The following is a 55,293-nucleotide window of genomic DNA, read 5'->3' on the forward strand; positions in this document are numbered from 1 at the left end:
CACCTGTGCCTGGCCGACTTCTTCCGCCCGGAGGACTCCGGCGAGATCGACGTGGTCGGCTTCCAGATCGCCACCATGGGCCCGCGCCTGTCCGACGCCACCGCGAAGCTGTTCGCCGAGAACGCCTACCGCGACTACCTCGAACTGCACGGCCTGTCCGTACAGCTCGCCGAGGCCCTGGCCGAGTACTGGCACGCCCGGGTGCGCGCCGAACTCGGCTTCGCGGGCGAGGACCCGAACGACCTCGACGGCATGCTCAAGCTGCACTACCGCGGCGCGCGCTTCTCGCTCGGCTACGGCGCCTGTCCCGACCTGGAGGACCGGGCCAAGATCACCGCCCTGCTGGGGCCCGAGCGGATCGGCGTCGAGCTGTCCGAGGAGTTCCAACTGCACCCGGAACAGTCCACCGACGCGATCGTGCTGCACCACCCCGAGGCGAACTACTTCAACGCCCGCTGAGACAACCCGGCCCACCCGTCACCCAAGAACGAGGCACATGCTCGGCGACGTCGTAGGAACCCTCGCCTGCCCGCACTGCGGCGCGGACCTGGCGGCGGCGGACCACACCCTGCGCTGCGCCGCCGGGCACAGCTTCGACGTCGCCAAGCAGGGCTACGTCAACCTGCTCACCGGCACCGGCTCGGTCGGCACCGCCGACACCGCCGCCATGGTCGCGGCCCGCGTCGACTTCCTCGGCGCGGGCCACTACGACCCGATCGGCGACGCGCTGGCCGCCGCGAGCGCAGGCGCCGTGCCCGGCGCCCTCGTCGACGTCGGCGCGGGCACCGGACACCACCTCGCCCACGTGCTGGACACGCTGCCCGAGCGGCACGGGCTGGCCCTGGACATCTCCAAGTACGCGCTGCGCCGGGCCGCCCGCGCACACCCGCGGATGGGCGCCGCCGTTTGCGACGCGTGGCGCCCGCTGCCGGTACGCACCGGCGCCGCGGCACGGGTGCTCAACGTGTTCGCCCCGCGCAACCCGCCCGAACTGCACCGGATCCTGGCCGCCGAGGGCACCCTGCTGGTCGCCGCGCCCACCACGGGACACCTGGCCGAACTGGTGCCCGCGCTCGGCCTGCTCCAGGTCGACCCGGACAAACAGGAACGCATCGACGCCAAACTCGCGCCCTGGTTCACCGTGCGCGAGCGGCACACGCACACCTTCACCATGGCGCTCGACCACACCGCCATCGCCACCGTGGTGGCGATGGGCCCCAGCGCCTGGCACACCGACCCCGGCCGGCTGCGCTCCACGATCGCGGAGCTGGCGAACCCGCTCGCCGTGACCGCTTCGGTCACCGTTTCCGCATACGACCCCGTTCGGCGGTTGCCCAATCCCTGACGGGGCCGCACAATCGAGGACCCGCCGGAGCCAACCGGCGGATCGCACCCATGGAGAACCCGCGTGAGGAGATCGACCCACCCCATCCACACCACGATTTCCCGTACCGGGGGAGAGGCGGCCACACGATGACGGCAGCGCTCACGACCACGACCGGAGCACGCCCGGGCCACGGCCTCGGGGCGGTCCTGTTCGACATGGACGGCACCCTGGTCGACACCGAACGCAACTGGTTCGCCACCGAGACCGCCGTCATGGCCGACCTCGGCTTCACCCTCACCGCGCAGCACGCCGAGCACCTGCTCGGCAGCCCGATGGAGCGCGCCGTCGCCTACCTTCTCTCGGTCTCCGGCCTCGACGTCGCGCCCGCCGAACTCGAGCACCGGATCAACACCGGCATGGTCGCCGCGCTGCGCGACGGCGTGGACCTGCGCCCGGGCGCCAAACGGTTGCTCGCCGAGGTCGACGACGCCGGCGTGCCGTGCGCGCTGGTCACCGCGTCCCAGCGGGTGATCGTCGACGCGGTGCTGCCCTCGTTGGGCGCCCACCACTTCCGCTTCACCCTGGCCGGCGACGAGATCGCCCGTACCAAGCCACACCCCGATCCGTACCTGACCGCGGCCCGCCGGCTGGACGTCCAGCCGTGGTCCTGCGTGGTCGTCGAGGACTCGCCCACCGGCATCGCCTCCGGCGAGGCGGCCGGCTGCGTCGTGCTGGCGGTGCCGAGCATGACGCCGATCACGCCCGCGCCGACGCGCACCGTGGTCGACTCCCTCGAAGAGGTCGACCTGGCCTTCCTGGGCGAACTGGTCCGCTCCCGCGTCGCCCGCTGAGCCGGCCGCGCCCCCACGCGCCGCGCCCCGCACCCCGCGCGCCGAACCCGAGGCGGTCGGGTGCCGACCCCCGCCGTACACCGTCGGCACAAACAGGTGGGAGCGGACGGGCCCGAAGGCCCGTCCGCTCCCACATCCCCGTGTTTCCCCCGTACTGCGTTCCCCCGTGTACTGCGGTACCGCGTTTTCCCCGTGTACTGCGTTCCCCCGTGCCGGAGCCCCCGTGCTCCGACCCGTACTGCTTCCCCGTCGGTCCTGTCGACCTCCCGGCGGCGGTTTCCCCCGTCCCCGTGACCGCCGAGAGGTCTCCCGGTCGTGCTCCGTCCGAACCCCGAGAGGATCGGACCCCCGTACTACCCCCGTAGTACATCCCCGCGGTTCCCGTTTCCGGGTTCCCCGTGTGTTGTCCAGTGTTGGTGATCGCGAACGGCAGGGCTTCAGGGAAGTCCCTCGCGTTCGCCGCACCCCCTCGCCCGCGCCGCCACACCGTTGAGTACGGCCCGCGACTCCGCCCCGAGGAGGAGATCGGCCCACCGCTCCTCCCAGGGGACGAGACCGGGCCCCTGAGGGGTCTTAACCCCCGGCCAAGGGCTCTACCGTAAGAGATGTGCGCGCCGTGACCCCAGCCCCGGACACCCCCGCCGGGACCTCAGCCCCGCCCGGACCGAACCCATCGGTGCCCCGGCTCGCCCGATCACGGGCCTGCCTGGCCGACTTCGTCCAGGAACTCCGCCGCGACACCCGCCAACCCTGGCCGCGCCCCACCGTGCTCGACCTGGCACTGGTGCTGCTGCTGACGGTCTTCGCCGTGGGCGGCCTGTACTTCCACGAACTCGGCCGCGACGACGTCCGCGACCCGGACGTGTGGGGCATCCTGCTCGCCGTGCTCACCGCCGTCCCGCTGCTGTGGCGCGGCGCGCACTCGCTGCGCGTGCTGATCGCGGTCAGCGTCGCCGGGCTGATCCTGGCCGGCGCGAACTACGAATCCGCCGGCGCCGGGATCGGCCAGATCGTCGCGCTGTACGCGGTCGCGGTCGGCCGCTCCCGGGTGCCCGCCGCCTGCGCGCTCGCGTTCACCGAGAGCGCCACCATCGCGTGGCTCGCACTGCGCGACAGCGACGTGGAGTTCCTCGACATCGTCGCCAACCTCGCCGCGATGTTCGCGGTCTGGGCGTTCGCCCGCAGCGTCGGATTCCGGCGCGCCTACACCGCCGAACTCGAGGCCCGCGCCGACCGCCTGGAGCGCACCCGCGAGGCGGACACCCGCGCCGCGATCGCCGAGGAACGCGGCCGGATCGCCCGCGAACTACACGACGTGGTCGCCCACCACGTCTCGGTGATGACCGTGCAGGCCTCCGCCGCGCAGCGGATGGTCGCGCGCAATCCGGACCGGGCCAAGGAGGCGATGGCCGCGGTCGAGCAGACCGGCCGCGGCGCGCTGGTGGAGATGCGTCGCCTGGTCGGCATCCTGCGCGACACCACCGACGTGGTGGGCGGGCCCAACGAGGGCCACAACGCCCCCCAGCCGGGCCTGGACCAACTCGACACGCTGGTCACCCAGGTCCGCGAGGCCGGGCTCCCGGTCGAGCTGTCCCTGGAGGGCGCCCCCTGCGAGCTGCCGCCGGGCATCGACCTGGCGGCCTACCGGATCGTCCAGGAAGCCCTGACGAACACGCTCAAGCACGCAGGCCCCGCCGAGGCCCGGGTGCTCCTGCGCTACAGCCGCACCGAACTCCTGGTCCGCGTCGCCGACGACGGCCGAGGCGGCAGCACCGTACCCACCGGCGACCGCACCGGGCACGGCCTGCTCGGGATGCGTGAGAGGGTCTCCCTCTACGGTGGACGCCTGTACGCGGGGCCCCGGGTCCAGGACGGCTTCGAGGTCCTCGCGCGTATCCCCCTGTCCACCACGAACACCGCCGACACCGCCGCCCCGCCGGACGGTGTCGCCCCCGACCGACTGGAGCAGACCCGCCCATGACGATCCGCGTCATCCTGGTCGACGATCAGCCACTGCTGCGCACCGGCTTCCGGATGATCCTGGAGGCCGAGCCCGACATCGCCGTGGTCGGCGAGGCCGCCGACGGCGAACAGGCCGTCGAACAGGTCCGCGCCCTGCAGCCCGACGTGGTGCTGATGGACATCCGCATGCCCCGCATGGACGGCGTCGAGGCCACCCGGCGGATCGCCGGATCGGGCCGCGACGGGGAGAACACCGCCCGTGTGCTCGTGCTCACCACCTTCGACCTCGACGAATACGTGGTCGAGGCGCTGCGCGCGGGAGCGAGCGGTTTCCTGCTCAAGGACGTGCCCGCCGACGACCTGGTCACCGCGATCCGGGTGATCGCCGAGGGCGAGGCGCTGCTCGCGCCGAGCATCACCCGGCGGCTCCTGGACATGTACGCCGCACGGCTGCCCTCCGCCGAGGACCCCACGCCCGACACGCTCGCGATGCTCACCGAACGCGAGGTGGAGGTGCTGCGCCTGGTCGCGCGCGGGATGTCCAACGCCGAGATCGCCGCCGAGTTGTACGTCAGCGAGACCACGGTCAAGACCCACGTGGGCCACGTGCTGACCAAGCTCGGCCTGCGCGACCGGGTCCAGGCCGCCGTCTACGCCTACGAGAGCGGCCTGGTCCGCCCCGGCGCGATCTGACCGGGGCGGCGACCGGCGGCTACGCGGGCACCACGGGCAACGGATACACCGGAGGTGTGCCACCGAACTCGGGGCACACCTCCCGGTGATCGCACCACCCGCACAACTTCGACTTCCGGGGCAGCCACTCGCCCGTCCGGGTCGCCAGATCGATCGCCTGCCACAGCGCCCGCAGCTTGCGCTCGACCGCCAGCAACTCGCCCTCGTCCGGGTCGTAGGTGATCACGTCACCGCTGCCCAGATAGACGAGCTGCAACCGGCGCGGCACCCGGCCGTGCTGCCGCCACAACACCAGCGCGTAGAACTTCATCTGGAACAGCGGCTTGTCCTGGAACATCGGCGACGGGGCCTTGCCCGTCTTGTAGTCCACCACCCGCAGATCGCCCGCCGGCGCCACGTCGAGCCGGTCCACGACCCCGCGCAGGATCAGGCCGTCCTCCAGCGTCGTCTCCACGTAGAGCTCGCGCCGGGCCGGCTCCAGCCGGTTCGGATCCTCCAGCGTGAAGTAGCGCTCGACCAGCTTGTCCGCGTCCTGCAACCAGGTACCCAGACCCGCGACGTCCTCGCCGAACAACTCGGCCAACTCCGGGCGCTCGGCCAGCAACTCGTCCCACGCCGGCCGCACCATCGCCACCGCCCGCTCCGGCGTGCGCTCGCCGCTGGGCAGGTCGAACAGCCGCTCCAGCACCGTGTGCACGACCGTGCCGCGCGTGGCCGCGGCGCTCGGCTTCTCCGGCAGCTTGTCGATCACCCGCAGCCGGTACAGCAGCGGACACTGCATGAAGTCCGCGGCCCGGGACGGCGACAACGACACCGGTGGCCGGGGCCCGCGCTCACCGCCCTGGGCGGGCACCACGACACCCGCGGTGTCGCCGGCGGGCTCGACGGCCGGGGTGTCCTCGTCGGAGGCGGTCTCGGAGGGGCTGACACTCATGGCGACCACCCTAAGCGTGCGGGGCGACACCCTGAGCGCCCGAGGGGCGGAGCGCCTCTGTCAATCGCCACTACCGCTCAGTAGAGTCCCGGCACCACGGGTCCCACACACCCCATCCGCAACCTCGACGGAGGTCCCATGCGCGTCCCCACCCGCACCCGGCTGCACGTGGCCGCCGCGATCACCGGCGGCCTGCTCCTGGCGGGTCTGCCCACCCCGGCGTCCGCGCAGGAGGACCGGCACGGCCGCGGGCCGGACAAGATCACGGTCGGCGACCGCACCTTCATCGCCGACGAGCGCGGCCGGGCCACCCAGTGGCGCGGCTTCAACATCGGCGACAAGGAACACCGGGGCGCGGAGGCGTTCAAGGACGTCACCGAGAAGCAGTTCCGCGAACTCTCCGACCGCGGCTTCAACCTGGCCCGGGTGCTGTTCTTCTGGGACGACCTGGAACCGAGCCCCGGCCGCTACAGCCGCGACTACCTGGCCCGGATGGAACGCATCCTCGGTTGGGCGGAGAAGTACCACATCAAGGTCGTGCTGGACGCCCACCAGGACATCTACGGCCCGTACTTCAACGACCACCGGGGCAACCCGGAATGGACCACCCGCGACGAGGGCCTGCCGTACGAGCCGGTCCCCGGCGACTGGTTCGCCGAGTACTACACGCCCGGCGTGCAGGCCGCCTTCGATCACCTGTACAACGACCGCGACCTGCGACGCGCGCACGCGCAGATGTGGATGAAGGTCGCCGCCACATTCGGCCGGCACCCCGCCGTGCTCGGCTACGACCTGATGAACGAGCCGATGGGCCGCTTCCGCGAGGGCGAGGACATCCCCACCGCCGCCGCCCGGCTCGAATCGACCCAGATCACCGACATGTGGAACCGGCTCACCGACGCGATCCGCCTGGTCGACCGACGCAACTGGATCCTGGTCGAACCCACCCCCGTGGTCGGCCTGGGTCTGCCCACCGCGCTCGGCCCGATCACCGACGACAAGGTCGTCTACGCCCCGCACTTCTACGAGACCGCGATGGAGACCGGCGCCGACTACGACCCCGACGGCGGCTTCATCGAGAACTACGAGGCCGCGATCACCGCCTACCCGAAGGCGAACAAACTCCCGGTGATCGTGGGGGAGTGGGGGCCGCCGGACCAGTCGCTGCCCAACATCCCGCTGTTCTACAAGCGGATGACCGCGGCCATGGACCGATTCGGCACCGGCTGGGCGGGCTGGCAATGGTGCAACGGCGGCGGCTACTGCACGCTGGACGCCGACGGCCGAATGAAGCCCAACAACAAACTGCTGGTGCAGCCCTACGCGCGCGCCGTGGCCGGCAATCCCGAGAGCTTCGGCTACAACCCGGACACCCGCACCTACACGCTCACCTTCACCACCCGCCGGGGCGCCCAGGGCCCCACCGAGATCGCCCTCCCCAAGGACGTCTACGCCAAGCCCCCGACCATCCGCGTCACCGGCCCCGGCCGCACCCACACCGACACCCGCGACAACACGGCCCGAATCACCACCACCCGAGACGGCCGCTACACCATCACCATCACTCCCTGACCCCCCGAGCCGGCAGGCATCACCACCAGACCCGGCCGGCGCCGCGTCGGCCCGGCCGGGCTTGAAGCCAAGCCGAACACCACCCACCGCAACCATCACGCCAAAGGCGTACGAACCCTTCAGCCCGGCCGGCGGTGAGGCCAAAACAAGCCAAGCACCACTTGCGCAACCACCACGCCAAAGCCGTACGAACCCTCCAGCCCGGCCGGCGTTCGAGGCCAAACAGAGCCGAGCACCACCGACCGCAACCGCGACGACCACCCAGCCCGGCCGGCGCTCGAGGCCAAGTAGCCCGGCCGGCGAGTGAGGCCGAAGAACCCCGCCCTCAACCCCGCATCATGGCCAAAAACGCATGCTCGACATCGCTCCGGGACAACACCCCGTACACCCCGCCGTCCCGCTCCACCACCAGGTACTCACTCGCCGGCGCCGCCCGCATCGCAACCAGCAGATCCTCCCCGGCCAGATCCGCGCCCACCTTCATCCCCGGCCCCAGATCCCGCGCCAACGGCCCCACCGCCACCCACGGCCTGCGGTGCTCCGGCGTCGCCAACACCGCGGCCTCACGCACCACCCCGACCGGATCCCCGCCCCGATCCACCACGACCAGCCCGCGCGCACCCTCCTCGTGCGCCCGCCGCAGCGCCTCCGACAACGGCACATCCGCCGCCACCGGGATCGCCCGCCGGGTCAACAACCGCACCCGCAACTCCGGCAACCGCTCCCGCAGCCGCTCCGCGCGCAGCGACTGCACCGCACCCGCCCACATGAATCCGGCCACCAACGCACCGAAGATCAACGTGTACGTGCGCGCTCCCGCGTCCGCGCCCAGCGACCACAGCGCCGCCGCGATCAGCACCACCACCGCGAGCACCCGACCCGCCCAGGACGCCGCGATCGTGCCGGCCAACGGCCGCCCGCTGACCCGCCACACCACCGCCCGCAACATCCGGCCACCGTCCAGCGGCAGCCCCGGCAACAGGTTGAACGCGGCCACCAGCAGATTGGACACCGCCAACAACGCGACCATCCGCCCCGCCAGCGTGTCCACGTCCAGCGCCAGACCGATCACCCAGAAACCGCCACCGAGCAGCAGTGACAACGCCGGACCCGCCGCCGACACCAGGAACTCGTGCCGGGCCGTCTCCGGCTTGTCGATCTCGGACACCCCGCCCAGGAACTGGATGGTGATCCGCCGCACCGGCAAGCCCAGCCGCAGCGCCGTCACCGCGTGCGCCAACTCGTGCACCAGCACGGACACGTACAACAGCACCGCGAAGCCGAACGACAACACGAACCGCCACGGACCCAGATCCGGGAACAGGCTCTCGAAGGTCGGCGCGAACAACACGGTGATCACCGCGGCGATCACGAACCACGTCGGCGCGACATAGACCGGCACCCCGAAGGGGCGCCCCATGAGCAGGCCACGCCTCGGCTCCCGGCGCGGGGCGTCGTCCTGCCGCATCCTGCGTCCCTGCGGCCTGCTCGAATCAGTCACGTCCAAGATGCTATGCAACCGAGTCCCGGTTTGACCCCCACGGGGCCCGCACCCACGCGTCGGAGCGTCGTCCACGACCGACTAGGCTGACCCCCATGTCCGAACCGACCGGTGCCGCGCGCAGGCGCGGACCCTTCCAGGTCGGGGACCAGGTTCAGCTGACCGATCCCAAGGGCCGCCACCACACCTTCACGCTCGAAGCGGGCAAGGCGTTCCACACCCACAAGGGCTCGTTTCAACACGACGCGCTGATCGGCGCTCCCGAAGGGACCGTCGTACGGTCCACCGGGAACACCGACTACCTCGCGCTGCGACCTCTGCTCCCCGACTTCGTCCTGTCCATGCCCCGCGGCGCCGCGGTGATCTACCCGAAGGACGCCGGCCAGATCCTCGCGATGGCCGACATCTTCGCCGGCGCCCGCGTCGTCGAGGCCGGCGTCGGCTCCGGCGCGCTGAGCACCTTCCTGCTCCGCGCCATCGGCGACACCGGGCAGCTCGCCTCCTACGAACGCCGACAGGACTTCGCGGACATCGCCCGCAAGAACGTCGAGCGCTATTTCGGCGCCCCCCACCCCGCCTGGAAGCTCACCGTCGGCGACCTCCAGGACAACCTCGTGGAGACCGGGGTCGACCGGGTGATCCTCGACATGCTCGCGCCCTGGGAGTGCCTGGACGCGGTCTACAAGGCGCTCGCGCCCGGCGGCCTGGTGTGCTGCTACGTGGCCACCACCACGCAGCTCTCGCGCACCGTGGAGACCATGCGCGTGATGAACTGCTTCACCGAGCCGCAGCCCTTCGAGTCGATGGTCCGCTCCTGGCACGTCGAGGGCCTCGCGGTCCGCCCCGACCACCGGATGATCGGCCACACCGGCTTCCTGGTCACCGCCCGGCGCCTCGCCGACGGGGTCGAGCCGCCGCTGCGCCGGCGCCGCCCGTCCAAGGGCTCCTACGGCGACGACTACGCCGGCCCCGGCGCGGAGGCCGGTACCCCGCTCGAACCCTGACCCATCGTCAGGCAATGGTTGAGACAAGGCGGGCCGGGACCCTGTACCGGGACCCGGCCCGCCCCATAAGGTCGTCCACCGTGGCGGACGATCACCCTGAGACCCGGCCCGCGCGCGGCGACAGTACCCGCGGGCTCGTGACCACCGACGCACCATCCGACACCTCCGCGCGCCGGCGCGTCGAGGTCCCCGACGTCCGCAACGGCATCGCCTTCGCCGCCGCGGCCATCGTGTTCGCACTCATCGTCGGCACCGGCCTGGTGATCTGGGCCGCGGCCTCCCTGGACGGCGGCATACCGGGCGTCACCGCGCCCGCCAGGGACCGGCCCAATCAGCAGGATCCACCGGCCGCGCCGCGCACCATCCAGCCGGGGGAGAACACCACGAGCACGTCGCATCAGGGGCAGGCGGCGGGTCACGCTCCCGAGGCCGCGCAGGCCGTGCCGATCTCCCGCAGCCGATCCGCCGGCGGCCCCACCGAGGCGGAGCTCGCCCGGATCGACTTCCCGATCGACTGCCCGGGCGTGGGCGCACAGCTCAAGACCGTGCTGACCGACCCGACCGGCCCCACCGTGGTCCGGGTCGAGTGCGCGGCCGGCTCCGGCTCCCCACCCGCCGCGCTGCTGGCCTACGCCGCCGCGGACACCGGCACACCCCGGCTGGTGGCCACCCTGCTCGACACCGACGAGGGCCTGCTGGTGAGCGACGTCACCCGGGACGGCGACTCGATCACCGCGCACACCCTGGGCTGGTCCGGCCCGGACGTCCCCCGCTGCTGCCCCGACGTCGACGGCACGCTCCGTTGGCGTCTCACCCCGCTCGGTGCCCAACGGATCTGACGCGTCGCCAGACCGGGGCGTACGAAGCGGAATTCAGGACGCGTCCGGCCCATACACCTCGACGCCGTCGGAAACCCGACGCATGTGGATGCAATCGCCGGGACACTTGCGTGTGGCGTCGATCACTTCCACCAGCAGTGGCGCGGGCACCGGGACCACCGCGCCCGGCTCGGTGCGCAGCTCGTCGTCGTCGCCCTTGACGTACGCGAGGCCGTCGATGTCCAGCTCGAAGACCTCTCGCGCGTATTGGACGCAGATGCCGTCCCCGGTGCAGAGATCCTGATCGATCCAGACCTCGAGGGGTTCGTTTTCCGCGGACATGCGGCCTCTCTCTTCACCGATTCGTATCGACACGCGACCAACAGACCCTACTCGCGGCTGCTTCCCGAGGTGGTGAGGTGGGTATCTGATCCTCACAAGCGTGGGGGCAATCGCACGGGTGAAGATCGGACACGCCCGGACAGTCTTGCTGATCAAGGGGTTTCAACCCCTCCTGCCGTAGGTAGGGTCGGAGACGTCGCAGCTCCCAGGAGGAGGTGAGGGCCGTGGCAGTCCACGACGACGACATGAACCGTGGTGGGAGGCCGGCTCGGGGTACGGACGACCTCGTAAGCCAGGTTTCTTTTCTAGAGCAGGAAGTCGCCGTCCTGCGTCGCAAGCTCGCCGACTCACCGCGCCAGAGCCGTTTGCTCGAGGAGCGGGTCGTCGATCTTCAGACGTCCTTGGCCGGCATGACCACACAGAACGAGCGATTGGTCGCGACCTTGAGGGAGGCCCGCGACCAGATCGTGGCCCTCAAGGAGGAAGTGGACCGACTCGCCCAACCCCCCTCGGGGTTCGGCGTGTTCCTACAGGCCAACGAGGACGGCACGGCGGACATCTTCACCGGCGGGCGCAAGCTCCGGGTGAACGTCAGCCCCAACATCGAGCTCGACGAACTCCAGCGTGGCCAGGAGGTCATGCTCAACGAGGCCATGAGCGTGGTCGACGCGATGGAGTTCGAGCGGGTCGGCGACGTGGTGATGCTCAAGGAACTGCTCGAGGACGGCGAACGAGCCCTGGTCATCGGGCACACCGACGAGGAGCGCGTGGTGCGCCTCGCCGAGCCGCTGATGGACTCCCCGCTGCGCGCGGGGGACTCGCTTCTGCTCGATTCCCGATCGGGCTACGTGTACGAGCGGGTTCCCAAGAGCGAGGTCGAGGAACTGGTCCTCGAAGAGGTCCCGGACATCGACTACACCAAGATCGGCGGTCTGCGGAACCAGATCGAGATGATCCGCGACGCGGTGGAGCTGCCCTACCTCCACCCCGACCTGTTCAAGGAACACGAGCTGCGCCCGCCCAAGGGCATCCTGCTCTACGGCCCCCCCGGCTGCGGCAAGACGCTGATCGCCAAGGCGGTCGCGAACTCGCTCGCGAAGAAGGTGGCCGAGGCCCAGGGCAACGAACAGGGCAAGAGCTACTTCCTCAACATCAAGGGTCCCGAACTGCTCAACAAGTACGTCGGCGAGACCGAGCGGCACATCCGCCTGGTCTTCCAGCGGGCTCGTGAGAAGGCCAGCGAGGGCACCCCCGTCATCGTCTTCTTCGACGAGATGGACTCGCTCTTCCGCACCCGAGGGTCGGGCGTCAGCTCGGACGTGGAGAACACCATCGTTCCGCAGCTCCTGTCCGAGATCGACGGCGTGGAGGGCCTGGAGAACGTCATCGTGATCGGCGCCTCCAACCGCGAGGACATGATCGACCCGGCCATCCTGCGGCCGGGCCGGCTCGACGTGAAGATCAAGATCGAGCGTCCGGACGCCGAGGCGGCCAAGGACATCTTCGCCAAGTACCTCAAGGTCTCGCTGCCGCTGCACGACGACGACCTGGTGGAACACGGCGGCAACCGGGCCGCCACGGTCACCGGGATGATCCAGGTCGCGGTGGAGCGGATGTACTCGGAGAACGACGAGAACCGCTTCCTGGAGGTCACCTACGCCAACGGTGACAAGGAGACCCTGTACTTCAAGGACTTCAACTCCGGCGCGATGATCGAGAACATCGTCGGTCGCGCGAAGAAGATGGCGATCAAGGACTTCCTGGAGCACCGCCAGAAGGGCATCCGGGTGGCCCACCTGCTCGCCGCGTGCGTCGACGAGTTCAAGGAGAACGAGGACCTGCCCAACACCACCAACCCCGACGACTGGGCGCGGATCTCCGGCAAGAAGGGCGAGCGGATCGTCTACATCCGCACGCTGGTCTCGGGCAAGCAGGGCGACGAGGCCGGTCGCTCCATCGACACCGTGGCCAACACCGGTCAGTACCTCTGATCCCGATCGAGTACCGATTGACCACCGATGCCGCGGCCCGTGTTCAGGTCGAACACGGGCCGCGGCGCCGTGCCGGGACGACACGTCAGCACAGGGCAATAGTTCCGGCCGTATCCCCAAGGCAATCCAACGGCAATAGGCTCGGCAGCATGACCAGGGTGTACCCGGATCACGGAGAGTGTGACTCGGGTACCGGCCGGGTGAGGGACGAGGGGGTCGCATGACCGTCCGGCGTGTGATGGGCATTGAAACCGAGTACGGGATCTCCGTACCCGGACATCCGAACGCCAACGCGATGTTGACGTCTTCCCAGATCGTGAACGCGTACGCCGCAGCGATGCAGCGGGCCCGGCGGGCCCGCTGGGACTTCGAGGAGGAGAATCCGCTGCGCGACGCGCGCGGGTTCGACCTCGCGCGCGAACTGGCCGACTCGAGCCAGCTCACCGACGAGGACGTCGGCCTCGCCAACGTGATCCTGACCAACGGCGCTCGGCTCTACGTCGACCACGCCCACCCGGAGTACAGCGCGCCCGAGACCACCAACCCGCGCGACGCGGTGATCTGGGACAAGGCCGGCGAACGCATCATGGCCGAGGCCGCGCGGCGCGCCGCCGAGCTGCCCGGCGGCCAGCAGATCCTGCTGTACAAGAACAACACCGACAACAAGGGCGCGTCCTACGGCACGCACGAGAACTACCTCATGCAGCGCGCCACGCCGTTCGCCGACATCGTCCGGCACCTGACCCCGTTCTTCGTCTCCCGCCAGGTGATCTGCGGCGCGGGGCGGGTGGGCATCGGCCAGGACGGCTCCGCCCACGGCTTCCAGATCAGCCAGCGAGCGGACTACTTCGAGGTCGAGGTCGGCCTGGAGACCACGCTCAAGCGGCCGATCATCAACACCCGCGACGAGCCGCACGCGGACGCCGAGAAGTACCGGCGCCTGCACGTGATCATCGGTGACGCGAACCTGTCCGAGGTGTCCACCTACCTCAAGCTCGGCACCACCGCGCTGGTCCTGTCGATGATCGAGGACCGCTTCCTCGGCAACGACCTGACCGTGGACCAGCCCGTGCGCACGCTGCACGAGGTCTCCCACGATCCCACCCTCAAGCAGCTCATCACGCTGCGCAACGGCCGCAAACTGACCGCGATCCAGCTCCAGCTCGAATACCTCGAGTTGGCCCGCAAGTACGTGGAGAACCGGTTCGGCAAGGATGTCGACGCGGACACCACCGACGTGCTCGACCGCTGGGAGTCGGTGCTCGCCCGCCTGGAGACCGACCCGATGTCGCTCGCGCGCGAGCTGGACTGGGTGGCCAAGCTGCAACTCCTGGAGGGCTACCGACAGCGGGACGCCCTCGAGTGGGACGCGCCGAGGCTGCACCTGGTCGACCTCCAGTACGCGGACGTACGGCCCGACAAGGGCCTGTACAACAAGCTGGAGGACCGCTTCGAGCGGATCGCAGGCGAGGCCGAGGTGCAACGCGCGGTGCACCTGCCGCCGGAGGACACCCGGGCGTACTTCCGCGGTCGCTGTCTGGAGCAGTACGCCGACGAGGTGGCCGCCGCCTCGTGGGACTCGGTGATCTTCGACGTCGCGGGTCACGACTCGCTCCAGCGGGTACCCACCCTGGAACCGCTGCGCGGGACGAAGGCCCACGTGAAGGACCTGCTGGACCGCTGCCGCACAGCCGAGGATCTGGTCCGGGCCCTCACGGGTGGGTGACCTCGCGCGTTCGCGGGAACAAAGCGAATGAACGGATAAATCCCCTTCCGGAACACCTGGCATCCGACACTCGTTGGCACCTACACCCCCGCTCCTTCGGGATCGGGGGTGTAGGCCCTCCGGGGAATGGATAAGCACCGGTTCAAGGAAATGATCACAAGGTGGGGTGAGTGACATGGCCACTAAGGACAGCGGCGGTCAACAGCGCGCGACAAAGCGCTCGGAAGAGGTCGACGAGACCACTACCGAGGCACAGTCCGACGTGCAGGAACGACAGGAGAAGTTGACGGACGACGTCGACGCGGTATTGGACGAAATCGATGAGGTGCTAGAGGAGAACGCTGAGGAATTCGTTAGGGGATTTGTCCAAAAGGGTGGTGAATAGGGGTAAATGTCCGATTTGAAATCGGGCAAGAATTGCCCTGACTGTAAGGGATGGAAGCCCGCTCAGGACTTCGGATCTAACGCAGCGAGTCCTGACGGGCTTTCATTCTATTGCCGTGAGTGCAACCGAAGGCGTAATGCGCAGAGTTATCGTGCCCGGCGGGAGCGTGCCGGATTCAAGGTTCGTCCGAAGGTGGATGTGCCGGACGGCCATAAGCGTTGTCCGAAATGCGAACGGATCAAACCGCATTCCGAATGGCATAAAAGTTCCCGGCAATGGGACGGGCCGGCGGCGAACTGTAAATCCTGTCGCAAAATCGACGGTCGCGCCGGATACTTCATGCGCAAATACGGCCTCACCGAGGCCGACCTGCAGCGCATGCTCGCCGACCAAATGGGCGTATGTCCGATCTGTGTCGCAGCCAGGCCCGAACACGTCGATCATGATCACGAAACCGGTAGGGTCCGAGCCGTACTCTGCTTCAACTGCAATGCCGCACTGGGCATGTTCAAGGATCGACCCGACGCGTTGCGCCGGGCCGCAACCTATGTGGAAGGGATCGTGTGGAAGCCAACACTCGTGGCACCGGGCGTCTACCGGCTGCCTTCCTGACCCCCGGGTCGTCCTCGTTCGCCGAATTTCTCGACGCCTACCGGCCCGAACTGTTGCCCGCGCGTAGGACGCCTCCGGTGCAGCCCGTGACGATCGAGGCGCCGCACGGCACCACGATCGTGACCGCGACGTTCGACGGTGGCGTGGTGATGGCCGGCGACCGGCGCGCCACGATGGGGAACCTGATCGCACAGCGGGACATCGAGAAGGTGTTCCCGGCCGACGAGTACTCGGTCGTGGGCATCGCCGGCACCGCCGGCCTCGCGGTCGAGATGGTCCGGCTGTTCCAGGTCGAGCTGGAGCACTACGAGAAGATCGAGGGCACCACGCTGTCCCTCGAGGGCAAGGCCAACCGGCTGTCGCAGATGATCCGCGGCAACCTCGGGATGGCCATGCAGGGCCTGGCGGTGGTGCCGTTGTTCGCCGGCTACGACGTGGACGGCGGGGCCGGGCGGATCTTCAGCTACGACATCACCGGCGGCCGGTCGGAGGAGCACGGCTTCCACTCGGTGGGTTCGGGCTCCCTGTTCGCCCGAGGCGCGCTGAAGAAGCTGTACCGCCCCGGTCTGGACGCCGACGGCATCGTGACGGTGTGCATCCAGGCGCTCTACGACGCCGCCGACGACGACTCCGCCACCGGCGGGCCGGACCTGACCCGGCGGATCTACCCGGTGGTGACCCTGGTGACCGAGGACGGCATCCGCCGGCTCTCCTCGGAGGAGGTGGGCGCGATCGTGCGCACCGTGGTCGACGCGCGGATGGAAGACCCCAACGGCCCGACCGCGCCGCTGACGTGACCCCGATGTCGAGGACCCGAACAGCCGACCCTTCGAGACCGGCTCCGACGAAAAGGACTCCACGGTGACGACGCCCTTCTATGTGTCGCCGCAGCAGGCCATGGCGGACCGGGCCGACTATGCCCGCAAGGGCATCGCCCGCGGCCGCAGCGTGGTCGTGCTGACCTACGCGGACGGCATCCTGTTCGTGGCGGAGAACTACTCTCGCGCCCTGCACAAGATCAGCGAGATCTACGACCGCATCGCGTTCGCGGCGGTGGGCAAGTACAACGAGTTCGAGAACCTGCGGATCGGCGGCGTGCGCTACGCCGACATCCGCGGCTACTCGTACGCGCGCAACGACGTCACCGCCCGCGGGTTGGCGAACGTGTACGCACAGACGCTGGGCACGATCTTCTCCAGCGGCGGCGAGAAGCCCTACGAGGTGGAGCTGATCGTCGCCGAGGTCGGCAGCGCGCCCGAGGACGACCAGATCTATCGGCTCACCTACGACGGCTCGGTGGCCGACGAGCACAACTACGTCGCGATGGGCGGCAACGTCGAGCAGATCACCGAGCAGCTCAAGCGCAGCCACCGTGAGGGGCTCACCCTCGAGGCCGCGCTCAAGGTGGCGGTCGACGCGCTCTCGCGCGACGGTGTCGGCGAGAAGCGCTCGATCACGGCCTCCCAGTTGGAGGTCGCCACGCTGGACCGGACCCGGCCGCAGCAGCGCAAGTTCAAGCGCCTGGTGGGCGGTCAACTGACCCGCCTGCTCGGCGAGGCGGAGCCGGCCGCCGACGCGGCGGCGGAGGACGCGGCCGGGACCGCGCCCGAGGCCACGCCGGAGGCCGGCGAGGAGTAGTCCCGCGCACGTCACAGGGCCCGCGCACCGCTTCGGTGCGCGGGCCCTGACGTGTGTCGGGACCGACGCGGCCTCAGCCGGACGCGGGCCGCGCGGTCGAGCCGCGCACCAGGAGCTCGCCGGGCAGCACCACGTCCGGGCCCGCGTCGCCGGTGTCCAGCAGGTCGAGCAGCGCGGTCATGCCGCGCGCGCCCAGTTCGACGGCGGGCAGCCGGACCGTGGTCAGTTCGGGTTCGACCACGCGGGCGTAGCGCAGGTCGCCGAAGCCGGTCACCGACACGTCCTCGGGTACCCGGATCCCGAGCGCGCGGGCGGCCTTGTAGGCGCCCGCCGCCTGGAGGTCGTCGTCGCAGACGAGCACGGTGGGCCGGGCCGGCGACGCGAGCAGCGTCAGCGCGGCCTCGCGCCCGCCGTCCAGGGTCAGCGGCGCGGCGGCCTCGGCGACCACCTCCGCGGGCCCCAGCGCGGCCCGGAAGGCGTCGTCCCGGGCCCGGAACGTCCAGGTCCGCACGGCGGAGCCCAGCCGGGCGACCCGGCGGTGGCCCAGCCCGACCAGATAGCCGGCCAACGCGCGCATACCCTCGGCCACGTCGTCGTTGACGGTCGGTACGCCGCGCCCGGGCTCGCTGTCCAGCATCACCAGCGGCAGGTCCTCGCTGCCCGGCCCGGCCGAGCGCAGCACGTCCAGCGGCTCGACGGCCATCGAGGACGCGAGTACGCCGTCGATGGCGGCCGAGGAGAACGGGTTCGGGCTCAGGTCGATGCCGTCGCGGGTGGGGTAGACCACGACGCCGAAGTCCCGTTCGGCCGCGACCCGCGCCGCCCCGGTGTGCACCGCGCCGAAGAACGGCGAGGTGAGCACGGGCACGACGAGCATCACGGTGCGGGTGCGGCCCAGGCGCAACGACCGGGCCGAGTTGTTGGGCCGGTAGCCGAGCGTCGCCGCGGCGTCGCGGACCGCGGCGACGGTGGCGGGGGAGACCCGGCCGTGCCATTTGTCGGCGAGGACCAGGGACACGGTGGACTGCGACACGCCGGCGTGTTTGGCGACGTCCTTGCTGGTCGGGCGACCGGCGGGGGGCTGGGGCGACGGCAAGGGGACCTCGGGCGCGGTGTCGGGGACGGGGCGGGCCCAGCGTAGAACCCGCTTGCCATGCCGGCGGGACGGCAGGCACAGTGGTAGTCGGAAGTCATACGTATGACTGGACGGTGTGCGGACGTGTCGGGTGCGGCACGGGAGGGCGGTACCCGCGGATGCGGACCTATCTGGACCTGCTGCGGGTGCCGTACGCGGCGCGCCTGCTCGGCGGCACGCTGTTCGGCCGATTGCCCAACGGCATGGGCGCGTTGGCGGTGTTGCTGCTGGTGCGCGCGGACGGCGGCGGCTACGGGCTCGCGGGCGCGCTGTCCGCGGTCTACGGCCTGGCGAGCGCGGCCGGGCAGCCGGTACTCGGCCGGTGGATGGATCGGCGCGGGCAGACCGGCGTGTTGCTCGGCTCGGCGCTGGTCTCGGCGCTGGCCTACGCCGTGTTCGCGCTCGTGGGCGCCCACCCACTGCCGCTCGCCGTCGGCGCGGTGCTGATCGCGGGCTTCACCACGCCGCCGCTGGAAGCGGGCCTGCGCGCGCTGTGGCCCTCGGTCCTCACTCCCGAGCGGGTGCAGGCGGCGTACGCGCTGGACGCCGCCGCGCAGGAGATCCTGTTCACCGTGGGGCCGCTGATCGTGGTGGTCGTGGTGCAGGTGGCCTCGGCGGAACTGGCCGTGTTGCTGACCGGGTTGATCGGGGTGGCGGGCACCCTGATCGTGGTCACCGCGCGCCCCTCCCGAATCTGGCGCGGCGAGCAGCACACCCCGCACTGGGCGGGCGCGCTGCGTTCGGCCGGTCTGCGGGTGGTCCTGGTCGCGTTCACGCTGGCGGGCATCGCGCTGGGGGTGCTCAGTGTCGCGGCCGTGGCGTACGCCGACCACGAGGATTCCGGCGCGCTGTCCGGGGTGTTCCTGGCGGCGATGTCCTTCGGCGCGCTGCTGGGCGGCCTGGTGCACGGGGTGCGGGCCTGGCGGACCCCGCCGGCGCGTCGGTTGTTGTGGTTCATGTTGTGGCTGACGGTGTGTTATCTGCCACTGACGGCGGTGCCCGGCCCGTGGTTGATGATGCCGCTCGCGGTGCTGTCCGGGGTGTTCCTGGCGCCCGCGATCGCGTGCGTGTTCACCCTGATCGACGAGTTGGCGCCGCGCGGCACGGTGACCGAGGCGTTCGCGTGGCTGGTGGCCGCGATCGGGGCGGGTTCGGCACTGGGCATGGGACTGGCCGGTTGGGCCGGGGAAGTGGCCGGCGCGCGGGGCGCGTTCGCGGTCGCGGGCGTCGGCGCGGGGCTCGGATTGCTGGTATTGCTGGCCGGTCGGGGCCGGCTGATTTCAAACGTGATCCATTTTGTGGAAACCACCGACGCGGAGTTGTCCCGGAACGGCACGTCGTCGGCGTAATGTTGCCGCATGGACCGCCGCATCTTCGGGCTGGAGAACGAGTACGGCGTCACCTGTACGTTCCGGGGGCAGCGCAGGCTCTCCCCGGACGAGGTGGCGCGCTACCTCTTCCGCCGAGTCGTTTCGTGGGGCCGAAGCAGCAATGTCTTCCTACGCAATGGGGCCCGGCTGTATCTGGACGTGGGCAGCCACCCCGAATACGCGACGCCCGAGTGCGACTCGGTGCCGGAACTTGTCGTGCACGACAAGGCCGGTGAGCGCATTCTCGAAGGTCTCCTCGTCGACGCCGAACGGCGGCTGCACGAAGAGGGCATCGCGGGCGACGTGTATCTCTTCAAGAACAACACCGATTCCGCCGGCAACTCCTACGGTTGCCACGAGAACTATCTGGTGGCGCGGCACGGGGAATTCTCCCGGCTCGCCGATGTGCTCATCCCGTTCCTGGTGACCCGTCAGATGTTGTGCGGCGCGGGCAAGGTGCTGCAGACGCCGCGTGGTGCGGTGTACTGCGTGAGCCAGCGCGCCGAGCACATTTGGGAGGGTGTCAGTTCGGCCACGACCCGTTCCCGTCCGATAATCAACACGCGCGACGAACCGCATGCCGACGCCGAGCGCTATCGGCGGCTGCATGTGATCGTCGGCGACTCCAACATGGCCGAGCCCACCACGCTGCTCAAGGTCGGCTCCACCGATCTGGTGCTGCGGATGATCGAGGCCGGGATCGTGATGCGCGATCTGACCCTGGAGAACCCGATCCGGGCGATCCGCGAGGTCAGTCACGACATGACCGGCTCGCGCAAGGTGCGGTTGGCCAACGGCCGCGAGGCCAGCGCGCTGGACATCCAGCGGGAATACCTGACCAAAGCGCAGGAGTTCGCGGATCGCCGAGGCATCCGCACCGGCACCGTGGAGAAGGTGCTCGATCTGTGGGAGCGCACGCTCGACGCGATCGACTCCGGCAACCTGGACCTGGTCGGGCGCGAGATCGACTGGGTGATCAAATATCAGCTCATCGAGCGGTATCGGGCCAAGCACAACCTGCCCATGTCCTCGCCGAGGGTCGCCCAGATCGACCTCGCCTACCACGACATCCACCGGCGCCGCGGTCTCTACTACCTGATGGAGAGACGCGGGCAGATCGACCGGATCGGCAACGATCTGAAGATCTTCGAGGCGAAGTCGCTGCCGCCGCAGACCACTCGCGCGCGCCTGCGCGGCGAGTTCATCAAGAAGGCCCAGGAGCAGCGGCGCGACTTCACCGTGGACTGGGTGCACCTCAAGCTCAACGACCAGGCGCAGCGCACCGTGCTGTGCAAGGACCCGTTCCGGTCGGTGGACGACCGGGTGGAGAAGTTGATCGCCAGCATGTGATCGCCGGCATGTGATCGCCGCGAGGTGCTCACCGACGGTGATCGAGGACCGGCGGTCTCGACCCGCGCCGGCCGGCATGTGAGACGAAGCCGTCGCCCGCCCCCTCCCCTGGCCGGGAGCGGGCGGGCGACTGGCATGCTTGCTCGATGGTCGATACACCTACATGGGACATCGCTCCACCGGTCTTCGAGCTCGACGCGGTGGATGTGTGGGCGCACGGGCCCGGCGGGCGCACGGACATGCTCGTGGGCGTGGACTGGACGGTCCGCGAGGGCGAGCGCTGGGCGCTGCTCGGACACAACGGCGCGGGCAAGAGCACGATCCTGGCCCTGGCCGGCGCGCTGCGCTTCCCCGGCAACGGCACGGTGACCGTCCTGGGCAGGCAGCTCGGCCGGGTGGACGTGCGCGAGGTGCGCGCGCAGGTGGGCGCGGTCAACGCGGCGCTGCGCATTCCCGAGTACCTGAAGGTGACCGACTACGTGCTCACCGGGGCGACCGGCACGGTGCAGCCGCTGTACGGCAGGTACGGGCCGGCCGAGCGGGCCCGCGCCGCCGAGCTGATCGCGCTGCTGGGCCTGGAGCGGTTGGCGGATCGGGAGATCGCGGTGTGCTCCCAGGGCGAGCGCGGCCGGGCCCGGATCGCCCGGGCGCTGATGCCCGACCCGCGGCTGCTGCTCCTGGACGAGCCGGCCAACGCGCTGGACCTGCCCAGCCGTGAGGAACTGCTGGAGGCGATCGACTCGCTGACCCGCGAGTTGCCGCGGCTGACCCTGGTGATCGTCACCCACCACCTGGAGGAACTGCCCAGCTCGGTGACCCACGCACTGCTGCTGCGTCGGGGTACGACGGTCGCGGCGGGGCCGGCGCACGAGGTGATGACGGACGCCAACCTGAGCGAGTGCTTCGGCATTCCGCTGTCGGTGCGCGCCGAGGACGGGCGCTGGGCCGCCCGGCTCAAGCGGCCCGGCCGCGAGGTCGCCTGAACAGGGTCGTCGTCTTCACGTCGTCCTCACATCCGAACCCCATAGAGTGTCCCGGTCCTTGTCCATCTCAGCAGAGGAACATCGTGCGCCGTCTCGCTGCGCTCCTTCTGGTCCCCGCACTGGCCTTCACCGCGGTCGCGTGTGGCGATGACGACGGAGGAAAAACCGTTACACCGATCGTGACCGGAGCCTTCGGGCAGAAGCCGGACATCAAGATCCCCAAGGGGAAGTCCGGCGACAAGACGACGTCCACGATCCTCATCGAGGGCACCGGTGACGTGATCAAGAAGGACGATTACGTCGTCGCGGACACCGTCGGCAAGAACTGGGACGGCACGGACGCGGGCAACTCGTACGACACCAAGACTCCCGAGGTCTTCCAGGCGGGCAGCCAGGAGCTCCTGAAGGAGATCGGGCAGGGGATAATCGGCAAGAAGACCGGCACCCGGATGCTCGTGGTGGTGCCGGCCAAGGTCACCCAGGAAAAGCAGGCCGTCGTGCTGATGCTGGACCTGAAGTCGACCAAGACGATCGACCCCAAGGCGGAGGCCAAGGGCGCCGCGGTGACCCCGCCGGCCGGCCTTCCGGTGGCCAAGGTGGAGTCCGGCAAGGCCGCGGAGATCACCATCCCGCCGGGCGCGACCGCGCCGACCAAGCTGACGGTCCAGCCGCTGATCGAGGGCACCGGCCCGGTGGTCCAGAAGGGCCAGACGCTGGTCGCGCAGTACACCGGCGCGCTGTTCGACAAGGGCACCAAGTTCGACTCGTCGTGGGACCACGGTGGCGCGACCGCGTTCAAGATCGGCGTCGGCCAGGTCGTGACCGGTTGGGACGAGGGTCTGGTCGGGCAGAAGGTCGGCAGCCGCGTGCTGCTGGTCCTGCCGCCGGACAAGGGGTACGGCGCGGAGGGTTCCGGCGAGAAGATCCCGCCGAACTCGCCGCTGGTGTTCGTCGTGGACATCATCGACGCCCTGGGCGGCACGGCGGCCTGACGGCCCGTCGCGCACCGGATCGGGCGATCCGCCCGATAGGTTGGACCCCGCATTCAGCACTCGAACGGATACGGAAACGCTGTGACGAAGCTTACGAAGCCCGAGATCGACTTCCCCGAGGGCGGCGTGCCCGCCGAGCTGGAGATCACCGAGATCTGGGAAGGCGACGGCCCGGTGGCCCAGGCGGGCCAGAACGTCAGCGTGCACTACGTCGGCGTGGCCTTCTCCTCCGGCGAGGAGTTCGACGCGTCCTGGAACCGCAACGCCCCGCTCGACTTCCGGCTGGGTATCGGCCAGGTCATCGAGGGCTGGGACAAGGGTGTGCAGGGCATGAAGGTCGGCGGCCGGCGCAAGCTGGTCATCCCGCCGCACCAGGCCTACGGCGACCGCGGCGCGCCCGGCGCCATCGCGCCCGGCGAGACGCTGATCTTCGTGGTCGACCTGATGAAGGTCGGCTAGTCGTACGACGCACCCGGCCCCGGTTCGCGCGAGCAGCGCGGGCCGGGGCCGCGTTCGTTCCGCGGCCCTGGGTCCTGTCCGGCGGATCCTGGTGGGTCCGCGCCACCCGGCACCGCGCCTCGCCGCACCGGAGAAACAGCCGAAGAGAACCACTATGCGGCTGCTTCTCCGGCAGGCCGATGCACGGCATCCGCCCTTCGGGCTCCTCGCTGCGTTCACGACGCGGCCCGATCCACCAAGATCCGCCGGGCAGGGCCTAGTGCAGGCCCTGGGCCGGGAGTTCGGCCGCGAATCGGCCGGCCGCGGCGGCGGCCAGGAAGTAGGCGTGGTCGGCGTCCAGGCCCCGGCCCATCGTGGACAACCGGGCGGGTGTGGCGCGCAGCGCCGCGTCCAGGCCGTCGATCGGCACCGTGTGCACGTCGTGCCCGGCGCGCAGTGGCTCGACGTCCGCCGCGACCCGGCTCGCCAGCGGCTCGGGCAGGGTGGGCACGATCACGTCGGCCCGGGCCAGCGCGACCCGGCCGTACGCGGTGAGGCAGTGGTGCGAGACGCCGCGATGGCGCTCGCGCCCGTCCGCGTCGGAGATCCGCAGCGAGGCCACGGGTCGGCCGCCGAGTGCGGCGATCGCGTTGATCGCCTCGCCCGCCGCGACCCCGGAGAAGCCCCACGGCGTGCCCGTGCCCAGGTTGCCCGGCCCCTGCGCGACGATCGCCAGATCAGCGCCCTGCACGTGCCGGGCCGCGAGCAGACCGGTGTGCAGGGTGACCGCCTCCAAGTCGCCGCCGAGTGCCTGGCCCACCGTCACCGTGCCCGCCAGCCAGCCGTGTTCGCGCAGCGTGTCGACGGTCATCGAGAACCACAGCGGCAGCGTGCCGCCGTCGGTCATCACGTACACCACACGCGCGTGCGGGCGCGCGAGGCGGATCCCGGCGCAGATCGCGGGCAGCGCCGAGTGCAGGTCGGCGACCAGCACCGGCATGCCCTCCAGCGAGTCCGCGTCGCGCAGCGTCGCGTGGTGCGGCGAGTCCTGTTCGTCCACGCCGAGCACGACCGCCTGCATCGGCGTGTAGCGCGCCTTGACCACGTGCCCGGGGCCCGGCGGCGGATCCGGCGGCAGCCGATCGGGCAGCGCCACCACCAGCGCGTAGCCGCCGGTGCCCAGGCCCATGTCCTGCGCGGTGGTGTTGAGCAGCACGGTGTCGCCGACCTGCGGCGTGCCGGTCAGGTGCGGGTAGGCGATCGCGCGCAGCTCGCGCGCGGGGGCCGGTTCCGGTACGGCCGCGGTCAGTTCGACCGCTCCGCGCCAGGCCCGTCGGATCGCCGTCACTTCGCCGCGTCGCCAGGTGATCACGGTCCGGGAGCCTAACGCCGGCCGGTGTCGCCGGGCGAACCGGAGGGCCGGATTGCCGGGCGGGACCAACCGACGCGCCGAACGCGGTACGGTCGGGGCTGCGCCTTGTGGGAGGGACTGGGATCTGATGGCGATTCCGAAGCAGGAGCGGTTGGTGAGCCTGGTGATGTGTCTGCTCGCCGCCCGTCGCTACGTCACGAAGGAAGAGCTGCGGCAGTCGATCGAGTCGTATCGGCTGTGCACGTCCGACGAGGCCTTCGACCGCATGTTCGAGCGGGACAAGGACGACGTACGCGAACTCGGCTTCATCGTCGAGACGGGGGCCAACGACCCGCTGATCGAGTCCGCCGACGGCTACCGGATCCGCCCCGAGAAGAACGCGCTGCCACCGGTGGAGCTGGACCCCGAGGAGGCCGCCGCGCTCGCGCTGGCCGCCGGCGCCTGGCAGCAGTCCGCGCTGGCGGGGGCCGCGACCGGTGCGCTGTACAAGCTCAAGGCCGCCGGCGTGGAGATCGACTCGGCCCCGCTGACCAGCGTCGAGCCCCGGGTGACCGCGCGCGAGCCGGCCTTCGGGCCGCTGCTGGACGCGCTGCGCACCCGCCGCCCGATCCAGTTCGCCTACCGTCGCTCCGGTGCCGCCGAGGCCACGCCGCGGGTGGTCGAGCCGTGGGGGATGAGCTGTTGGCGCGGCCGGTGGTACCTGGTGGGCTTCTCCCGGGACCGACAGGAACAGCGGGTGTTCCGGCTGGACCGGATCGCCGACAAGCCCAAGCCGAAGCCGCTCAAGGAGCAGTTCCGGGCCGAGGTGCCGGAGAAGGTGGACGTGCGCGGCCAGGTCGCGCGCTTCGCCGGCGAGGGCGGCGAGGGCATCGCCCGGATCCGGGTCCGCACCGGCGCCGGGTTCCCGCTGCGTGCCCGGGCGAGCGCGGTGGTGCCGGCGGGCGAGGGCTGGGACGAGTTGGAACTGAGTCACGGACACGGACTGCACCACTGGCTCGCCGAGTTCGGCCCCGACGTGGTCGTGCTGGAGCCGCTCCATCTGCGCGAGGCCGTGGTCGCGCAACTGCGCGAGGCCGCCGGTGAGGCGACGGGACAGGTGAAGGTCGGATGAGCAACGCGATCGACGACACCCGGCGGCTGTTGTCGCTGGTTGCCTACCTGCGCGAGCGCCCCGGCACGCATCTGGACGACGTCGCGCGCGCGTTCGGCCTGCCGGTCGCGCAGGTCGAGGCGGACCTGGGCACGCTGCACATGTGCGGCACCAGCTTCATGGCCGACGATCTGCTCGAGCCGCACGTCGACTTCGAGGGCCGGGTCTTCCTGGACAACGCCGACGCGCCGGTGCGGCCGGTGCGGCTCGCGCCGCACGAGGCGCTGGCCCTGCTGGTGGCGCTGCGCGCGCTGGCGGGCCTGTCCGGGCTGCGCGAGCGGGACAAGGTCGCGCTGGGCCGGGTGACCGCCAAGCTGGAGGACGCGGCCGGCGAGGCCGCGCGCGCCGCCGAGGGGGTGACCGTGGAGTTCGAGGGCGACGACGCCGCCCAGGAGTCCGCGTTCGCCACGATGGACCGCGCGGTGAGTGAGCGGCGCCGGCTGCGGCTGCGCTACTACGTGCCGCGCCGGGACGAGATCACCGAGCGCGAGGTGGACCCGATCCGGCTGGTGTTGGTCGACGGGCACACCTACCTGGTGGCGTGGTGTCGGCAGGCCGAGGGCCGCCGGTTGTTCCGGCTGGACCGGGTCGCCGAGGCGGTGCTGCTGGACGAGGCGTCCGAGCCGCAGCCGGTGGAGCCGCTGGACCTGGCGGACGGTTTCGCGCCCACCGCCGCGGACGGCATCGAGGTGGTGCTCGAACTCGGTCCCGGCGGACGCTGGGTCACCGAGTACTACCGCTATGACAAGGTCGAGGAACTGGCCGACGGCGGCCTGCGGTTGACCCTGCGCACCCCCGACCCGGCCGGGATCCGGCGCCTCGCGCTGCGCCTGGGCGGGCACGGCAGGGTGATCTCCCCGCCGGAACTCGTGGACGATGTACGACGGACCGCCTCGGCCGCGCTCGCGGCCTACGCGGACCAGGCCGGCTGATTCGCCGCAGCCGGAGGCGATTGTCCAAAAACGGCACATCGCCCGGTCGCGGCCCAGCGGCACTCCCGGTACCACCGACGACAACCTTCCCGAGATTGCGAGGAGGCCCACGGTGTCGACGTTCACGGCGCGCTGCCCGGTCTGCGGACGCGTCGAGTTGACGGCGGATCAGCTACGGCTGGTACTCCGACCGAACAAGTCCTTCTACCTGTTCCGCTGCCCCACCTGCGCCGACTCGGTGCGCCGGCCGGCCGGTGAGCGGATCGTCGAACTGCTCACCGACGGCGGGGTGTCGTCGATGCAGGTCGCGCGCTGAAAGGCGGAGCGCGGCGGCGGGAGCGGGGGCTGTTAGGGTCGCCGCATGTTGCCGTGGGTCCTCGTCTTCATCGTGCTCGTCCTCGCCGGACTCGGCGTCATCGGCTGGTTCGCCTGGCGATTGTTCGGTGACGTGCGTCACCTCGGGGCGACCGTCGCGGACGCCTCCGCGCGACTGGCCGAGGCCGCCGCCGAACTGGACGCGGCCGGCGGCCCGACCGAGCGGCGCGGCGCCGTACCGCATCCGCGCGCCGCGGCCTCTCACCGACAGTGATCCGCACACGTGACCCCTGGGGGTTACGTCCGGTGCAGTTGTTCGCCACCATTGCGTTGCACAGGTGTAAGACGCACCGGCGTACGATCGAACCCGTAACCCCCCGGCCCCGGCAATGAGGTACTGACTATGTTTGGCAAGCTCGGTTGGCCCGAGATCATCCTGATCCTGGTTGTCGTCGTGCTGTTGTTCGGCGCCAAGCGTCTGCCGGACACGGCGCGTGCGCTGGGCCGTTCGCTGCGCATCCTCAAGAGCGAGACCAAGGCGATGAAGGACGACGGGGCGAGCGAGGCTCCCGCGTCCGACAAGACCGCCAAGACCACCGAGACGCCGCCGCGCACCATCCAGGCGGCTCCGGGCGACGTGAGCGAGGCGCGGCCGGTCGGCGAGCCCGACCACAACCGTCGCTGATATCCGCCACGCGCCTTTTAGGAGTCGGCCCTCAAGGTGCTTGACAAGGCAGGGCGCGGACGAAAGTCCGGCCCGAAAGAGAAGAAGATCAAGGACGCCGAGGGGCGCATGCCCCTCATGGAGCACTTGCGCGAACTGCGCAATCGCCTCGTCAAGGCGCTCCTGGCCATCATCGTCGTGACCATCGTCGCCGCGTTCTTCTACGAGGACATCGGCGCCTTCCTGGTCGATCCCGTCTGCGACCTCAAGAACGTCAAGGGCACCGGCGTCACCAAGTGCGGCCAGGGTGTCCTGGTGCAACAGGGCGTGCTCTCGCCGTTCTCGATGGCCCTGAAGATCTCGCTGGCCACCGGCATCATCGCGGCCTCACCGATCTGGCTCTACCAGATGTGGGCCTTCCTGGCGCCAGGGCTGCACAAGAACGAGAAGAAGTACTCGCTGGCCTTCGTCGGCGTGGGTGTGCCGCTGTTCCTGGGCGGCGCCTACTTCTCGTACTGGATCCTGCCGCACGCCCTCCAGGTGCTCCTGGACTTCACCCTCACCGATGCCAGCAACCAGATCCAGCTCGACGACTACCTCAACTTCGTCATCCGCATGGTCGTGGTGTTCGGTATCGCGTGCGAGCTGCCGCTCGTGCTGATCATGCTGAACTTCGGCGGGGTCGTCACCGCGAAGCAGCTCGCGAGCTGGTGGCGCTGGGTGGTGATGGGCATCTTCGTCTTCGGCGCGGTGGCCACCCCCACCACCGACCCGCTGACGATGATCCTGCTGTCCATCCCGATCACCGTGCTGTACGGGATCGCGCTGATCGTGGCCTGGCTCAACGACCGCCGGCGCGGCAAACGGCACGCGGAAGTGTTCGGCGCCGACCTCGACGACGACGAGGCGTCGGTCCTGGACACCTCGGTGCGCCCGGTCGAGCGGCCGAGCACCGTCGTGGACGAGTCGCAGGCGGGTTCCTCGACCAGGGTGGACGACATCACCTGAGGTCGGGTGGGCTAATCTCGCGCCTTGTGTCTCGGGAGATAGCGGTATTCGTCAACCCCACCGCGGGTCGTGGTCGGGGCCTCAAGGCCGCGTCGCTCGCGGCCGATCTGCTCCGTGACCGGGGGCTGACACCGCATCAGGTGTCCGCTCCCGGTGCCGCGGAGGGGATCGCCCGGCTGCGTGCGGTGGTCCGCGGCGGCGTGGCGGCCGTGGTCGCGGTCGGCGGGGACGGCACGGTCGCGGCCGCGTTGCAGGCGGTGGCGGGCACGAGCACGCCGCTGGGCGTGGTGCCGATCGGTTCGGGCAACGACTTCGCCCGGGCGTTGGACCTGCCGCTGGGCGACGTGGCCGCCGCGGCGCGGGTGGTGGCCGATCTGCATACGCGGCCGGTGGACCTGGGGCGGGCGGGGGAGCGCTGGTTCGGCACGATCCTGTGCACCGGATTCGACTCTCGGGTCAACGAACGCGCGAACCGGATGACCTGGGCCCGCGGGCGGACCCGCTACAACGCCGCCCTGGTGGGCGAGCTGGGCGCGCTGGCGCCGATCGCCTACGAACTGGAGCTGGACGGCAAACCGGTCGACGTCGAGGCGACGCTGATAGCGGTGGGCAACGGTCGCTCCTACGGCGGCGGCATGCGGATGTGCCCGGACGCCGATCTCGCCGACGGCCTGTTCGACGTCACGGTGGTGGCCGGCTGCGGGCGGGCCGAGCTGCTGCGGGTGTTCCCCAAGGTCTACGGCGGAAAGCACGTGAGCCATCCGCTGGTCACCGTGCACCGCGCCGCGACCGTGTCGCTGAGCGCGCGCGGGCTCAGCGGGTGGGCCGACGGCGAACGGCTGGGCGCGCTGCCGCTGACCGCGGACTGCGTGCCGGCGGCGGTCCGGGTCCTGGTGCCCGCGCCGCGCGGCTGAGCCACGGGCCGCCGGCCCGGCCGCCTGCTCGGGTCGAGCCGCCTGCCGAGTTCGGGCCGCCCGCCTTTCGGGAGCGGGCCGCCTTTCAGGATCGGGCCGCCTTTCGAGATCGAGCTGCCTTTCAAGATCGAGCTGCCTTTCAAGATCGAAAAAAGGTGATCACAGCCGTCGGTCCCGGCCGGTAGTCTGCTTGACGAGATGCCTCTCGATCCCGCACGCGGCACGGACCGCGACACCCAGATGTCCCCCGCCGAGCGCTACGCGGCCTCCCGCCGCCAAGCCGCCGACGAACGGACGAGCCTGCACGCCTTCCGCGAGCAGTACCCCTTCGGCCTCGATCCCTTCCAGGTCGAGGCCTGTCGCGCGCTGGAAAGCGGCAAGGGTGTGCTGGTCGCGGCGCCGACCGGTTCGGGCAAGACGGTGGTCGGCGAGTTCGCCGTGCACCTCGCGCTCGAACAGGGCCGCAAGTGCTTCTACACGACGCCGATCAAGGCGCTGTCGAACCAGAAGTTCGCCGATTTCCAAAAGCTCTACGGCGCGGCGAACGTGGGCCTGCTCACCGGGGACAACTCGGTCAACAGCGACGCCCCGGTGATCGTGATGACCACCGAGGTGCTGCGGAACATGCTCTACGCGTCCTCGAACGCGTTGAACGGCCTGGGCTACGTCGTGATGGACGAGGTGCACTACCTCTCCGACCGCTTCCGCGGCGCGGTGTGGGAGGAGGTGATCATCCACCTCTCCGAATCGGTCACGCTGGTCTCGCTCTCGGCGACCGTCAGCAACGCCGAGGAATTCGGCGACTGGCTGGGCACCGTGCGCGGCGACACCGCCGTGGTGGTTTCCGAGCACCGCCCGGTGCCGCTGTGGCAGCACGTGATCGCGGGCAACCGCACCTACGACCTGTTCACCGACGAGAACCACACCGAGGTCAACCCCGAGCTGATCCGGCTGGGCCGGATGGAGAGCGAGCGGGCGGGCCGACCGCAGGACCGCTACCGGCGCAATCGCGGCCAGGAGACCCGGCCGATGCGCAGCCGGATCTGGACGCCCAGCCGCGCGGAGGTGATCGACCGGCTCGACGCCGAGGGCCTGCTGCCCGCGATCACCTTCATCTTCAGCCGCAAGGGCTGCGAGGCGGCCGTGCAGCAGTGCCTGCACGCGGGCCTGCGGCTCAACGGCGAGGCGGAGCGGGCCGAGGTGCGCGCGATCGTGGAGGCGCGCACGACCGGGATCCCGGACGAGGACCGGCACGTGCTGGGCTACCACTCGTGGCTGGAGGCGCTCCAGCGCGGCATCGCCGCGCACCACGCGGGCATGTTGCCGACCTTCAAGGAGGTCGTCGAGGAACTGTTCGTCAAGGGCCTGGTCAAGGCGGTGTTCGCGACCGAGACACTGGCGCTGGGGATCAACATGCCGGCCCGCTCGGTGGTGCTGGAGAAGCTGGTCAAGTGGAACGGCGAGACGCACGCCGACCTGACCGCGGGCGAGTACACCCAGCTCACCGGACGCGCCGGGCGTCGCGGCATCGACATCGAGGGCCACGCCGTCGTGCTGTGGCACCAGGGCTTCGACGCGGGCCACCTGGCCGGGCTCGCGGGTACCCGCACCTATCCGCTGCGGTCCTCCTTCAAGCCGTCCTACAACATGGCGGTCAACCTGGTCGGCCAGGTCGGCCGGCACCGCTCGCGCGAGCTCCTGGAGACCTCGTTCGCGCAGTTCCAGGCGGACCGCTCGGTGGTCGGGCTGACCCGCCAGGTGCAGCGCAACGAGGAGGGGTTGGCCGGCTACCACGAGGCGATGACCTGCCACCTGGGCGACTTCGCCGAGTACGGGCGGCTGCGCCGCGCGCTCAAGGACCGCGAGACGGAACTGGCCCGCGAGGGCGTCTCACAGCGCCGGGCCGCGGCCGCCGCGTCGCTGGAGAAGCTCAGGCCCGGCGACATCATCGTGGTGCCCACCGGCAAGTACGCGGGCCTCGCGGTGGTCCTGGACCCGGGCACCGACCAGGGGCCGGAGGGTCCGCGCCCGTTCGTGCTCACCTCGGACCGCCAGGCCCGTCGACTGGCCGGGATCGACTTCCCCGTGCCGGTCACCGCGCTCGACCGGCTGCGCATCCCGCGCTCGTTCAACGCGCGCAACCCGCAGTCGCGCCGCGATCTGGCGTCCTCGCTGCGTACCAAGGCCGGCCACGTGGACCAGCCGCGGGCCCGCAAGCAGCGCTCGCCGGCGGCCGACGATCCCGAGCTCGCCAGGCTGCGGCAGGCGATCCGGCAACACCCGTGCCATGGCTGCGACGACCGCGAGGAGCACGCGCGCTGGGCGGAGCGCTACTACCGGCTGCTGCGCGACACCCAGGTGATCGAGAGCCGGATGAAGGGCCGTACGCACACCATCGCGCGCACCTTCGACCGGGTCTGCGCGATGCTCACCGACCTGGACTACCTCAAGGGCGACACGGTGACCGATGACGGGCGCCGGCTCGCGCGGATCTACGCCGAGTTGGACCTGCTCACCGCCGAGTGCCTGCGCGAGGGCCTGTGGGAGGAGCTGACGCCCGCGGAGCTGGCCGCGTGCGCGTCCGCGCTGGTGTACGAGTCGCGGCAGCCGGACGACGCGATGGCGCCCAAGCTGCCGGGTGGTGCGGCGCACGCCGCGCTGGCCGACATGGTGCGGCTGTGGGGGCACCTGGACGCGCTGGAGGGGCAGCACCACCTCGACTTCCTGCGCGAGCCGGACCTGGGCTTCGCCTGGACCGCGTACTCGTGGGCGTCGGGGCTGAGTCTGGACGCGGTGCTCGGCGAGGCCGACCTGCCGGCCGGCGACTTCGTCCGCTGGATCAAGCAACTGGTCGACGTGCTGGGCCAGATCGCCGCCGCCGCGCCGGACGACAGCAAGGTCGGCGGGACGGCGCGCAAGGCGATCGAGGGGCTGCGCCGAGGCGTGGTCTCGTACTCGTCGGTGGGCTGAGCGGGCGGCGCGGCGGTCCGCGGTATCGGCCTCCGGCCGGTCCGCGCCGGCGCGCGCCGGTTTTTGCCGATCGGCCGACGGGGCGAATCGCGCGGGCACACGGTCGCGTACGGTGCGTGGCGGACGTGTTTCACCAGCGCAGGAGGTCGTGCCGTGCGGATCGACGAGTATCAGTCCTATGACGCCACCGGGCTCGCGGGCCTGATCGCCCGCGGTGAGGTGACCGCGGACGAGGTGCTCGACGTCACCTTCGCGGCGATCAAGGAGCGCGAGCCGGCCCTGGGCGCGGTGGTCGCGTTGTGCGAGGAGCAGGCCCGGGGCGAGGTCGGCGGGTTGTTGCCCGGTGTGCTCGCGGGTGTGCCGTATCTGATCAAGGACCTCGAGTGCGATGTGGCCGGGATGGCCACGAGCAACGGGTCGCGGTTGTTCGCGGGCGGCGTCGCGGCGCGCGACAGCACGCTGGTGACCCGGCTGCGGGCCGCGGGTGTGCTGATCGTGGGCAAGACGAACACCCCGGAGTTCGGGCTGGGTACCACCACCGAGTCCGCGCTGTTCGGTCCCGCGCACAATCCCTGGCATCGCGAGCGCAGCGCGGGCGGCTCCAGCGGCGGTTCGGCGGCTGCGGTCGCGGCGGGCATGGTCCCGGTCGCGCACGCCACCGACGGGGGCGGTTCGATTCGCATCCCGGCCGCGTGTTGTGGGGTGTTCGGGCTCAAGCCGAGCCGGGGTCGGGTCACCCCGGGGCCGGATCACGGCGAGTCGTGGGCGGGTCTGTCGGTGGCGCACGCGGTCACCCGTACGGTCCGCGACAGCGCGACGCTGCTCGACATCACCGGTACGCCGGAGCCGGGCGATCCGTATCACGCGCCGCCGCCGGTGCGGCCGTACGCCGCCGAGGTGGGCGCGGACCCGGGGCGGTTGCGGATCGGGTTGATCCTGACGCCGGTGGACAGCGGTGTGGTGGTGGACCCGGAGTGTGTGCGGGCCGCGGAGGAGGCCGCGGCGCTGTGTGTCGCGCTGGGCCACGACGTGGAGCCGGTGACCTGGCCGGACACGCTGAGCCGGCCGGGCGAGGTGATCGCGCCGATCAGTGCCGCGCACATCGCGCGCATGGTGGACCTGCGGCTGGCCGAGTTGGGTCGCGAGCTCGGGGCCGGCGATCTGGACGGGGCGACCCGGCTGATCGTGGACAAGGGCCGCTCGTTGTCGCTGGCGCGCTATCTGGCCGCGATCGACACGATGCACACGATCGGGCGGGCGGTGACCCGGCTGACCGGGCGCCTGGACGTGCTGCTGACCCCGACGATGGCGGTGGTGCCGCCGCTGCTGGGCGAGCTGGATCCCAACCGCGATCCGATGGCGGCGCTGACCGGGATGCGCGGGATGGCCGCGTTCACCAGCCTGTTCAATGTCACCGGGCAGCCGGCCATGTCGGTGCCGCTGGGGCGCACCTCGGACGGCCTGCCGCTGGGCGTGCAGTTCGCCGGCCGGTACGGCGACGAGGCGACGCTGTTCCGGCTCGCCGGGCAGTTGGAGGCGGCGGCCCCGTGGGCGGGCACCGCGGGTGCGGCGGGTTCGATGGGGGCGGCGGGGTCGGCGGGTTAGGCCCCGGCCGGCCGGTCAGCGACGGCAAAGGGTGTAGTGCGACCCGTTCTTCCCCTTGATCTCGGCGCATTCGGCGGTCGAGCCCGGCGGCATCAGCGGCGCGGCCAGTGCGCTGGGCACGGTGATCGTCGGGTTCTCGCACCACTTGCCGTCGCCGTTGTCGCACTTGAAGCCGACCTTGTTGTCGTCGGCGCGGAACTCCTTGTTGTCGGCGACCAGAGTCGGTCCGGACCGGGTCGGCTTGACCCGGGTCGGGGCGGGCTTGGTCGGCGGGTACCTGGTGGGCTCGGGGCGGGTCGACGGGGTGGCCGGGGTCGGGTGCGGCGGGGTCGGCGCGGGTGCCTCGACCTCCGGCTTGGGCGGAGAGGGCTGCGGGGGGCGGGTCTCGGTGGTGGGGGCCGGCGGGGGCAGCGGGGCGGGTGCGGAGGCGGCGACCGGTGGGGCCGGGCGTTTCGGCTTGGGTTTGTCGGTGTCCACCAGGGCGAACGCGGCGACCGCGACGGCCACCACCACGCCGCCCGCGATCAACGACGAGCGGCCGGCGGTCTGCCCCGCCTGCCCGGCGCCCTTGGCCGCGGCGGCGCCCACGCCAGCGCCCGTCGCCGCGCCGCCTGCCGCGGCGGCACCCGCGGCGACCCCGCTCGCGACGCCGCCCGCGCCACTGGCGCCGACCGCCAGGCCCATCCCGCCGGCCACCGCCGTGGCCGCGGCGGCGGTGCCCGCGGCCACGGCGGTGCCGCTGAGGAAGATCGGCGCGGTGATGCCGATCAGTGCCAGCGCGATCGGTCCGTACCGGTCGCGGACGTCGACCATCTCCGCGTAGGTCTCGTTGCATCGGCTGCACTTCTTCAGGTGCGCGTCGATGCTCTCGCGGCGCTTCTCGGAGTCCATCCGGTTGCGGATGTGCCGGCCGTAGTGCCGGGTGAACTTCTTGCAGTTCTCGTCCTTGACGCCGCCGGTGGCGAACGCCACGAAGTAGTTGTCGCGCAGTTCCTGGCGGGCCCGCTCCAGGATCTTGCGGACGTTGTCCGGGTTCTCGCCGACCAGCGGGGCGACCTGGACGGCCTGCTCGCCCTCGATGTCCACGTGCCACAGCACCATGCGGGACCGCTCGGGGAGGTCCTGGAAGGCCTGGAGCGCGAGCCGCGCGTCGTCGGCCTTCACCACGCGGTCCTGGTTTTCCCAGGCGGACTCGAAGACGGTGAAGTCCTCGGTGAGCCATTCGCGGCGGTCGCTCCTGGTCCAGTCGCCGGCGACGTGGCGCACGGTGGTGAGCAGGTAGGCCCGGAACGCCTCCTTGGGCCCCTGGCCCGAGCGCAGTGCCTGGAGTGTGCGGGCGAACGCCTCGGCGCACAGGTCGTCGGCGGCCTCGGGGGTGCGGGTGCAGGTGCGGGCGAAGCGGCGGATGGAGCTCACGTGCCGTTGGTAGAGCAGGCCGTAGGCGTCGCCGTCGCCGGAGCGCACCAGGTCGGCGAGTTCGCCGTCCGGGGGGCCGTCGTGCACCGGCGGTCGGCCGGTGTCGGAGTCCGGCGGTGGGCCGACGCGGTCGCTGCCCGGTTCGGTCGCGAGGGGGTGGGTCGCTGCGGGGTCGGGCGACCAGGGCTGGGCCGATTGGGTTGCGGCCGGCTCGGGCCCGAGGTCGCCGTCGTACACCCGAGGGTGATGCACGCCGCGTTGGCCGGGGACGAACGGGGGACGCGCGCCGGCGCCGGTGGCCTCGGTGGCGCCGCCGTTCCCGTCGCCGCTGGGGTCCGGGGTCGCCGCGTCGTCCTCGCGTGCCACCGATTGCCCCCTTGATCCCGTGCCGTACCCGATCGTCCGGACAGCATCGTGACCATCCGGCCACGGTCTGTCCAGAAGCGATGGGGCTCTTCAAGGCACCCGGAGTGCGCTCCGGCGCGGGTGGTGCGGCACGAGCGCGGGGGCAGGCCGCCCGCGCCCGTGCGGATCGAGGGGCCGCAGCGGGGGTGACGCTGCGTCATTCGGGTGACGAACGAAAGTACGAAGAGGTGGTTCATGATGTGCTACCGACCCGTCGTGCCCGGCGCGGTGGTCAAACGCACGCTCGAACGAGGGATGCGCGGGGCGCCGCCGGGGACGCCGCCGGGGCCGTCCAGCGGGTCCACGGGTGCGCGGCACAAGCGGTCCAGGCGGTCCGGCAGTTCCGGGTCGTCGCCGTCGAGCAGGGCCATCAGCCGCCCGGGCGGCACCGCGTAGGCCAGGTCGCCGAGGGCGCGTTCCAGGTGCCGGGCGGTGAGCAGCAGGTGCCGCAGGTGGCCCCACAGCAGCGACTCGGGGACCTCCAGGCGCACCACCACGATCCGCACGTGCTCGCCGGCGGCGGCGCGCTGGGCCAGTCGTTGCTGGAGCAGCGCGGCCGAGGGCAGTTCGGTGATCGGGTCGGTGCCGGGGGGCAGGGTGCCGGGCGGGTTGGCCCGGGCGCGGGTGCTCAGGTAGGCCTGCACCAGCGGGCCGGGCGCGCTGTGCGCGAGGCCGCACAGGAACAGCGCGTCCAGTTCGGCCAGCGCCACGTCCAGCGGGATCTCGGCGGCGGCCCGGTCCCGGGCCAGGGCCAGGCACGCGGTGTGCGCGTGGCCGTCGTGGACGAGGGCGTCCAGGCATTGCTCGACGGCGTCGCTGTGCCAGGCGACCCGGGTGGGCCAGCCGGCCCGCAGGGTCACGCGCTGCCACTCGTCTCGGAGCCGATCGCGGTCGGGCTTGGCGGTAATCGTGGTGTCACACTCGGTACGCATGCCTGGGGGGACACGCCTGCACGGCGAACGTGACAGATTCCGTGCAACTTTCCGATGTGACCTGGGTCACATTGTCGATCGTGCGCCCGGCGCGTTCGGGAGCGACCCTTTCGAGTGGCCGACCGCCGTCCTTAGGTGGAGATACCGGGCATCAGCGCCGGGGGGCGAGCACGTCGAGCAACCGATGCACCGGGCCGGTCAGGCCCCAGCGGCGGCGCAGTTCCTCGAGCGCGGCCGGGTCGGCCGGCTCGGTGGGCAGCGGCCGATCCCACCCGGCCGGCGGCGGCAGCGGCACGTCCCGTACCACCCGCACCACGCCCGGCGCCACGTCCAGATAGTCGCCCGCCTCCAGGATCCGGGCCCGGCGCGCCGGGGTCAGCCTGGCCGCCGGGTCGGCGGCGGCCGCGCGCACGCCGGCCAGATCGCCGTACTCGGTGATCAGCTGCGCCGCGGTCTTGTCCCCGATGCCCTTGACCCCCGGCAGGCCGTCGCTGGCGTCGCCGCGCAGCGTGGCGAAGTCGGCGTAGGCCGACGCGGGCACGCCGTAGCGGGCCAGCACGGCGGCCTCGTCGATCACCTCGTGCGCGGCCACGCCCTTGACCGTGTACAACACCCGGATCGCCCGCGCGTCGTCGACGAGTTGGAACAGGTCCCGGTCGCCGGTGACGATGTCCACCGCGATCCCGGCCCGCTCGGCCAGCGTGGCGATCACGTCGTCCGCCTCGAAGCCGGGCACGCCCACGCGCGGGATGCCCAGCGCGTCCAGCACCTGTTCGATCACCGGCACCTGCGGGGCGAGGGTGTCCGGGATCTCCTCCTCGTCCGGCCCGGCCGCCTCGGCGACCCGGTGCGCCTTGTACGAGGGAATCGCGTCGACCCGGAACTGCGGTCGCCAGTCCGCGTCCATGCACGCCACCAGCCGGCTGGGCCGCCGGTCCTCGACCAGGCGCGTGATGAAGTCGACCAGGCCGCGCACGGCGTTGACCGGCGTGCCGTCGGGAGCCTTGACCGATTCCGGGACGCCGAAGTAGGCGCGGAAGTACAGGGACGCGGTGTCGAGGAGCATCAGACGTTCAGTCACGTGCCCGATCATGCCGCACCCGACCGACGCCGGCGCCCGAGCGCGACCGGACTTCAGTCGGCGAACTCGTCGAGTACTTCCTGCAGGGTGTCCCGCACCCCGAGCACGTCGATCAGGCCGGTCATCCGCAGCGTCGCGCGGACGTTGCGGTCCGGCGCGGCCAGGCGCAGTTCACCGGAGAAGGCGTGCATCGACTTGAACGCGTCTATCAGCACACCCAGTCCGACCGAGTCGCAGAAGTTCAACCCGGTGGCGTCCACGACCACCCGCCGACAACCGCCGTCGATCAGCTCGATCAGGGTGCGGTGCAGGAGCGGGGCGTTGTGCAGGTCGAGTTCGCCGGCCAGGTGGACGACCGCACAGCCGCGCCAGATCGTCACCCCGGTGACGGGATGTTCCTGCCCGAGCGTGCCCAAGCGCGCGATCATGGCTGCGACCTTTCAGCGGCCGGACGTACTGCCGCGCCGATACGGCGCCTGCAATGGGCATTGTGGGCCATCCGCGGTAGTGGCGGACAGCCCCTCAACGGGTCGTTTTTTGCGCGGTGGGCCGAACGGGTGGGTCTTGTCCGGTTAAGAGCCGGTCGGTTCCCGTCGTCGACTCCGCCCGCGCGCCCGCCGCCGGCCCTCGCCGCCCGGCCTCGCGCTCACAAAAAGGTGTGGCCCTCGCCGCGGTAGGTGGGCACCGTGCGCACCACCCGGTCGCCGTCGATCAGGTGCAACGCGTCGAAGCGCTCGCACAGTTCGCCCGCCTTGGCGTGTCGGAACCACACCGAGTCGCCGATCCGCAGGTCGTCGGCCGCCGCCCCGCGCAGCGGGGTCTGCACCTCGCCCGCCGCCTCCTGCGGCTGGTACGACAGACCCTGCGGCAGGTACGGCTGGGGCAGCCGGTCGGCCGCGGGCACTCCCGAGGCCGGGTAGCCGCCGCCGAGCACGCTCACGCAGCCGTGTCCGGGGCGGCGCACCACGGGCAGCGCGAACAGCGCGGCGGGCCGTCCGCGGAACGCGGTGTAGTGGTCGAACAGGCGCGGCTGGAAGAGCCCGGAGCCGGCCGCGACCTCGGTGATCGCGGACTCCGCCGAGGTGCGCTCCACGCTGCCGGTGCCGCCGCCGTTGACGAACTCCAGCGGCGCGATCGCGCGCACCGCGCGCACGATGTCCGCGCGGCGCCGGCTCAGTTCGGCGCCGGCCTTGGCCTGCATCGCGCGCAGGATCCGCCCGTAGAGCGCGCGGCCCTCGGGCGCGTCCCCGACGCCCGCGATGTGCGCCTCGTACGCCATCAGTCCCACCAGCCGGAAACCCGGCCGCCGGGTGACCGCCTCGGCGACCGCGACCACCTGCTCCGGCGTGTGCAGCGGCGAGCGGTGCGCGCCGATGTGCACGCGGCCGCCCAGGAGTTGCCACGAGGTGTCGATGTCCACGCACACCCGCAGCTCGTTCCGGGGCCGCACATCCGCGATCGCGCGCTCGATCAGGTCGAGCTGGGCCGGGTCGTCGATCATGACCGTCACCCTCGCGGCGGCCTCGGCGTCGGCCGCCAGCCGGCGATACGCCGCGCGGTCCGTGGAGGGGTAGGCCACCAGGATGTCGGTGATCCCCTCGCTCGCCAGCCACAGGCCCTCGGGCAGGGTGAACGCCATCACGCCGTGGTAGCCGTCCAGTTCCAGCACCTCGCGCAGCAGCGGCAGGCAGCGCACCGACTTGCTCGCCACCCGCACCGGGGTGCCGGCCGCGCGGCGCACCAGATCCGCCGCGTTGGCCCGGTACGCGGCCAGGTCCACGACGGCGAACGGCGCGTCCAGGTGCGCGGTGGCCTTGTCGTAGCGGGCCCGGTCGGCGCCGATGGTGGGCGAGGGAGCGGAAGCGGACACGGGGGGTGCGGCGGTGAGAGGGGCCATTCCCGCAGCCTGCCAGATCGACGTACCGACCGGTAGGACTCGGCGCCGACGGCACGGTCACATCCTCCGGACGCCACCGACGGTGGGTTAGCTTGATCGCATGAGTCATCCCGAGCGCGTGCGGGCCCTGGATCTGATCGAACGTGTCCTGGATCCGGGCTCCTTCACCGCCTGGAACGACCCGCTGCCCCCGATCGCCGCGCCGGATCCGGCGTACGCGGCGGAGTTGGCGGCGGCCCGCGCGCGCACCGGTCTGGACGAGGCGCTGGTGACGGGGGAGGGCCGGATCCACGGGCGCCGGGTGGCGGTGGCCGCGTGCGAGTTCGACTTCCTGGCCGGCTCGATCGGCGTCGCGGGCGCCGAACGGCTCACCCTCGCGGTGGAGCGCGCCACCGCCGAGGGCCTGCCGCTGGTCGCCTCGCCCACCTCCGGCGGCACCCGTATGCAGGAGGGCACCGTCGCGTTCCTGCAGATGGTCAAGATCTCCGCGGCGGTGGCCGCACACCGCGCGGCGGGCCTGCCTTACCTCGTCTACCTGCGCCACCCCACCACCGGCGGGGTGTTCGCCTCCTGGGGTTCGCTCGGCCATGTCACCGCCGCGCAACCCGGCGCGCTGATCGGCTTCCTGGGCCCGCGCGTGTACGAGGCGCTGCATGAACGCCCGTTCCCCGACGGGGTGCAGGTCGCGGAGAACCTGTACGAGCACGGCCTGATCGACGCGGTCGTGCCGCCGGACGAGCTGCGCCGGGTCGCGATCAAGGTCTTCGACGTCCTCGGCCCGGGCAGCGCGCCGCCCGAGCCGCCGCCCGAGGTCCGTGCCGAACCGCTGCCCGACGTGCCGGCCTGGACCTCGGTGCGGCGCTCGCGCGACCCGCGCCGCCCGGGACTGCGCGCGCTGCTGCGGCACGGCGCGCGCTCGGTCACCCCGCTGCGCGGGACCGGCGAGGGGGAGAGCGAACCGGCGCTGCGCCTGGTGCTGGCCCGGTTCGGGGTCGGCGCCGGTCCCGGTGCGCCGTGCGTGGTGCTGGGCCAGGACCGCACCCGGCAGAGCGAACACGGCCCGTTCGGTCCGGCCGGGCTGCGCCAGGCCCGGCGGGGCATGCGGCTGGCCGCCGAGCTGGGCCTGCCGCTGGTGACCGTGGTGGACACCGCCGGCGCCGCACTCTCGCGCGAGGCCGAGGAGGGTGGGTTGGCGGGCGAGATCGCCCGCTGCCTGGCCGAGTTGGTCCTGCTGCCCGCGCCGACGGTATGCCTTCTGCTGGGTCAGGGATCCGGCGGCGGCGCGCTCGCGTTGTTGCCCGCGGATCGGGTGATCTGCGCGCGGCACGCGTGGTTGTCGCCGCTGCCGCCGGAGGGCGCGGCGGCGATCCTGTACCGGGGCACCGAGCGGGCCGCCGAGATCGCCGGGCGGCAGGGCATCCGCTCCGCCGATCTGCTGCGCGACGGCATCGTGGACCGTGTGGTGCCCGAGGACCCGGACGCGGCCGAGGAACCCGAGGCGTTCGTGCGTCGGGTCGCGGCCGTGCTCGAGCACGAGCTGAGCACGCTGCGGGTCCTGGACCCGGAAGAGCGGCTGGCCGCCCGTATGGTCCGCTATCGGCGGCTCGGCCTCTCCTGAGTGATGCGGATGTCACTCGAATGGATGAGTGTGCTGGGAGTCCCGGACGGCAAGTCCCGACGGTTTCTACGCTGAACCCGGTTCGGGAACCGGACCGGCTACAGCCCGACCCGTCCGAGCACGGGCCAGGACGGGCCGGCTTCGGCCCGGCGCCTCGCCCGGACTCCCGGGACCGCGACGGCTCGATCGCGCCGTCGCGGATCGGGCCCGGTCCGGGTGAGCCGAACCTCGGAAGGGGGGTCGCGGGTCGGGCAGTGGTCGCCGGCCCGCGATGCTCCTTTGTTGGGCGACTTCGTCGCCGGCTCGCGAGGCACCGCTTTTTCTTTCCCCCGCTTCGCTCCTCCAAGAAAAAGCGGTGCCTCGCTCGGGGCTTCGTGTCCCTCCGCTTCGCTCCGGGGCACGAAGCCCACGCTTGCGGCTCCGCCGCTCTCCGCGCTTCGCGCGTCGATCACTGGGGGTGGGCTGGGTCGGGGGCGCTGACGCGCCGAGGGTGGGCGTGCGGGTGGGCGTGCGGGGTTGGGGTTCGGGGTTGGGGTTCGGGGTGGGTGTGTGGGGTCGGGGGTGGGGGTGAGGTTTGGGGTGGGGGTGGGGGGTGGGGTTCGGGGTGGGGCTGCTTGGGGTGAGGGGTGGTGGGGGCGGGTCTACAGTCGACGGGTGGATTTCAGCGGCAAGAGCATTCCCGATACCGGTTTTCCCGATGACGACGGCAGTGCGGACCCGGCGCTGGCCGAGGCCCTGGCGGCTCGGGAGGTGGACGACGAGGCGGTCTCGCGGGCGCTGTGCCGGGCGCGGCTCCTGGTACCGGTCGTGGCGATCCTGACCGAGGAGGAGGACGTCGCGCCGGGGGAGCTGCGGCGGGAGAAGTCCAGCGACATGGCGGTGCCCACGATTCAGGGGCCGGACGGGCGCCGGGCGCTGCCCGCGTTCACCTCGGTGGCGGCGTTGGCGCGCTGGCGCTCGGACGCCCGGCCGATTCCGGTCGAGGCCGCGCGCGCCGCGCACGCCGCGTACGCGGAGGAGGCGGACACGCTGCTTCTGGATCTGGCCGGGCCGCACCCGTACGAGCTCACCGGGAGTCGGCTGCGGGCGGTGGCGGAAGGGCGCGCGCACGTGGCGCCGCACCGGGATCCGGACATCCTGGGCGCGGTGCGGGCGGCGGTGGCCGAGGAGGTCGCGGTCTCGGCGGTGTACCTGACCGAGGGCGGCGGCCACGAGTTGACGCTGAGCCTGGTCGCGGCCGCGGCGCCGACCGAGGTTACCGAGGCGGCGCGGCGCATCGTGGGGCGGTTGGCCGAGGACGACGTGGTGCGGGCGCGCCTGGATCGCGGCCTGGACCTGGCGATGTTGCCTCCCGGCAGCGCCCTCGACGTGGAACCACTCTTCGCACGATGAACCCGGGTGGGTGCCTCCGGCGGCCGGATTGTCCGGCCGGGTTGCTCCGCGTGGGTGCCGGGCTGGGTCGGTCGCGGCCGGGTGCGGTTGCTGCGCGTCCGTCCGGGGTGGGTCGGCCTGCGGCCTGCTTGTCCTCGGGCGCCGGGCGGGCTGAGGGGGATGGCCCGGTCCGGTTGGAAGGCTTGCTTCCGTGCGGGTCGGGTCGAGTGGGTCGGCCCGGCCGGGCGGGTTGCTTCGTCTTGGTCTGGTGCGGTGGGCCTGCGGCCTGCTTGTCCTCGAGTGCCGGGCGGGCTGAGGGGGATGGCCCGGTCCGGTTGGAAGGCTTGCTTCCGTGCGGGTCGGGTCGAGTGGGTCGGCCCGGCCGGGCGGGTTGCTTCGTCTTGGTCTGGTGCGGTGGGCCTGCGGCCTGCTTGTCCTCGAGCGCCGGACGAGTTGAGGGGGGATGGCCCGGATCCGCTGGAGGGCTTGCCCCGCGTCGGCCGGGTTGGGTTGGTGGCGGCCGGGTGCGGTTGTTGGGCGTCCGTCGGGTGCGGTCGGCCTGCGGCCTGCTCGTGCTCAAAAAACGCCGGAGAGGCTGGATGGTGTGGCCCAGACCGGCTGGATGGGGGCCCGCGCCGGCTGGGTTGGAGGGTTGCCCCCGTGTCGGCCGGGCTGGGTGGGGTGTTCCTGTGCCGGTTGGGGTGGTGGGGTGTCCCCGCGCCGGGTGGGTTGGGCCGGCGCGGGGTGGGGGTCAGGTCAGGGGTGGACTGGGCCGGTGAGTTTTTCGCCGGGGCCCTTGCCTGCCTGGTCCGGGTGGGTGGAGGCCTCGCGGAAGGCGAGTTGCAGGGTCTTGAGGCCGTCGCGCAGCGGGCCCGCGTGGTAGGAGCCGACCTCGGGGGCCGCGGCGGTGACCAGACCCGCGAGGGCGGTGATCAGCTTGCGCGCCTCGTCCAGGTCCTTGTGCGCCTCGCCGTCCTCGGCCAGGCCCAGTTTGACCGCCGCCGCGCTCATCAGGTGCACGGACAAGGTGGTGATGACCTCGACGGCCGGCACGTCCGCGATGTCCCGGGTCATGGTCTCGACCCGGTCGGGGTTGCCGGCGAAGTCGTCGGTGTGGCCGGGTGAAGTAAGTGGGGCGCTCTCGCTCATGTGCCCAGTCTCGGGTATGCCCAGGAATCGGGGAACAACGGGGCCCTTCGCCATGTTCCAGCCAGTGGTAGAGTGATGTATCGACCGACCGGGCATCTGCATGCCCGGCCTGCAAGCGGAGGCTCCGTCTCCCACCCGATCGACCTCACGGACGACGGGTACCGGTCCGGTGCGACGCACTTCGTGTGCGTCCGTTCCACGTTCGCCGCCCTGTGGGCGGCTTCGTCAGCCGGTGGTGGAGCCTCGCATGCAACCGTGCGAGGCTTTTTCGCGTTGCCTGGATGGCTTCACGGAAAACCTGGCTCGGGGGGAAGTTACACCGAGACACATGTGGCCGCTTCGCCCGCGGTCGCTTCAGGTATGAGGAGGCCCCATCAGCGCCGAGCCCCGCATCAACGACCGGATTCGCGTCCCCGAGGTGCGACTCGTTGGTCCTGGCGGCGAGCAGGTCGGAATCGTCCCGCTGGCCAAGGCCATGGAACTTGCCCAGGAGTACGACCTCGACCTCGTCGAGGTCGCGGCCAACGCCCGGCCGCCGGTCTGCAAGCTCATGGACTACGGCAAGTTCAAGTACGAGTCGGCCATGAAGGCCCGTGAAGCGCGCAAGAACCAGGCGCACACGGTCATCAAGGAGATGAAGCTCCGGCCGAAGATCGACCCGCACGACTATGACACCAAGAAGGGTCACGTCGAGCGGTTCCTGAAGCAGGGCGACAAGGTCAAGATCACGATCATGTTCCGTGGTCGCGAGCAGTCCCGGCCCGAGTTGGGCTACCGACTGCTGCAGCGCCTCGCGACGGACGTCCAGGACCTCGGGTTCATCGAGTCGAACCCGAAGCAGGACGGCCGCAACATGATCATGGTTCTCGGCCCGCACAAGAAGAAGACCGAGGCCATGGCCGAGGCCCGTGAGGCCCAGGCGGCCCGCAAGGACGCGCGCCGTGTGGCCGTCGAGTCCGGGGACGATCACCCCGACGAGACGGAAACCGCGGACGCTCCCGAAGCCGCCCCGGCCGAGGCCGCTCCGGTCACCGAGACCCCCGTCGCGAGCGACGCGGAGTCGAAGGCCGACGAGCAGGTCTGACCCGGAACGGGTCGCCCCGCGCCCGATTTGCAAACACACCTGTGCCTGCCCGGTCACCGCCGGGCGGGTGCGGCACGACGAGGAGACTGCGGCGACATGCCGAAGAACAAGACCCACAGCGGTGCCAGCAAGCGCTTCCGTATCACCGGCTCCGGCAAGGTGCTGCGTCAGCGTGCGGGTCGCCGTCACCTTCTCGAACACAAGCCCTCGACCCTGACCCGGCGCCTCGCCGGTGTCGTCGAGGTGGCCCCGGCCGACGCCAAGAAGATCAAGAAGCTGCTCAAGAAGTAGTAGGCAGCAGCAGTCGTCGCACCGGCTGACGAGAACCCACCGGTCGGCGACCGGCGACGGTCCCAGACTTACCCGGGCCGCGGTCGACACACCGCGGTCTGACATCAAGGAGTTCATCAAGTGGCACGCGTCAAGCGGTCAGTCAACGCCCACAAGAAGCGCCGCGTCATCCTCGAGCGGGCGTCCGGCTACCGCGGCCAGCGGTCCCGTCTGTACAGGAAGGCCAAGGAGCAGGTCACCCACTCCATGGTCTACAACTACAACGACCGCAAGAAGCGGAAGGGGGACTTCCGTCAGCTCTGGATCCAGCGCATCAACGCCGCTGCCCGCCTGAACGGGATGACCTACAACCGCTTCGTGCAGGGCCTCAAGGCCGCCGGTGTGGAGATCGACCGCAAGATGCTCGCCGAGCTCGCGGTCAACGACGCCCCGGCGTTCGCCGCCCTCGTCGAGGTAGCGCAGAAGGCCCTCCCGGCCGATGTCAACGCGAAGAAGGAAGACGCCGCGGCCTGATCGTCGACTCACGTCGTCGATGTCGCAGTACTTCTTACGTCGTTACAGGCCGAGAGCAGAGAACGGTAACGCGATGGCGAGCCCCGAGCTGACGTCCACCCGATCACCCCGAGTGGCGGCGGCCCGGCGGCTCGCCAAACGTGCTTTCCGGGCCCGTGAGCGGTTGTTCCTGGCCGAGGGGCCGCAGGCGGTCCGCGAGGCCGTGGCCCTCTCCGGGACGCTGCGCGAGTTGTACATCACCCCCGAGGTGGCCGAGCGCTACCCCGATCTGGTCGCGGGGGCGTCCGCCGCCCGGGTCCCGGTGTTCACCGCCACCGACGAGGTGGTCGCGGCGATCAGTCAGACCGTGACGCCGCAGGGCGTGGTCGCGCTGTGCCGGTTCGTGGACGTACCGCTGGAGAGCGCGATGGCCGCGCGGCCGGACTTGGTCGCGGTCCTCGCCAACGTGCGCGACCCCGGCAACGCCGGCACCGTGCTGCGCGCGGCCGACGCGGCCGGCGCGGAGGCCGTGGTGCTCACCGACGCGTCGGTGGACCCGTACAACCCCAAGGCCGTGCGCGCCTCCGTGGGCAGCCTCTTCCACCTTCCCGTGGTCACCGGTGCCCGGATCGAGGACACCGTGGCCGCGCTGCGTGCCGCCGGGCTGCGGATCCTGGCCGCCGACGGCGCCGGAGAAGCGGACTTGGACGGCGAGTTGGACGCGGGCGGGCTGAGCGGGCCCACCGCGTGGGTCTTCGGCAACGAGGCGTGGGGATTGCCCGAGGAGACCCGGGCGCTGGCCGACGCCGTGGTGCGAGTCCCGATCCACGGGCGGGCCGAGAGTTTGAACCTGGCGACCGCCGCGGCCGTGTGTCTGTACGCGTCCGCCCGCGCGCAACGCGGGCGCGGGGGTTGCCGCTCCGGGGTGCGAAGCGAGCGATGACCCCGACGTACCCGGCTTGACCACCGGTCGTGGGGGAACGAGACCGTTGCGTCCGGCGCATCCGGACGGCACGTCGCGCGTTGGGATAGTGTGTCCGGCCCGGAACTCCCTCGGGCCCGAAACGGGAAGGGGGCCGATGGACGCCGACATGCTGCCCGACGGCCTGGTGATCGCGGACGAGAACGGCATGGTGGTCACGTTCAACACCGCCGCCGCCCGGATCACCGGGACGCGTCCCGAGGACGCGCTCGGCAAACACATCGCGGACGCGCTGCCGCTGGAGGACCTCGAGGGCAGGCGTTGGTGGGTGTGCACCGACCCGTACGGCGGTCTGGGCACCCGGACCCGGCAGCCGGAGCGCAATCTGCTCCTGGCCGGCCGGGAGATCCTGGTCACCGCGTCCTTCGTGCGCGCAGACGGGCCGCACAGCCCGCTGGCCAAGCTCGTGGTGTCGTTGCGCTGCACCGACGCGCGCAGGCGGATCGAGCGCGGCCACTCCGATCTGATCGCCACCGTCGCGCACGAACTGCGCTCGCCGCTGACCTCGGTCAAGGGCTTCACCGCGACCCTGCTGGCCAAGTGGGAGCGGTTCACCGACGAGCAGAAGCGGCTGATGCTGGAGACGGTCGACGCGGACGCGGACCGGGTCACCCGGCTGATCACCGAGCTGCTGGACATCTCCCGGATCGACGCGGGCCGGCTGCAACTCAACCGCCAGGTCGTGGACATGGAAGAGGCGGTGCACCGGCACCTGCGCGCGATGGAGTGCAACGGCCTGCCCGACGAGCGCTTCGTGCTGGTGGTCGACGGGCCGCTGCCGAGCATGTGGCTGGACGCCGACAAGCTCGACCAGATCCTGGGCAACCTGCTGGAAAACGCGGTGCGCCACGGCGCGGGAACCGTCACCATCGAGATGCGCGCGGTCTCCATCGGGTCCGCGCCCGGTGCGCATGGGACGGAGATCACGGTGAGCGACGAGGGCCCGGGTATCCCGGACGAACTCCTCGACCGTGTCTTCACCCGTTTCTGGCGCGGAAACCGCCGCGGTGGCACCGGCCTGGGGCTGTACATCGTCAAGGGCCTGGTGCAGGCGCACGCGGGCACCATCGGCGTGGATCGCGCCGAGTGCGGCGGGGCCCGATTTCGATTTACCCTGCCGGCCGCGATGCCGGACGTCCTGATGTAGCAACGCGGGACGCTCCACCACACGTCGTCGCGGTTCGGCCGAGACACGCACGCCGATCAGGCGTCAGTAAACTCGGAGCGCGGACGTCGTAGGACGTCATTGCCGCCTCCACCACCGGCGGATCCCCCACAGGAGCACTGGACACAGATGTCGGCACCGAACAAGTCGTACGACCCGGTCGAGGTCGAGGCGTTGAAACCAGAGGAAGTCGAGCGGGCCCGCGACGCGGCGCTCGCGGCGGTCGCCGCCGCGGGCGACCTCGCCGAGCTGCAGGAGGCGAAGGTCGCGCACACCGGCGACCGCTCGCCGCTCGCGCTCGCCAACCGCGAGATCGGCGCACTCCCCCCGCAGGCCAAGGCCGAGGCGGGCAAGCGTGTCGGCCAGGCGCGGGGTGCGGTGAAGAAGGCCCTGGAGCAGCGTCAGGTCGAGCTGGAGGCCGAGCGCGACGCGCGCGTGCTGGTCGAGGAGGCGGTCGACGTCACGCTGCCGTGGGACCGCGCCCCGCGCGGCGCCCGGCACCCGTTGACCACGCTGTCCGAGCGGATCGAGGACCTCTTCGTCGCGATGGGCTACGAGGTCGCCGAGGGCCCGCAGGTCGAGGCGGAGTGGTACAACTTCGACGCCCTCAACATCCTGCCGGACCACCCCGCGCGGACCATGCAGGACACCTTCTTCGTGCGCGCCGAGGACGGCTCGGCGGACTCCGGCGTGGTGCTGCGCACGCACACCTCGCCCGTGCAGATCCGCACCATGCTGACCCGTACCCCGCCGATCTACGTGATCTGTCCGGGCCGGGTCTACCGCACCGACGAGCTGGACGCCACGCACACCCCGGTGTTCGGGCAGATCGAGGGTCTGGCCGTGGACAAGGGCCTGACCATGGGCGACCTCAAGGGCACCCTCGACCACTTCGTCGAGGCGATGTTCGGCGAGGGCATCGTCACCCGGCTGCGCCCGTCGTACTTCCCGTTCACCGAGCCCTCCGCCGAGCTCGACCTCAAGTGCTTCGTGTGTCGCGGCGCCTCGGTGGGCGACCCCGAGCACCCGTGCCGGACCTGCCGGTCCGAGGGCTGGATCGAGTGGGGCGGCTGCGGCATGGTCAACCCGCGCGTGCTGATCGCGTGCGGCATCGACCCCGAGGTGTACAGCGGGTTCGCGTTCGGCGTGGGCCTGGAGCGCGCGCTGATGTTCCGGCACAACGTCGAGGACATGCGAGACATGGTCGAGGGTGACGTCCGGTTCACCCTTCCGTTCGGGATGGAGATCTGATGCGGGTCCCGCTTTCGTGGCTGCGGGAGTACGTCGACCTCCCCGCCGGCGAGTCCGGGCGCGATGTCGCCGACAAGCTCGTGGCGCTGGGCCTGGAGGTCGAGACGGTCGAGCGGCTCGGCGCGGACCTCAAGGGTCCGCTCGTGGTCGGCCGGGTGCTGGAGATCGAGGAACTGGAGGGCTTCAAGAAGCCGATCCGGTTCTGCAAGGTCGACGTCGGCGACGCCAACGGCACCGGTGAGCCGCAGGAGATCGTCTGCGGCGCGCGCAACTTCGAGGTCGACGACAAGGTCGTGGTGATCCTGCCGGGCGGTGTGCTGCCCGGTCCGTTCGAGATCGCCGAGCGCAAGACCTACGGTCACGTCTCGCGCGGGATGATCTGCTCGGCCCGCGAACTGGGCATGGGCGACGACCACGACGGCATCATCGTGCTGCCGATCGAGGCGCAGGTCGGCGCGGACGCGATCGAACTGCTGGGTCTGGTCGACGAGGTGCTCGACATCGCGGTGACCCCGGACCGGGGCTACTGCCTGTCGATGCGCGGCGTCGCGCGCGAGGCGGCGATCGCCTACGGGCAGCCGCTGCGCGACCCGGCGCTGCTGGATGTGCCGGACGCGAACGGGTACGGCTACCCGGTCGTGGTCGAGGACCCGGCCGGCTGCGACCGGTTCGTCGCGCGCACCGTGGTCGGCATCGACCCCGAGGCGCCGTCCCCGCTGTGGTTGCAGCGGCGGGTGCAGATGAGCGGCATGCGGCCGATCTCGCTGGTCGTGGACGTCACCAACTACGTGATGCTCGAACTGGGTCAGCCGCTGCACGCCTACGACCGGGCCCGGTTGCAGGGCCCGATCGTGGTGCGTCGCGCGCTCGAGGGCGAGACGCTGACCACGCTCGACGACGCCGAGCGCCGGTTGGACCGCGAGGACCTGCTGATCTGTGACAACCGGGGGCCGATCGGTCTCGCGGGTGTGATGGGCGGCGAGAGCACCGAGATCGGCGAGGACACGGCCGACATCGTGATCGAGGCCGCGCACTTCGACCCGGTGGCCATCGCGCGCACCGCGCGTCGGCACAAGCTGGGCTCGGAGGCGTCGCGCCGGTTCGAGCGCGGGGTGGACCCCGAGGCGGCCCGGGCCGCGGCGCAGCGCGCGGTGGACCTGCTGGCCGCGCTGGGCGGCGAGCGGGCCCAGGCCGAGGCGGGCGTGACCGAGGTGGACGCGCCGCGCGAGGTGGTGCGGATCGTGCTCGCGGCGGACCACGCGGCGAAGGTCGCGGGTGTCGCGTACCCGCGCGAGACGGTCGCGCAGCGGTTGCAGGAGGTGGGCTGTTCGGTCGAGGGGATCGACGAGCTGACCGTGGTGCCGCCGACTTGGCGGCCCGACCTGACCGACCCGAACGACCTGGCCGAAGAGGTGATCCGGCTGGAGGGCTACGAGCAGGTGCCCTCCACGCTGCCGCAGGTGCCGGCCGGTCGCGGGTTGACCGTGGATCAGCGGCGCCGGCGTCGGCTCGGTCGCGCGCTCGCGGGCGCGGGCTACACCGAGGTGCTCAACTACCCGTTCCTGGGGCAGAGCGCGTTCGACGACCTCGGGTTGCCCGAGGACGACGCGCGGCGGCGCACCGTGGTGCTGGTCAATCCGATCTCCGAGGAGGAGCCGGCGCTGCGCACGACGCTGCTGCCGGGGCTGCTCGGGACGTTGCGTCGCAACCTCGGGCGCGGCAACGGCGATCCGGCGCTGTTCGAGTCCGGCGTGGTCTTCCGGCCGAACGCCTCGACGCCGGTCGCGCCCGTGCTCGCGGTGGACCGGCGGCCCACGGCAGAGGAACTGGCGCGGCTGGAGGCGGCGTTGCCGCACCAGCCGCAGCGGGTCGCGGTGGTGCTGGCCGGCGAGCGGGAGCGCTCCGGCTGGTGGGGCCCGGGTCGGCCGCAGATCTGGGCGGACGCGGTCGAGGCGGCACGGGTGGTCGCGGACGCCGTCGGGGTTGAGCTGACGGTGCGTCAGGATCAGCACGAGCCGTGGCATCCCGGGCGCTGCGCGGCGCTCGTGGTGACCGCGCCGGACGGGACCGAGCGGGTCGTGGGGCACGCGGGCGAGCTGCATCCGCGGGTGGTCAAGACGCTGCACCTGCCCGAGCGGGTCGGCGCGATGGAGTTGGACCTGGATCTGCTGACCGCCGACCTCGACGGCGAGTACGTGCCGCAGGCCGGGCACATCTCGTCGTACCCGGTGGCCACGCAGGACGTCGCGCTGGTCGTGGACGCCGCGGTGCCCGCCGCCGCGGTCGAGGCCGCGCTGGTCGAGGGCGCGGGGGAACTGCTCGAGTCGGTGCGGCTGTTCGATGTGTACACCGGCGCGCAGATCGCCGAGGGCGGCAAGTCGCTGGCTTACGCGCTGCGGTTCCGGGCGCCGGATCGCACGCTCACGGTCGAGGAGGCCACGGTCGCGCGCGACGCGGCGGTGGCGCTCGCGGCGGAGCGTACCGGGGCGGTGTTGCGCGGGGCGTGACGCCTTCGCGCTCGTCGTCGCTCGGCGTCGCTCGGAAGCGGCCCGCACACCTTCGGGTGTGCGGGCCGCACCCGGGTCAGGGCAGCGGTGCCGGGGCCGGTGTCGGGGCGGTGGGCAGGACGCCCGGAGCCAGCACGTCGACGCCGCAGATCTGCCGGGCGGCCACGATCGGGTCGTTGGGGAAGCGGAAGGCCGTGCGTGCCGGCGCGCCGGTGAGGTTGGCGGCGAAGCGTTGCCAGGACATCGGCGCGCGCACCGAGTCGCGCAGTTCCTTGAGCCGGCCCCGATCGGCGGTGCCGCAGGTGAGCGTGTAGCGCGCGGCGGCGATCCGGATCGGGTCGATGCCCGGGGGCGGGGGTGCGGCCGGGTCGGCGTACTCGGCGAGCACCCACGCCGGGTCGATCCGCTTCTCGTGGCCGGGGCGGCCGCGGGTGGTCAGGTGGATGTGCGCGGCGAGCGGGTAGGCCAAGCCCAGGTCGTCGAGCGCGATCCCGGTGATCGGGGTGGCCGCGCCGTTCATGCCCAGCGAGGGCCACATCGCCACGATCGACGCGTTCAGGTCCGGTCGCAGCGGGACCACGAAGGAGTGCGTCGGGGACCGGTCGACCAGGGTGTGGCGATACCCCGGGCGCGGGCCCCGGATCATGGTCGGGAAGCCGGGGAAGCGGTCGATGAAGACGTCGGCGGTGACCGGGTTGGCGACGCCCAGGACCGAGGTGTAGAAGCCGCGTTCGTCGGCGACGCCGCCGGGGCCGATGCCGGCGTAGGGCACCCGGAAGGCGATCGCGGTCAGCAGTGACCAGACCGCCAGGGCACTCACGGCGGGTACCGCGATTCGATTCGCGGGGACCATCAGGATCGGCAGGAGCAGCACGAACAGTCCGGGCAGCAACATCCGGCCGTGCATGAAGTCGCCGCCGACACGGACCACGTAGAGCAGCATGGTCAGGCCGGACAGGACCGGTACCGCGTACAGGACGTGTAGTCGGGTGCGGGTGTCCGGGGCGGGCCGGGCGGGGGTCGGCGGGTGTGGGCGGCTCGCGGTGGCCGCTGTTCCGACCGCGACCGCGGCGGCGGCAGCGGCTGTGGCGAACGCGGCCAGGATCAGCGCGGGCAGCCACAGGTGGTAGGGGTCGGCCAGGTCGTGCAGGTAGGCCCAGCCCCGGGACCAGTCGGCGGCGGAGGCCTCCTTGGTGATCGCGGGCAGCGGGAGCAGGACGCCGTAGTAGCCCATCCGGAAGATCTCGTACGCCAGCGGGAGTGCGCCGGCGGTGCCGAGCAGGGCGAGCGCGCGTGCCGGTCGGGGGCGGTGTACGAGGGCGAGGGCGACCAGGAAGCCGAGGCCGGCGATCGCCAGGTCGGGGCGCACCATCGGGCCCAGGCCGGCGAGCAGGGCCAGGGCGTGGGCGGTGTGGGTGCGCGGGTCGCGGGCGAGGTGTACCAGCAGCCACCAGCAGCCGGCCGTCCACAGCGTGGTCAGGCCGGTCTCCAGGCCGGAGGTGGCGAAGTCCCATACCGGCGGCAGTGCGAGCAGGACGAGTGCGCCGCACGGGAGCAGGAACGCGGCGTCGGATCGGGGCAGGTGCAGTCGGCGGCCGGCGTCGGCGGCCAGGAACCAGCCGATCACGCTGCACAGCAGGCCCAGGCGCACGGCCAGCGGGGCGGGATCCTGGCCGGTGAGTTCGGTGCCGGCGACCAGGAGCCACTGCCACAGGGTGCTGGTGGCCGCCTCGGCGCGCTCGCCGGGGTTGAACACGGGGCCGTGGCCGGCCAGGATCTGGCGGACCGTGCGGGTGAAGATCAGGCCGTCGTCGCACAGCCAGCTGCGTTGGCCGCCCCATACGGCGAGGAACGCGGCGGGCAGCAGCACCATCGCCACGTTCCAGCGGGCGGCCAGGCGCCGGGTGCGGTCGGGGGCCGGGGCGGCGGGGTCGGTGGGCGGTGGGCCCTGTCCGGGCAGGGTGGTGGTCAGCGTCATCGTCAGTGGGGCTCCAGTCGGGGCGGGGAGGGGTGGGGTCGCGTGGGGCGGCGCGAGGCGGGTCGGGCCGGGGGAAGGGCGGTCGGGCCGAGTGAGGGACGGGAGAGGCCGGTGGGGCCGGATGGGGCAGGGGTGGGCCGCGTGTGGTCGTCGGTCCCGGGGCTCGCGCACCTCGTAGGGTGACGGGATGAGTACTTACGTGATTACCGGTGCAGGCAGCGGTATCGGCGCGGAGATCGCCCGCCGGTTGCGCGAGGACGGCCACGACCTGGTCGCGATCGTGCGGTCGCAGGCGCGGGCCGCAGAGGTGGCCGGGCCCGGGGTGCGGACCGTGGTCGCGGACCTGGAGAGCCCCGAGACGATCGCGGACGCGCTGGCGCCGATCGCCGAGGAGACGTTCGCGGGCCTGGTGCACAGCGCGGGCGTCGCGGATCTGGGCACGGTGGCGGAGACGGCCTCGGCCGTGTGGTCGCGCACATTGACCGTCAACGTGGTCGCGGTGGCGGAGGTTACGCGCGTGCTGCTGCCGGCGCTGCGGCGCGGGCACGGCGATGTGGTGCTGCTCAACAGCGGTGCGGGGTTGCGGACCAATCCGGGCTGGGCGGCGTACGCGGCGAGCAAGCACGCGTTGAAGGCGTTGGCCGACGGGCTGCGGGAGGAGGAGCCGCTGCTGCGGGTGACCAGCGTGTATCCGGGGCGGACCGCGACGCCGATGCAGCGTGGGGTGCGGGAGCAGGAGGGTGGGGCGTTCGAGAGCGAGCGGTACAGCGATCCCGGGACTGTCGCGGGGGTTGTCGTGTCGGCGCTGTTGCTGCCGCAGGATTCGCGGATCAACGACGTGACTGTGCGGTCACGGGGGTGAGCCGGCCTTTGGGCGGTGGCCGGACCGAGGGCGTTTGTGCTTGAGCGTGTCCTCAAGCGCCGGACGGGCTGGGTTTGGTGGGGTTGGGTGGGGCGGTTGCGGTTTGTGGGTGCTTGCGGCGAGCGTCCTCAAGCGCCGGACGGGCTGGGTTTGGTGGGGTTGGGTGGGGCGGTTGCGGTTGGCAGGCGCCTGCGGCGAGCGTCCTCAAGCGCCGGACGGGCTGGGTTGGTGTGCCCGGGGTGGGGCGGTTGCGGTTGG

At 71.6% G+C, this 55,293-nt stretch carries 50 protein-coding genes (1 of these 50 running past the window's edge); 38 read left to right on the forward strand and 12 right to left on the reverse strand.

Annotated features, from left to right (window positions below):
• The 5 genes from metH to ACIRL2_RS03095 all read left to right on the forward strand — a co-directional run.
• Positions 1-459, forward strand: the 3' end of a protein-coding gene (metH, locus tag ACIRL2_RS03075; protein WP_395873003.1) for a methionine synthase. Its footprint begins 3,018 nt before the window's first position; the window shows 459 of its 3,477 coding nt (coding positions 3,019-3,477); its start codon lies beyond the left edge, outside the window; its stop codon occupies positions 457-459.
• A 37-nt stretch (positions 460-496) separates the two neighbouring features.
• Complete coding sequence (locus ACIRL2_RS03080) at positions 497-1,345, forward strand: putative RNA methyltransferase (RefSeq protein ID WP_402229796.1); 849 nt, start codon at positions 497-499, stop codon at positions 1,343-1,345.
• A gap of 128 nt (positions 1,346-1,473) precedes the next feature.
• Positions 1,474-2,178 (forward strand): HAD family hydrolase, encoded by a 705-nt coding sequence (locus ACIRL2_RS03085; protein ID WP_395873005.1) that lies wholly within the window; start codon positions 1,474-1,476, stop codon positions 2,176-2,178.
• 676 nt (positions 2,179-2,854) lie between these two features.
• Positions 2,855-4,159, forward strand: coding sequence for a sensor histidine kinase (locus ACIRL2_RS03090; protein WP_402229798.1), 1,305 nt, complete (start codon positions 2,855-2,857; stop codon positions 4,157-4,159).
• Complete coding sequence (locus ACIRL2_RS03095; RefSeq protein WP_020552051.1) at positions 4,156-4,833, forward strand: response regulator transcription factor; 678 nt, start codon at positions 4,156-4,158, stop codon at positions 4,831-4,833. The genes ACIRL2_RS03090 and ACIRL2_RS03095 overlap by 4 nt, the downstream gene beginning before the upstream one ends.
• A 19-nt stretch (positions 4,834-4,852) precedes the next feature.
• Here the strand turns inward: ACIRL2_RS03095 and ACIRL2_RS03100 are convergent, their stop codons facing one another.
• Complete coding sequence (locus ACIRL2_RS03100) at positions 4,853-5,767, reverse strand: RecB family exonuclease (protein WP_402229801.1); 915 nt, start codon at positions 5,765-5,767, stop codon at positions 4,853-4,855.
• 138 nt (positions 5,768-5,905) lie between these two features.
• On the opposite strand from ACIRL2_RS03100, the gene ACIRL2_RS03105 reads away from it, so the two are divergent.
• Complete coding sequence (locus ACIRL2_RS03105) at positions 5,906-7,339, forward strand: cellulase family glycosylhydrolase (protein ID WP_395873008.1); 1,434 nt, start codon at positions 5,906-5,908, stop codon at positions 7,337-7,339.
• A gap of 325 nt (positions 7,340-7,664) precedes the next feature.
• On the opposite strand, the gene ACIRL2_RS03110 is transcribed toward ACIRL2_RS03105, so the two are convergent.
• Entirely contained in the window at positions 7,665-8,840 is a 1,176-nt protein-coding gene (locus ACIRL2_RS03110; protein ID WP_395873009.1) for a M50 family metallopeptidase, read from the reverse strand.
• 95 nt (positions 8,841-8,935) lie between these two features.
• On the opposite strand from ACIRL2_RS03110, the gene ACIRL2_RS03115 reads away from it, so the two are divergent.
• Together ACIRL2_RS03115 and ACIRL2_RS03120 are read left to right on the forward strand one after the other, a co-directional pair.
• Positions 8,936-9,844, forward strand: a complete 909-nt coding sequence (locus tag ACIRL2_RS03115) for a tRNA (adenine-N1)-methyltransferase (protein WP_402229804.1) — start codon at positions 8,936-8,938, stop codon at positions 9,842-9,844.
• Between the two features lie 137 nt (positions 9,845-9,981).
• Positions 9,982-10,683: a hypothetical protein gene (locus ACIRL2_RS03120; protein WP_395873011.1), complete on the forward strand. Its 702-nt coding sequence runs from the start codon at positions 9,982-9,984 to the stop codon at positions 10,681-10,683.
• A gap of 33 nt (positions 10,684-10,716) precedes the next feature.
• Here ACIRL2_RS03120 and ACIRL2_RS03125 read toward each other — a convergent pair whose 3' ends face one another.
• The gene (locus ACIRL2_RS03125; protein ID WP_395873038.1) at positions 10,717-11,004 is read right to left on the reverse strand and encodes a ferredoxin; all 288 of its coding nucleotides are present in this window, start codon (positions 11,002-11,004) and stop codon (positions 10,717-10,719) included.
• Positions 11,005-11,228: 224 nt separating this feature from the next.
• On the opposite strand from ACIRL2_RS03125, the gene arc reads away from it, so the two are divergent.
• From arc to prcA, 6 genes are all read left to right on the forward strand, one after another.
• Positions 11,229-12,995, forward strand: a complete 1,767-nt coding sequence (arc, locus tag ACIRL2_RS03130) for a proteasome ATPase (RefSeq protein WP_402229808.1) — start codon at positions 11,229-11,231, stop codon at positions 12,993-12,995.
• Between the two features lie 220 nt (positions 12,996-13,215).
• A complete protein-coding gene (gene dop, locus ACIRL2_RS03135; RefSeq protein WP_395873013.1) occupies positions 13,216-14,721 on the forward strand; it encodes a depupylase/deamidase Dop in 1,506 nt (501 codons plus the stop codon).
• Positions 14,722-14,896: 175 nt separating this feature from the next.
• Entirely contained in the window at positions 14,897-15,106 is a 210-nt protein-coding gene (locus tag ACIRL2_RS03140; protein WP_395873014.1) for a ubiquitin-like protein Pup, read from the forward strand.
• A gap of 192 nt (positions 15,107-15,298) precedes the next feature.
• Positions 15,299-15,718 carry an endonuclease VII domain-containing protein gene (locus tag ACIRL2_RS03145; protein ID WP_402229812.1) on the forward strand — a complete coding sequence of 140 codons (420 nt, stop codon included), beginning with the start codon at positions 15,299-15,301 and terminating at the stop codon, positions 15,716-15,718.
• Positions 15,670-16,515, forward strand: a complete 846-nt coding sequence (gene prcB / locus ACIRL2_RS03150) for a proteasome subunit beta (RefSeq protein ID WP_395873016.1) — start codon at positions 15,670-15,672, stop codon at positions 16,513-16,515. The genes ACIRL2_RS03145 and prcB overlap by 49 nt, the downstream gene beginning before the upstream one ends.
• A gap of 64 nt (positions 16,516-16,579) precedes the next feature.
• Positions 16,580-17,356: a proteasome subunit alpha gene (gene prcA / locus ACIRL2_RS03155; RefSeq protein ID WP_395873017.1), complete on the forward strand. Its 777-nt coding sequence runs from the start codon at positions 16,580-16,582 to the stop codon at positions 17,354-17,356.
• A 73-nt stretch (positions 17,357-17,429) separates the two neighbouring features.
• Here prcA and ACIRL2_RS03160 read toward each other — a convergent pair whose 3' ends face one another.
• Positions 17,430-18,452 (reverse strand): LacI family DNA-binding transcriptional regulator, encoded by a 1,023-nt coding sequence (locus ACIRL2_RS03160; RefSeq protein WP_395873018.1) that lies wholly within the window; start codon positions 18,450-18,452, stop codon positions 17,430-17,432.
• Positions 18,453-18,610: 158 nt separating this feature from the next.
• On the opposite strand from ACIRL2_RS03160, the gene ACIRL2_RS03165 reads away from it, so the two are divergent.
• The 5 genes from ACIRL2_RS03165 to ACIRL2_RS03185 all read left to right on the forward strand — a co-directional run bounded on the left by ACIRL2_RS03165 (position 18,611) and on the right by ACIRL2_RS03185 (position 23,645).
• Positions 18,611-19,840, forward strand: a complete 1,230-nt coding sequence (locus ACIRL2_RS03165) for an MFS transporter (RefSeq protein ID WP_402229815.1) — start codon at positions 18,611-18,613, stop codon at positions 19,838-19,840.
• Positions 19,841-19,849: 9 nt separating this feature from the next.
• On the forward strand, positions 19,850-21,211 hold the full coding sequence (gene pafA / locus ACIRL2_RS03170; protein ID WP_355532574.1) for a Pup--protein ligase: 1,362 nt from the start codon (positions 19,850-19,852) through the stop codon (positions 21,209-21,211).
• 146 nt (positions 21,212-21,357) lie between these two features.
• Positions 21,358-22,194: an ABC transporter ATP-binding protein gene (locus ACIRL2_RS03175; RefSeq protein ID WP_395873020.1), complete on the forward strand. Its 837-nt coding sequence runs from the start codon at positions 21,358-21,360 to the stop codon at positions 22,192-22,194.
• Between the two features lie 83 nt (positions 22,195-22,277).
• Complete coding sequence (locus tag ACIRL2_RS03180; protein ID WP_402229818.1) at positions 22,278-23,186, forward strand: FKBP-type peptidyl-prolyl cis-trans isomerase; 909 nt, start codon at positions 22,278-22,280, stop codon at positions 23,184-23,186.
• 81 nt (positions 23,187-23,267) lie between these two features.
• Positions 23,268-23,645: an FKBP-type peptidyl-prolyl cis-trans isomerase gene (locus tag ACIRL2_RS03185; protein ID WP_395873022.1), complete on the forward strand. Its 378-nt coding sequence runs from the start codon at positions 23,268-23,270 to the stop codon at positions 23,643-23,645.
• Positions 23,646-23,901: 256 nt separating this feature from the next.
• Here ACIRL2_RS03185 and ACIRL2_RS03190 read toward each other — a convergent pair whose 3' ends face one another.
• Entirely contained in the window at positions 23,902-24,996 is a 1,095-nt protein-coding gene (locus ACIRL2_RS03190; RefSeq protein ID WP_402229822.1) for a DUF3866 family protein, read from the reverse strand.
• Between the two features lie 127 nt (positions 24,997-25,123).
• Here ACIRL2_RS03190 and ACIRL2_RS03195 point away from each other — a divergent pair, with 127 nt between their 5' ends.
• The 9 genes from ACIRL2_RS03195 to ACIRL2_RS03235 all read left to right on the forward strand — a co-directional run bounded on the left by ACIRL2_RS03195 (position 25,124) and on the right by ACIRL2_RS03235 (position 34,554).
• Entirely contained in the window at positions 25,124-26,107 is a 984-nt protein-coding gene (locus ACIRL2_RS03195; protein ID WP_395873024.1) for a helix-turn-helix transcriptional regulator, read from the forward strand.
• A complete protein-coding gene (locus ACIRL2_RS03200; protein WP_395873025.1) occupies positions 26,104-27,078 on the forward strand; it encodes a helix-turn-helix transcriptional regulator in 975 nt (324 codons plus the stop codon). Before ACIRL2_RS03195 ends, ACIRL2_RS03200 begins: the two co-directional genes overlap by 4 nt.
• Before the next feature lie 112 nt (positions 27,079-27,190).
• Entirely contained in the window at positions 27,191-27,394 is a 204-nt protein-coding gene (locus ACIRL2_RS03205) for a hypothetical protein (protein ID WP_078978606.1), read from the forward strand.
• A gap of 45 nt (positions 27,395-27,439) precedes the next feature.
• Complete coding sequence (locus ACIRL2_RS03210) at positions 27,440-27,667, forward strand: hypothetical protein (RefSeq protein ID WP_395873026.1); 228 nt, start codon at positions 27,440-27,442, stop codon at positions 27,665-27,667.
• Between the two features lie 129 nt (positions 27,668-27,796).
• Positions 27,797-28,078 carry a Sec-independent protein translocase subunit TatA gene (gene tatA, locus ACIRL2_RS03215; RefSeq protein WP_395873027.1) on the forward strand — a complete coding sequence of 94 codons (282 nt, stop codon included), beginning with the start codon at positions 27,797-27,799 and terminating at the stop codon, positions 28,076-28,078.
• Between the two features lie 108 nt (positions 28,079-28,186).
• A complete protein-coding gene (tatC, locus tag ACIRL2_RS03220; protein ID WP_395873039.1) occupies positions 28,187-29,065 on the forward strand; it encodes a twin-arginine translocase subunit TatC in 879 nt (292 codons plus the stop codon).
• Between the two features lie 26 nt (positions 29,066-29,091).
• Positions 29,092-29,979 carry a YegS/Rv2252/BmrU family lipid kinase gene (locus ACIRL2_RS03225; protein WP_395873028.1) on the forward strand — a complete coding sequence of 296 codons (888 nt, stop codon included), beginning with the start codon at positions 29,092-29,094 and terminating at the stop codon, positions 29,977-29,979.
• Between the two features lie 198 nt (positions 29,980-30,177).
• A complete protein-coding gene (locus ACIRL2_RS03230) occupies positions 30,178-32,949 on the forward strand; it encodes a DEAD/DEAH box helicase (RefSeq protein ID WP_395873029.1) in 2,772 nt (923 codons plus the stop codon).
• Positions 32,950-33,102: 153 nt separating this feature from the next.
• Positions 33,103-34,554, forward strand: coding sequence for an amidase (locus ACIRL2_RS03235; RefSeq protein ID WP_395873030.1), 1,452 nt, complete (start codon positions 33,103-33,105; stop codon positions 34,552-34,554).
• Between the two features lie 15 nt (positions 34,555-34,569).
• Here the strand turns inward: ACIRL2_RS03235 and ACIRL2_RS03240 are convergent, their stop codons facing one another.
• The 5 genes from ACIRL2_RS03240 to ACIRL2_RS03260 all read right to left on the reverse strand — a co-directional run bounded on the left by ACIRL2_RS03240 (position 34,570) and on the right by ACIRL2_RS03260 (position 40,285).
• On the reverse strand, positions 34,570-36,336 hold the full coding sequence (locus ACIRL2_RS03240) for an RNA polymerase sigma factor (protein WP_402229829.1): 1,767 nt from the start codon (positions 36,334-36,336) through the stop codon (positions 34,570-34,572).
• Between the two features lie 242 nt (positions 36,337-36,578).
• Positions 36,579-37,307: a hypothetical protein gene (locus tag ACIRL2_RS03245; protein WP_395873032.1), complete on the reverse strand. Its 729-nt coding sequence runs from the start codon at positions 37,305-37,307 to the stop codon at positions 36,579-36,581.
• A gap of 151 nt (positions 37,308-37,458) precedes the next feature.
• Positions 37,459-38,400 carry a 5'-3' exonuclease H3TH domain-containing protein gene (locus ACIRL2_RS03250; protein WP_402229832.1) on the reverse strand — a complete coding sequence of 314 codons (942 nt, stop codon included), beginning with the start codon at positions 38,398-38,400 and terminating at the stop codon, positions 37,459-37,461.
• A 41-nt stretch (positions 38,401-38,441) separates the two neighbouring features.
• Positions 38,442-38,816 carry an STAS domain-containing protein gene (locus tag ACIRL2_RS03255; RefSeq protein WP_020552020.1) on the reverse strand — a complete coding sequence of 125 codons (375 nt, stop codon included), beginning with the start codon at positions 38,814-38,816 and terminating at the stop codon, positions 38,442-38,444.
• A 218-nt stretch (positions 38,817-39,034) separates the two neighbouring features.
• A complete protein-coding gene (locus ACIRL2_RS03260) occupies positions 39,035-40,285 on the reverse strand; it encodes an amino acid deaminase/aldolase (RefSeq protein ID WP_395873034.1) in 1,251 nt (416 codons plus the stop codon).
• A gap of 100 nt (positions 40,286-40,385) precedes the next feature.
• On the opposite strand from ACIRL2_RS03260, the gene ACIRL2_RS03265 reads away from it, so the two are divergent.
• Complete coding sequence (locus tag ACIRL2_RS03265) at positions 40,386-41,903, forward strand: carboxyl transferase domain-containing protein (protein WP_402229836.1); 1,518 nt, start codon at positions 40,386-40,388, stop codon at positions 41,901-41,903.
• Positions 41,904-42,557: 654 nt separating this feature from the next.
• On the forward strand, positions 42,558-43,295 hold the full coding sequence (locus ACIRL2_RS03270) for an SseB family protein (RefSeq protein ID WP_395872094.1): 738 nt from the start codon (positions 42,558-42,560) through the stop codon (positions 43,293-43,295).
• A gap of 735 nt (positions 43,296-44,030) precedes the next feature.
• On the opposite strand, the gene ACIRL2_RS03275 is transcribed toward ACIRL2_RS03270, so the two are convergent.
• Complete coding sequence (locus ACIRL2_RS03275; RefSeq protein ID WP_395872096.1) at positions 44,031-44,423, reverse strand: DUF1844 domain-containing protein; 393 nt, start codon at positions 44,421-44,423, stop codon at positions 44,031-44,033.
• A gap of 418 nt (positions 44,424-44,841) precedes the next feature.
• Between ACIRL2_RS03275 and infC the strand changes: the two genes are divergently transcribed.
• The 7 genes from infC to pheT all read left to right on the forward strand — a co-directional run bounded on the left by infC (position 44,842) and on the right by pheT (position 52,195).
• Positions 44,842-45,507, forward strand: coding sequence for a translation initiation factor IF-3 (gene infC / locus ACIRL2_RS03280; RefSeq protein WP_395872098.1), 666 nt, complete (start codon positions 44,842-44,844; stop codon positions 45,505-45,507).
• A 96-nt stretch (positions 45,508-45,603) separates the two neighbouring features.
• Positions 45,604-45,798, forward strand: a complete 195-nt coding sequence (gene rpmI, locus ACIRL2_RS03285) for a 50S ribosomal protein L35 (RefSeq protein ID WP_078978620.1) — start codon at positions 45,604-45,606, stop codon at positions 45,796-45,798.
• Positions 45,799-45,918: 120 nt separating this feature from the next.
• Complete coding sequence (gene rplT, locus ACIRL2_RS03290) at positions 45,919-46,311, forward strand: 50S ribosomal protein L20 (RefSeq protein WP_020552013.1); 393 nt, start codon at positions 45,919-45,921, stop codon at positions 46,309-46,311.
• Between the two features lie 73 nt (positions 46,312-46,384).
• Positions 46,385-47,233 carry a TrmH family RNA methyltransferase gene (locus ACIRL2_RS03295; RefSeq protein WP_395872100.1) on the forward strand — a complete coding sequence of 283 codons (849 nt, stop codon included), beginning with the start codon at positions 46,385-46,387 and terminating at the stop codon, positions 47,231-47,233.
• 136 nt (positions 47,234-47,369) lie between these two features.
• Positions 47,370-48,419, forward strand: a complete 1,050-nt coding sequence (locus tag ACIRL2_RS03300) for an ATP-binding protein (RefSeq protein WP_395872102.1) — start codon at positions 47,370-47,372, stop codon at positions 48,417-48,419.
• Between the two features lie 147 nt (positions 48,420-48,566).
• Entirely contained in the window at positions 48,567-49,688 is a 1,122-nt protein-coding gene (gene pheS / locus ACIRL2_RS03305) for a phenylalanine--tRNA ligase subunit alpha (protein ID WP_402229840.1), read from the forward strand.
• Positions 49,688-52,195 carry a phenylalanine--tRNA ligase subunit beta gene (pheT, locus tag ACIRL2_RS03310; protein ID WP_402229842.1) on the forward strand — a complete coding sequence of 836 codons (2,508 nt, stop codon included), beginning with the start codon at positions 49,688-49,690 and terminating at the stop codon, positions 52,193-52,195. The genes pheS and pheT overlap by 1 nt, the downstream gene beginning before the upstream one ends.
• Positions 52,196-52,271: 76 nt before the next feature.
• Here the strand turns inward: pheT and ACIRL2_RS03315 are convergent, their stop codons facing one another.
• The gene (locus tag ACIRL2_RS03315; RefSeq protein ID WP_395872108.1) at positions 52,272-54,173 is read right to left on the reverse strand and encodes a hypothetical protein; all 1,902 of its coding nucleotides are present in this window, start codon (positions 54,171-54,173) and stop codon (positions 52,272-52,274) included.
• 187 nt (positions 54,174-54,360) lie between these two features.
• On the opposite strand from ACIRL2_RS03315, the gene ACIRL2_RS03320 reads away from it, so the two are divergent.
• Positions 54,361-55,035 (forward strand): SDR family oxidoreductase, encoded by a 675-nt coding sequence (locus ACIRL2_RS03320; RefSeq protein WP_395872110.1) that lies wholly within the window; start codon positions 54,361-54,363, stop codon positions 55,033-55,035.
• Positions 55,036-55,293 lie beyond the last annotated feature (258 nt).

The sequence above is a fragment of the Embleya sp. NPDC127516 genome, from assembly GCF_044765325.1.
Lineage (GTDB): Bacteria > Actinomycetota > Actinomycetes > Streptomycetales > Streptomycetaceae > Embleya.

Excerpts from the sequence above, each read along its gene's own strand:
- ACIRL2_RS03165 (WP_402229815.1), top strand. The coding sequence starts at position 18,611 with ATGCGGACCTATCTGGACCTGCTGCGGGTGCCGTACGCGGCGCGCCTG.
- ACIRL2_RS03275 (WP_395872096.1), bottom strand. The coding sequence starts at position 44,423 with ATGAGCGAGAGCGCCCCACTTACTTCACCCGGCCACACCGACGACTTC.
- ACIRL2_RS03085 (WP_395873005.1), top strand. The coding sequence starts at position 1,474 with ATGACGGCAGCGCTCACGACCACGACCGGAGCACGCCCGGGCCACGGC.
- ACIRL2_RS03200 (WP_395873025.1), top strand. The coding sequence starts at position 26,104 with ATGAGCAACGCGATCGACGACACCCGGCGGCTGTTGTCGCTGGTTGCC.
- ACIRL2_RS03140 (WP_395873014.1), top strand. The coding sequence starts at position 14,897 with ATGGCCACTAAGGACAGCGGCGGTCAACAGCGCGCGACAAAGCGCTCG.
- ACIRL2_RS03100 (WP_402229801.1), bottom strand. The coding sequence starts at position 5,767 with ATGAGTGTCAGCCCCTCCGAGACCGCCTCCGACGAGGACACCCCGGCC.
- rpmI (WP_078978620.1), top strand. The coding sequence starts at position 45,604 with ATGCCGAAGAACAAGACCCACAGCGGTGCCAGCAAGCGCTTCCGTATC.
- ACIRL2_RS03245 (WP_395873032.1), bottom strand. The coding sequence starts at position 37,307 with ATGCGTACCGAGTGTGACACCACGATTACCGCCAAGCCCGACCGCGAT.
- ACIRL2_RS03105 (WP_395873008.1), top strand. The coding sequence starts at position 5,906 with ATGCGCGTCCCCACCCGCACCCGGCTGCACGTGGCCGCCGCGATCACC.
- dop (WP_395873013.1), top strand. The coding sequence starts at position 13,216 with ATGACCGTCCGGCGTGTGATGGGCATTGAAACCGAGTACGGGATCTCC.
- pheS (WP_402229840.1), top strand. The coding sequence starts at position 48,567 with ATGTCGGCACCGAACAAGTCGTACGACCCGGTCGAGGTCGAGGCGTTG.
- ACIRL2_RS03260 (WP_395873034.1), bottom strand. The coding sequence starts at position 40,285 with ATGGCCCCTCTCACCGCCGCACCCCCCGTGTCCGCTTCCGCTCCCTCG.
- ACIRL2_RS03265 (WP_402229836.1), top strand. The coding sequence starts at position 40,386 with ATGAGTCATCCCGAGCGCGTGCGGGCCCTGGATCTGATCGAACGTGTC.
- ACIRL2_RS03195 (WP_395873024.1), top strand. The coding sequence starts at position 25,124 with ATGGCGATTCCGAAGCAGGAGCGGTTGGTGAGCCTGGTGATGTGTCTG.
- ACIRL2_RS03125 (WP_395873038.1), bottom strand. The coding sequence starts at position 11,004 with ATGTCCGCGGAAAACGAACCCCTCGAGGTCTGGATCGATCAGGATCTC.
- ACIRL2_RS03095 (WP_020552051.1), top strand. The coding sequence starts at position 4,156 with ATGACGATCCGCGTCATCCTGGTCGACGATCAGCCACTGCTGCGCACC.
- pafA (WP_355532574.1), top strand. The coding sequence starts at position 19,850 with ATGGACCGCCGCATCTTCGGGCTGGAGAACGAGTACGGCGTCACCTGT.
- ACIRL2_RS03115 (WP_402229804.1), top strand. The coding sequence starts at position 8,936 with ATGTCCGAACCGACCGGTGCCGCGCGCAGGCGCGGACCCTTCCAGGTC.
- ACIRL2_RS03250 (WP_402229832.1), bottom strand. The coding sequence starts at position 38,400 with ATGATCGGGCACGTGACTGAACGTCTGATGCTCCTCGACACCGCGTCC.
- ACIRL2_RS03315 (WP_395872108.1), bottom strand. The coding sequence starts at position 54,173 with ATGACGCTGACCACCACCCTGCCCGGACAGGGCCCACCGCCCACCGAC.
- ACIRL2_RS03080 (WP_402229796.1), top strand. The coding sequence starts at position 497 with ATGCTCGGCGACGTCGTAGGAACCCTCGCCTGCCCGCACTGCGGCGCG.
- ACIRL2_RS03300 (WP_395872102.1), top strand. The coding sequence starts at position 47,370 with ATGGACGCCGACATGCTGCCCGACGGCCTGGTGATCGCGGACGAGAAC.
- pheT (WP_402229842.1), top strand. The coding sequence starts at position 49,688 with ATGCGGGTCCCGCTTTCGTGGCTGCGGGAGTACGTCGACCTCCCCGCC.
- tatA (WP_395873027.1), top strand. The coding sequence starts at position 27,797 with ATGTTTGGCAAGCTCGGTTGGCCCGAGATCATCCTGATCCTGGTTGTC.
- ACIRL2_RS03175 (WP_395873020.1), top strand. The coding sequence starts at position 21,358 with ATGGTCGATACACCTACATGGGACATCGCTCCACCGGTCTTCGAGCTC.
- tatC (WP_395873039.1), top strand. The coding sequence starts at position 28,187 with ATGCCCCTCATGGAGCACTTGCGCGAACTGCGCAATCGCCTCGTCAAG.
- ACIRL2_RS03255 (WP_020552020.1), bottom strand. The coding sequence starts at position 38,816 with ATGATCGCGCGCTTGGGCACGCTCGGGCAGGAACATCCCGTCACCGGG.
- ACIRL2_RS03295 (WP_395872100.1), top strand. The coding sequence starts at position 46,385 with ATGGCGAGCCCCGAGCTGACGTCCACCCGATCACCCCGAGTGGCGGCG.
- ACIRL2_RS03320 (WP_395872110.1), top strand. The coding sequence starts at position 54,361 with ATGAGTACTTACGTGATTACCGGTGCAGGCAGCGGTATCGGCGCGGAG.
- ACIRL2_RS03210 (WP_395873026.1), top strand. The coding sequence starts at position 27,440 with ATGTTGCCGTGGGTCCTCGTCTTCATCGTGCTCGTCCTCGCCGGACTC.
- ACIRL2_RS03230 (WP_395873029.1), top strand. The coding sequence starts at position 30,178 with ATGCCTCTCGATCCCGCACGCGGCACGGACCGCGACACCCAGATGTCC.